This is a genomic window from Cupriavidus sp. 01T418, from assembly GCF_056398885.1.
Map to the genome: position 1 here is coordinate 113463 of NZ_JBFTQG010000013.1, position 56983 is coordinate 170445.

45 protein-coding genes, 1 tRNA gene and 3 pseudogenes (2 of these 49 only partly in view) are annotated in these 56983 nt (G+C 66.6%); 27 read left to right on the plus strand and 22 right to left on the minus strand.

The genetic code is table 11. The annotated features are described in order from the left end of the window. Positions 1–929, minus strand: partial view of an efflux RND transporter periplasmic adaptor subunit gene (locus AC1DQ3_RS15885; protein WP_477121129.1) — the 5' portion only. 301 nt of this gene lie to the left of the window's left edge; only the first 929 of its 1230 coding nucleotides appear in the window; its start codon is at positions 927–929; its stop codon lies beyond the left edge, outside the window. 435 nt (positions 930–1364) lie between these two features. Between AC1DQ3_RS15885 and AC1DQ3_RS15890 the strand changes: the two genes are divergently transcribed. Beyond that, positions 1365–2108: a TetR family transcriptional regulator gene (locus AC1DQ3_RS15890; protein ID WP_477121130.1), complete on the plus strand. Its 744-nt coding sequence runs from the start codon at positions 1365–1367 to the stop codon at positions 2106–2108. A 16-nt stretch (positions 2109–2124) separates the two neighbouring features. Here the strand turns inward: AC1DQ3_RS15890 and AC1DQ3_RS15895 are convergent, their stop codons facing one another. Then, positions 2125–3300, minus strand: coding sequence for an ABC transporter substrate-binding protein (locus AC1DQ3_RS15895; RefSeq protein WP_477121131.1), 1176 nt, complete (start codon positions 3298–3300; stop codon positions 2125–2127). A gap of 251 nt (positions 3301–3551) precedes the next feature. Between AC1DQ3_RS15895 and AC1DQ3_RS15900 the strand changes: the two genes are divergently transcribed. The 8 genes from AC1DQ3_RS15900 (at position 3552) to AC1DQ3_RS15935 (ending at position 12507) form a co-directional block, all read left to right on the plus strand. Next, a complete protein-coding gene (locus tag AC1DQ3_RS15900) occupies positions 3552–4226 on the plus strand; it encodes a response regulator (protein ID WP_477121132.1) in 675 nt (224 codons plus the stop codon). Beyond that, positions 4226–5695 carry a sensor histidine kinase gene (locus tag AC1DQ3_RS15905; protein WP_477121133.1) on the plus strand — a complete coding sequence of 490 codons (1470 nt, stop codon included), beginning with the start codon at positions 4226–4228 and terminating at the stop codon, positions 5693–5695. Before AC1DQ3_RS15900 ends, AC1DQ3_RS15905 begins: the two co-directional genes overlap by 1 nt. A 423-nt stretch (positions 5696–6118) precedes the next feature. Further along, positions 6119–7087 (plus strand): tripartite tricarboxylate transporter substrate binding protein, encoded by a 969-nt coding sequence (locus AC1DQ3_RS15910; protein WP_477121134.1) that lies wholly within the window; start codon positions 6119–6121, stop codon positions 7085–7087. A gap of 273 nt (positions 7088–7360) precedes the next feature. Continuing rightward, on the plus strand, positions 7361–7834 hold the full coding sequence (locus AC1DQ3_RS15915) for a tripartite tricarboxylate transporter TctB family protein (RefSeq protein WP_477121135.1): 474 nt from the start codon (positions 7361–7363) through the stop codon (positions 7832–7834). Between the two features lie 13 nt (positions 7835–7847). Next, entirely contained in the window at positions 7848–9362 is a 1515-nt protein-coding gene (locus tag AC1DQ3_RS15920; RefSeq protein ID WP_477121136.1) for a tripartite tricarboxylate transporter permease, read from the plus strand. A 200-nt stretch (positions 9363–9562) separates the two neighbouring features. Further along, positions 9563–9979 carry a PaaI family thioesterase gene (locus tag AC1DQ3_RS15925; protein ID WP_477121177.1) on the plus strand — a complete coding sequence of 139 codons (417 nt, stop codon included), beginning with the start codon at positions 9563–9565 and terminating at the stop codon, positions 9977–9979. A gap of 30 nt (positions 9980–10009) precedes the next feature. Further along, complete coding sequence (locus AC1DQ3_RS15930; RefSeq protein WP_477121137.1) at positions 10010–10939, plus strand: patatin-like phospholipase family protein; 930 nt, start codon at positions 10010–10012, stop codon at positions 10937–10939. Between the two features lie 83 nt (positions 10940–11022). Beyond that, positions 11023–12507, plus strand: coding sequence for a dihydrolipoyl dehydrogenase family protein (locus tag AC1DQ3_RS15935; RefSeq protein ID WP_477121138.1), 1485 nt, complete (start codon positions 11023–11025; stop codon positions 12505–12507). 14 nt (positions 12508–12521) lie between these two features. Here AC1DQ3_RS15935 and AC1DQ3_RS15940 read toward each other — a convergent pair whose 3' ends face one another. From AC1DQ3_RS15940 to AC1DQ3_RS15975, 8 genes and pseudogenes are all read right to left on the minus strand, one after another. After that, entirely contained in the window at positions 12522–13415 is an 894-nt protein-coding gene (locus AC1DQ3_RS15940) for a ChaN family lipoprotein (RefSeq protein WP_477121139.1), read from the minus strand. A gap of 55 nt (positions 13416–13470) precedes the next feature. After that, positions 13471–13605, minus strand: a pseudogene (locus AC1DQ3_RS15945) (DUF2149 domain-containing protein); the annotation flags it as partial. A gap of 361 nt (positions 13606–13966) precedes the next feature. After that, complete coding sequence (locus AC1DQ3_RS15950; protein WP_477121140.1) at positions 13967–16243, minus strand: TonB-dependent hemoglobin/transferrin/lactoferrin family receptor; 2277 nt, start codon at positions 16241–16243, stop codon at positions 13967–13969. Between the two features lie 282 nt (positions 16244–16525). Beyond that, positions 16526–19723, minus strand: a complete 3198-nt coding sequence (locus tag AC1DQ3_RS15955; protein ID WP_477121141.1) for an efflux RND transporter permease subunit — start codon at positions 19721–19723, stop codon at positions 16526–16528. A gap of 18 nt (positions 19724–19741) precedes the next feature. Continuing rightward, a complete protein-coding gene (locus AC1DQ3_RS15960; RefSeq protein WP_477121142.1) occupies positions 19742–20977 on the minus strand; it encodes an efflux RND transporter periplasmic adaptor subunit in 1236 nt (411 codons plus the stop codon). 202 nt (positions 20978–21179) lie between these two features. Then, complete coding sequence (locus tag AC1DQ3_RS15965) at positions 21180–21809, minus strand: MOSC domain-containing protein (RefSeq protein WP_477121143.1); 630 nt, start codon at positions 21807–21809, stop codon at positions 21180–21182. Between the two features lie 115 nt (positions 21810–21924). Continuing rightward, a complete protein-coding gene (locus AC1DQ3_RS15970) occupies positions 21925–23100 on the minus strand; it encodes an MFS transporter (RefSeq protein ID WP_477121144.1) in 1176 nt (391 codons plus the stop codon). A gap of 138 nt (positions 23101–23238) precedes the next feature. Further along, positions 23239–24252, minus strand: a complete 1014-nt coding sequence (locus tag AC1DQ3_RS15975) for a D-2-hydroxyacid dehydrogenase family protein (RefSeq protein WP_477121145.1) — start codon at positions 24250–24252, stop codon at positions 23239–23241. Between the two features lie 564 nt (positions 24253–24816). On the opposite strand from AC1DQ3_RS15975, the gene AC1DQ3_RS15980 reads away from it, so the two are divergent. Continuing rightward, positions 24817–26673 (plus strand): phosphoenolpyruvate carboxykinase (GTP), encoded by a 1857-nt coding sequence (locus tag AC1DQ3_RS15980; protein WP_477121146.1) that lies wholly within the window; start codon positions 24817–24819, stop codon positions 26671–26673. A gap of 166 nt (positions 26674–26839) precedes the next feature. On the opposite strand, the gene AC1DQ3_RS15985 is transcribed toward AC1DQ3_RS15980, so the two are convergent. The 3 genes from AC1DQ3_RS15985 to AC1DQ3_RS15995 are packed head-to-tail and all read right to left on the minus strand — an operon-like array spanning position 26840 to position 29248. Beyond that, a complete protein-coding gene (locus tag AC1DQ3_RS15985; protein WP_477121147.1) occupies positions 26840–27118 on the minus strand; it encodes a ribbon-helix-helix domain-containing protein in 279 nt (92 codons plus the stop codon). Between the two features lie 58 nt (positions 27119–27176). Then, entirely contained in the window at positions 27177–27836 is a 660-nt protein-coding gene (locus AC1DQ3_RS15990) for a response regulator (protein WP_477121148.1), read from the minus strand. After that, the gene (locus AC1DQ3_RS15995) at positions 27833–29248 is read right to left on the minus strand and encodes a cache domain-containing protein (protein ID WP_477121149.1); all 1416 of its coding nucleotides are present in this window, start codon (positions 29246–29248) and stop codon (positions 27833–27835) included. The genes AC1DQ3_RS15990 and AC1DQ3_RS15995 overlap by 4 nt, the downstream gene beginning before the upstream one ends. Before the next feature lie 382 nt (positions 29249–29630). Here AC1DQ3_RS15995 and AC1DQ3_RS16000 point away from each other — a divergent pair, with 382 nt between their 5' ends. The 3 genes from AC1DQ3_RS16000 to AC1DQ3_RS16010 all read left to right on the plus strand — a co-directional run bounded on the left by AC1DQ3_RS16000 (position 29631) and on the right by AC1DQ3_RS16010 (position 32592). Then, a complete protein-coding gene (locus AC1DQ3_RS16000; protein WP_477121150.1) occupies positions 29631–31703 on the plus strand; it encodes a carbon starvation CstA family protein in 2073 nt (690 codons plus the stop codon). 58 nt (positions 31704–31761) lie between these two features. After that, positions 31762–31956 (plus strand): YbdD/YjiX family protein, encoded by a 195-nt coding sequence (locus AC1DQ3_RS16005; RefSeq protein WP_477121151.1) that lies wholly within the window; start codon positions 31762–31764, stop codon positions 31954–31956. A 165-nt stretch (positions 31957–32121) separates the two neighbouring features. Further along, the gene (locus tag AC1DQ3_RS16010) at positions 32122–32592 is read left to right on the plus strand and encodes a hypothetical protein (protein WP_477121152.1); all 471 of its coding nucleotides are present in this window, start codon (positions 32122–32124) and stop codon (positions 32590–32592) included. Between the two features lie 329 nt (positions 32593–32921). On the opposite strand, the gene AC1DQ3_RS16015 is transcribed toward AC1DQ3_RS16010, so the two are convergent. After that, positions 32922–33191, minus strand: a complete 270-nt coding sequence (locus AC1DQ3_RS16015; RefSeq protein WP_477121153.1) for a hypothetical protein — start codon at positions 33189–33191, stop codon at positions 32922–32924. A gap of 192 nt (positions 33192–33383) precedes the next feature. Here AC1DQ3_RS16015 and AC1DQ3_RS16020 point away from each other — a divergent pair, with 192 nt between their 5' ends. Continuing rightward, the gene (locus AC1DQ3_RS16020; RefSeq protein WP_477121154.1) at positions 33384–34286 is read left to right on the plus strand and encodes a LysR family transcriptional regulator; all 903 of its coding nucleotides are present in this window, start codon (positions 33384–33386) and stop codon (positions 34284–34286) included. A 40-nt stretch (positions 34287–34326) separates the two neighbouring features. Here the strand turns inward: AC1DQ3_RS16020 and AC1DQ3_RS16025 are convergent, their stop codons facing one another. The 4 genes from AC1DQ3_RS16025 to AC1DQ3_RS16040 all read right to left on the minus strand — a co-directional run bounded on the left by AC1DQ3_RS16025 (position 34327) and on the right by AC1DQ3_RS16040 (position 40230). Beyond that, the gene (locus AC1DQ3_RS16025; RefSeq protein ID WP_477121155.1) at positions 34327–37008 is read right to left on the minus strand and encodes a DNA topoisomerase III; all 2682 of its coding nucleotides are present in this window, start codon (positions 37006–37008) and stop codon (positions 34327–34329) included. A gap of 256 nt (positions 37009–37264) precedes the next feature. Continuing rightward, a complete protein-coding gene (locus AC1DQ3_RS16030; RefSeq protein WP_477121178.1) occupies positions 37265–37669 on the minus strand; it encodes a thioredoxin family protein in 405 nt (134 codons plus the stop codon). Positions 37670–37918: 249 nt separating this feature from the next. Continuing rightward, positions 37919–39061, minus strand: a complete 1143-nt coding sequence (gene dprA / locus AC1DQ3_RS16035; protein WP_477121156.1) for a DNA-processing protein DprA — start codon at positions 39059–39061, stop codon at positions 37919–37921. Further along, positions 39058–40230, minus strand: a complete 1173-nt coding sequence (locus AC1DQ3_RS16040) for a LysM peptidoglycan-binding domain-containing protein (protein WP_477121157.1) — start codon at positions 40228–40230, stop codon at positions 39058–39060. Before AC1DQ3_RS16040 ends, dprA begins: the two co-directional genes overlap by 4 nt. A gap of 161 nt (positions 40231–40391) precedes the next feature. Between AC1DQ3_RS16040 and def the strand changes: the two genes are divergently transcribed. The 9 genes from def (at position 40392) to AC1DQ3_RS16085 (ending at position 49497) form a co-directional block, all read left to right on the plus strand. Beyond that, positions 40392–40907, plus strand: a complete 516-nt coding sequence (gene def, locus AC1DQ3_RS16045; RefSeq protein ID WP_477121158.1) for a peptide deformylase — start codon at positions 40392–40394, stop codon at positions 40905–40907. 109 nt (positions 40908–41016) lie between these two features. Next, on the plus strand, positions 41017–42030 hold the full coding sequence (gene fmt, locus AC1DQ3_RS16050) for a methionyl-tRNA formyltransferase (RefSeq protein ID WP_477121159.1): 1014 nt from the start codon (positions 41017–41019) through the stop codon (positions 42028–42030). A 38-nt stretch (positions 42031–42068) separates the two neighbouring features. Continuing rightward, on the plus strand, positions 42069–42710 hold the full coding sequence (locus AC1DQ3_RS16055; RefSeq protein ID WP_477121160.1) for a LysE family translocator: 642 nt from the start codon (positions 42069–42071) through the stop codon (positions 42708–42710). 135 nt (positions 42711–42845) lie between these two features. Beyond that, positions 42846–43706 (plus strand): zinc metalloprotease HtpX, encoded by an 861-nt coding sequence (gene htpX / locus AC1DQ3_RS16060; RefSeq protein ID WP_477121161.1) that lies wholly within the window; start codon positions 42846–42848, stop codon positions 43704–43706. A gap of 200 nt (positions 43707–43906) precedes the next feature. After that, on the plus strand, positions 43907–45259 hold the full coding sequence (rsmB, locus tag AC1DQ3_RS16065) for a 16S rRNA (cytosine(967)-C(5))-methyltransferase RsmB (RefSeq protein WP_477121162.1): 1353 nt from the start codon (positions 43907–43909) through the stop codon (positions 45257–45259). An 18-nt stretch (positions 45260–45277) separates the two neighbouring features. Further along, a complete protein-coding gene (locus AC1DQ3_RS16070) occupies positions 45278–46141 on the plus strand; it encodes a DUF4390 domain-containing protein (protein WP_477121163.1) in 864 nt (287 codons plus the stop codon). Continuing rightward, complete coding sequence (locus AC1DQ3_RS16075; protein ID WP_477121164.1) at positions 46138–48606, plus strand: sensor histidine kinase; 2469 nt, start codon at positions 46138–46140, stop codon at positions 48604–48606. The genes AC1DQ3_RS16070 and AC1DQ3_RS16075 overlap by 4 nt, the downstream gene beginning before the upstream one ends. Positions 48607–48656: 50 nt before the next feature. Further along, positions 48657–49361, plus strand: coding sequence for a response regulator (locus AC1DQ3_RS16080; RefSeq protein ID WP_477121165.1), 705 nt, complete (start codon positions 48657–48659; stop codon positions 49359–49361). Between the two features lie 60 nt (positions 49362–49421). Then, positions 49422–49497, plus strand: a tRNA-Phe gene (locus AC1DQ3_RS16085). 535 nt (positions 49498–50032) lie between these two features. Here AC1DQ3_RS16085 and AC1DQ3_RS16090 read toward each other — a convergent pair. Beyond that, positions 50033–50230: pseudogene (locus AC1DQ3_RS16090) on the minus strand (nucleotidyl transferase AbiEii/AbiGii toxin family protein); the annotation flags it as partial. Further along, positions 50209–50484, minus strand: a complete 276-nt coding sequence (locus AC1DQ3_RS16095) for a hypothetical protein (RefSeq protein WP_477121179.1) — start codon at positions 50482–50484, stop codon at positions 50209–50211. The gene AC1DQ3_RS16095 and the pseudogene AC1DQ3_RS16090, both read right to left, overlap by 22 nt. On the opposite strand from AC1DQ3_RS16095, the pseudogene AC1DQ3_RS16100 reads away from it, so the two are divergent. Further along, positions 50432–50655 (plus strand): annotated as a pseudogene (locus tag AC1DQ3_RS16100) (phage terminase large subunit family protein); the annotation flags it as partial. The gene AC1DQ3_RS16095 and the pseudogene AC1DQ3_RS16100 overlap by 53 nt on opposite strands. Before the next feature lie 578 nt (positions 50656–51233). Next, positions 51234–52061 carry an aquaporin gene (locus AC1DQ3_RS16105; protein ID WP_477121166.1) on the plus strand — a complete coding sequence of 276 codons (828 nt, stop codon included), beginning with the start codon at positions 51234–51236 and terminating at the stop codon, positions 52059–52061. Here the strand turns inward: AC1DQ3_RS16105 and AC1DQ3_RS16110 are convergent. Further along, on the minus strand, positions 52045–53760 hold the full coding sequence (locus AC1DQ3_RS16110; protein WP_477121167.1) for a carbohydrate porin: 1716 nt from the start codon (positions 53758–53760) through the stop codon (positions 52045–52047). The genes AC1DQ3_RS16105 and AC1DQ3_RS16110 overlap by 17 nt on opposite strands. A 486-nt stretch (positions 53761–54246) precedes the next feature. Between AC1DQ3_RS16110 and AC1DQ3_RS16115 the strand changes: the two genes are divergently transcribed. Together AC1DQ3_RS16115 and rarD are read left to right on the plus strand one after the other, a co-directional pair. Next, entirely contained in the window at positions 54247–55380 is a 1134-nt protein-coding gene (locus tag AC1DQ3_RS16115; RefSeq protein WP_477121168.1) for a TRAP transporter substrate-binding protein, read from the plus strand. A 110-nt stretch (positions 55381–55490) separates the two neighbouring features. Further along, the gene (rarD, locus tag AC1DQ3_RS16120) at positions 55491–56381 is read left to right on the plus strand and encodes an EamA family transporter RarD (protein WP_477121169.1); all 891 of its coding nucleotides are present in this window, start codon (positions 55491–55493) and stop codon (positions 56379–56381) included. A 262-nt stretch (positions 56382–56643) separates the two neighbouring features. On the opposite strand, the gene AC1DQ3_RS16125 is transcribed toward rarD, so the two are convergent. After that, a protein-coding gene (locus AC1DQ3_RS16125; RefSeq protein WP_477121170.1) for a 2-dehydropantoate 2-reductase crosses the window boundary here: on the minus strand, positions 56644–56983 show its final stretch. 644 nt of this gene lie beyond the right edge of the window; 340 of the gene's 984 nt are visible here — the last part of the coding sequence; the start codon falls outside the window, past its right edge; it ends in the stop codon at positions 56644–56646.

Below are 56983 nucleotides of genomic sequence, written 5' to 3' on the forward strand. Positions count from 1 at the left end.
AGCGCGCGCTGCGGCACGGTCAGTGCGTTTTCGTCCACGCCTTGCTCGACCCTGACGCGCACGAAGGTGCCCGACAGCAGTTCGCGCTTGAGATTGGAGAACTGCGCGCGCAGCGTGATGGCGCCGGTGGTCGGGTCGACCGTCATGTCCGAGAACAGCAGCTTGCCGGTTTGCTCGTACTCGCGGCCGTCCTCGATGAACAGGTGGACGCGCGCGCCGTCGACGCCCTTGACCTTGCCGCTCTCGATGGAGCGGCGCAGCTTCATCACTTCGCTGGCGGGCTGGGTGAAGGTGACCCAGATCGGATCCACTTGCTCGACCGTGGTCAGCTTGGTGGCCTCGCCGCTGCCGACCAGCGCGCCTTCCGTCACCAGCGCACGGCCCACGCGGCCGCTGATGGGCGCGGTCACGGCGGTGTAGCCGAGATTGATCTGGGCGGTGGAGACCGCGGCCTTGGCCGAGGCGATGTCGGCGGTGGCCTGGCCGGCGGCGGCCACGGCATCGTCGTATTCCTGCCTGCTCACCGCATTGACGGCCACCAGCGGCTTGTAGCGTTCCGCCTTCTGGCGCGCCGCGGCGGCATTGGCCTCGGCACGGGCAAGGCTGGCCTTGGCCGACTCGAGTTGTGCCTGGTAAGGCGCCGGATCGATCTTGAACAGCAGCTGGCCTGCCTTGACCTCGCCGCCCTCGCTATAGTTGCGGGACAGCACGATGCCTGCGACCCGCGCCCGCACTTCGGCGGTGCGGACGCCTTCCAGGCGGCCGGGCAGTTCGTTGATCACGGAAACGGTGGTGGGCGTGACGGTGACAACACCCACTTCCGGTGGCGGCTTGGCACCGGCCTGGGGCTTCTTGTCGCCGCAGGCGGAGAGCGCAAGCGCCGACAACACAACAGCGGCAACGCAGGTGATACGTTGGGACTTCCTCATCGATAACCCCATGATGGCAATTTGAGATCGGCCGCATGCGCTCCCGGTTTCGGGTCCGGATACGGCGTGGCCCGCTGTCCTGCAAGGCGCCGGAAAGCGGGCAAAAAAGGTAAATGCTAGCCACAATTGGCAACGCAGACGTGACGCTTGCGACGAATGGTTGCAAATCAGTGCCGACATGCCGACATGGCACCGCGAAATGTAGAGAAGGCGCTGCGGTGCCGCTCGACCGATTGAGTGGCCGAAAGTCAGGCGAGCGCGTATTATATATACATTCAAGCATGTATGTAAGAACCTGTTGCAACGCGGCGATCGCCCCTTATATAAAACCAGGTCCCGACGCACCGGCGCGCGCGCGCACAGTGCAAAGCGGGCCCCACCCTGCACTCAGGGAGAGAACCAGACCGGCCTTCGTGGCCGGCACCAGAGAACATCATGGTCAGACGCACCAAGGAAGAGGCACTTGAAACACGCCACCGCATTCTCGACGCGGCCGAGACAGTCTTTCACGCCCGCGGCGTTGCCCGTCCCTCGCTAGCCGACATCGCCGAGGCAGCCGGCGTGACGCGCGGCGCCATCTATTGGCATTTCAAGAACAAGAGCGACGTCTTCGCCGCCATGTCCGACCGCGTCCACCTGCCGCTCGAGGCGCTGTGCGCGCCGGAGCGCATCGCGAGCCAGGAGGACCCGTTGGGCAGCATTCGCGATATCTGCGCCTTCGTGCTGCGCCAGACCGTGGAAAACCCGCAGTGGCGGCGGGTGTTCGAGATCGTGTTCCACAAGTGCGAGATGGTGGAGGACAACGGCGCCATCTTCGAGCGGCAGCGCCAGTCGCACCAGGAAGGCACGGTGAAGATGCGCGAGCATCTGCGCCTGGCCGTGGAACGCGGGCAGTTGCCGGCCGACCTGGACCTGGACCTGGCCGTCAACGTGTTCCATGCCTCCATCGGCGGCATGCTGTCGCACTGGCTGTTCGCGCCCGACGATTTCGATCTGGGGGCCAACGCCGAGCGGGTGTCCGACGCCTTCGTCGATACGCTCAGGTTCTCGCCGGCCTTGCGCAAGGGTTATGTGGCGCGTCCGGTCGCGAAACTCGAGGAGGTAGTGGCCTCGATATGCGAAGAGGCACAGAAAGTGCGGACGGGGCTCGCCGCGCAGACATTGCCCCAAAAGGCATAGGGCACAGGCTTCGGACTCAGCCCCGCACGGCTTCGCGCCAGCGCGCCAGGAACGTCCGCTTGCGCAGCATGTCCTGCGCCGCCAGCAGGCCGGCGCCCACGCTGATCGGCTTGAGCGCGTAGCCCAGGCGCTCGGAAAGCGCCGCGGCGGTGTGTTCGCTGTCGGTATCGGTACGGATGGTGTAGAGCCGCGAGGCGCTCCGACCCAGCACCGTCTGGCCGGCCCGCGACAGCAGGAAATCCAGCCATAGCCGGGCCGCGTTGGGATGCGGCGCGCGGCGCGCGATAAACGCCACGCGCGACATCACCAGGGTGTAGTCGCGCGGGGCGATCACATCGATCTGCGCGCCGCGCTCCATCAGCGAGAGCGCGTAGGAACCCAGCAGGTTGTATCCCATGACGAATTCGCCCGAGGCGATGCGCTCGATCATGTTGGCGGTCGACGTTGACAACTGCACGCCGCAGCGGCCCAGGGCCTGGGCCAGGTACCAGAACTCGTCGCCCATGCGCGCGTCCTGCTGCGCCAGCAGATAGCCCACCCCGGACTTTTCCACATCGTAGGTCACCACCCGCTGGCGCCAGCGCGGGGTGTTCTCCTGCAGCAGGCGCGCCAGGCCGGTGCGGCTTCCCGGCAAGTGCATGCCGGCGAAATGGCGGCGGTTGTAGACGATCACGGCGGGCTCGAAGGTAGTGCCCCAGGCTTCGTCGCGCCATGCCGCCCAGGCCGGCAGGGCGGCGCGTTCGGGCGAGGCGTAGCGCAAGGCATGGCCATCGTTGACCAGCTTGATCTGCAGGTCCATGGCCGCGCTCCACAGCACGTCGGCATAGTCCGGTCCGGCCGCCTGGCCCGCGCCCAGGCGCGCGCTCTGGGCCAGGAAACGGTCGCTCAGTTCCAGCGTGTTGAGATCCTGGTAGCGCACCTTGAGGCCAGGGTAGCGTGCCTCGAACGCCGCCACCAGCGGTTGCGCCATCTCGGTGTCGGTGGAAGCATGCACGTTGACCGAGCCTTCCTGCAGCGCCCGCGCGATGATTTCGGCGTAGCCCGCCGGGTAGCCGGCCGGCACCGGCGGCACGGCCTGGGCACGCGCGCCGCCGCTTGGCCCGGCAACCAGTGCGGCGGCGCTGGCCAGCACGCGGCGCCGCTGCCAGCTTGCCGGCCCGCCGGTGGCGACGGCAGCCGGCGCCGAAGGCAAAGCCGGTTGCGGGGGTGACGCGGACGATAGTTCGAGGGAGGGCAGCGGGGGCACTTTGCGCAAGGCAGGAACCATCGGTGGTGACATCGGTGGCTAAACCGGGCCAAGGCTCACTCGCCGCGCGCGGCCCGGGGCGGGGGTATTATAGGCGCCCGCTGGCTTGTCCTCGCGGCGGCGGCGGCATCGCCCATCCCGGCAACCAGGCCATCGCTTCTTTTTAATCGGACGCTTATCGAGCAGGGAGGACCGCCGTGCGCTTGTTGCTGGTGGAAGACGAGATCGAACTGGCGCGCTGGGTCGCGCGCGCACTGGAGCAGGGCGGCTTCGTGATCGAACACGTCGCTGACGGCCTGCAGGCCGAGGCGCGGCTGACGGCCGAGGAATACGACCTGGTCGTGCTGGACCTGCGGCTGCCCGGCAAGGACGGCCTGGCCGTGCTCAAGTCCATGCGCGGGCGCGACGACCGCACACCGGTGCTGATCCTGACCGCGCAGGACACGCTCGACGAGCGCGTGCGCGGACTCAACCTCGGCGCCGACGACTACCTGCCCAAGCCCTTCGCCATCGCCGAGCTCGAAGCCCGCATCCTGGCCCTGATCCGGCGCAGCCGCGGGCGCGCCCATCCCCGCCTGCAATGCGGCACGCTGGTGTTCGACGGCGAGACCCGCAGCTTCACGCTGGCCGGCGCGCCGCTGGCGCTGACGCCGCGCGAATCGACCCTGCTGGGTGCGCTGCTGGCCAAGAGCGGCCAGCCGCTGACCAAGGCGCAGTTGCTGGACAAGGTGTTCTCGCTCGATGCCGACGTCAACCCCGACGCCATTGAAGTGCTGGTCTACCGGCTGCGCAAGAAGCTCTCGGGCCACGGCGTGACCATCGTCACGCTGCGCGGCTTCGGCTACCTGCTGGAACCGGAAGGGCAGCCCTGATGCTGCACCGCCTGCCACGGCACTGGCTGCGGCGCTGGCTGCAAGGCAGCCTGCGCCGCCAGTTGCTGCTGCTGCTGGTGCCCGCGCTGGCGGCCATGATGGCGCTCGACACCTGGCTGACCTACGGCACGCTGCGCGACGCCGCCAACGCGGCCTACGACCGCTCTCTGTATGGCTCGGTGCGCGCCATCGACAACGCCATCGGCATGGCCGGCGAGAGCGTGCAGCTCGCGTTGCCGGACGCCGCCATGGAAATGTTCGAGACCGCGACGCAGACCCATGTGTTCTACCGTGTTTCGCTGGAGCGCAACGGCCGGATCGAGACCGTCACCGGCTACGACGACCTGCCGCTGCCCAAGGGAGAAATCGCCAGCAACCAGCCGCGCTTCTACGATGCCGACTACAAGGGCGACCCGGTGCGCATTGCCGTGCTGGCGCATCCGGTGTACCGGCCCAATGCGCATATGCGCGTCATCGTGCAGGTGGCCGAAACCGCCGAGCCGCGCTTTGCACTGATCGCCACCGTGTGGCGCGGCGCGCTGGCGCGCGACGTGCTGCTGATCCTGATCAGCGCGGCCATCCTGGTGGCCGGCATCACCTATGTTCTGCGCCCGCTGGCGCGTGTGCGCGACGATGTGCAGGCGCGCTCCGCCGACGACCTCGCACCACTGGCCTTCGACCACGTGCCGATGGAAGTCCGCCCGCTGGTGGATGCCGTGAACCTGCACGTCTCGCGCTCGGCCACGATGACGCAGGCCCAGGCCCAGTTCATCGCCGACGCCGCCCACCAGTTGCGCACGCCGCTGGCCATCCTCAAGACCCAGGCCGAATTTGCCCAGCGCCAGCTGTGCGCGGGGGCCGATCCCACGCGCGAAGCGCAAGCCGCCAAGGAGGCGGTTGGCGGCATCGTGACCCAGCTGGAGCAGGCCGCGCGCCTGACCAACCAGTTGCTGGCGCTGGCGCGGGTACGCCAGCATCAGGACAGCGAGATGCCCGGCGACGCCGAGCCCGTCGAGCTGACCGACGCCGTTGCCGTCGCCGAGCAGGTTGCGCTGGACTACCTGCCGCTGGCGCGCGGCAAGCAACAGGATTTCGGCTGGGAGCGCCCTGCCGGACTCGCCCTGCCGGTGCGCGCCGACGCCGCGCTTTTGCGTGAAGCCTTCGCCAACCTCGTGCACAACGCCATCCAGTATTCGCCGCGCGGCAGCCGCATCACCCTCTCCGCCGCGCGCATGCAGGATGCTGCTTGCCTGGTAGTGGAAGACGACGGGCCCGGTATCCCGGCCGAGGAGCGCGACAAGGTGTTCGCGCGCTTTTACCGGCGGGTCGGCAATATCGAGCCCGGGTCCGGGCTGGGGCTGGCCATCTCGCGCGAAATGGCCACGCGATTCGGCGGAAAGGTGACGCTGGGCGACGCGGTACAGGGCCGCGGGGTCAGAGCCGTGCTGAGCTTGCCGATCGGCGACTGACCGCAGGCCACCTGCGCCTGTGCCGCGCGGGACGGAACCGGCGCGAACCGGTCCGGGCATTTAGGCACGATTCCTAATTCATTCAGCATTAAATCGGTAATGTCCGGACATTATCCCCACGTAAACCCCGATCAATTCCCTGTCGAATTGACAGCCTTTTGACAGTTTCCCGCCACTAGAATCTCGCCATGGTCGTTAATACGGCCAAACCAAGGAAGAAGTCAAAAACAAGTCCGGCATGCCGCGGTGCAACGGACAGGAGACAAGACCTAGCCAGCCGGGCTCGCCCCGGCACGCAGCGGGGTTCTCCTGCCAGCGCCAACCCGCTTCATGACCAGCCGGACGGCTCCGGGTCGGGCCACGCCAGCATCGCCAGCAGGCAACCGATCACCGGCAACCCTCCAAAAAAATCAGGAGACCGTAATGCGTCGTTCGATTCATCGCTTTGCCCATGTCGTCATGGCTTCGGCCGCCATCACCGCTTGCGTGGCTGCCGCGCCCGCCTTCGCGCTCGACAGCGTGAAGTTCATGATCGGCGCCAACCCCGGCGGCGGCTTCGACCAGACCGGCCGCTCGCTGGGCGCGGCGCTGGTATCCGCCGGCGTGGCCAAGACGGCCTCCTACGACAACAAGGGCGGCGCGGGCGGCACCATCGGCCTGACGCAGTTCGTCAATACCGACAAGGGCAACCCCAACGCCATGATCGTCACCGGCGCGGTGATGGTGGGCGCGATCGAAACCAACAAGCCGCCGGTCACGCTGAAGAACGCGACCCCGATCGCACGCCTGTTCGCCGATACCATGGTGATCACGGTGCCGGCCAACTCCCCGCTGAAGTCCATCAAGGACCTGACCACGCAGCTCAAGGCCAACCCGGGCAGCGTGAGCTGGGGCGGCGGCTCCAAGGGTTCGATCGACCATATCCTGGCGGGCCTGGTGGCCAAGGAAAGCGGCGTTGACCCCAAGAAGATCAACTACGTGCCGTTCCAGGGCGGTGGTGAAGCCTCGGCCTCGATCCTGGGTGGCCACGTGACGGTGGGCATTGCCGGCGTGTCCGAGTTCCTGCCCTTTATCAAGAGCGGCAAGATGCGCGCGCTGGCCGTGACCTCCAAGGAACGCACCGCCGATATCCCGACCCTGAAAGAGCAGGGCATCAACGTGGAGATCTACAACTGGCGCGGCGTGTACGGCGCGCCCGGCATTTCCGCCGAGCAGCGCAAGGCGCTGGTGGATGCGGTGGTGAAGGCAACCGAAACGCCGCTGTGGAAGGAAACGCTGACCAGGAACGACTGGACCCCGTTCCTGCTGACCGGCGACGAGTTCGGCAAGTTCGTGGACAGCGAGTCAGCCCGCCTGGGTGGCACGCTGCGTGAACTGGGCGTGGCGAAGTAAGCCGCCCTGCCTTGCCGCTGTACCGTTTTACTGCATCGGTGTTTTATCGTTTTACCGTTCCACTGTTCCAGCGTTTTATCTGTCGGCCCTGCCTGCGGCGCACCATGACGCCCGGTGTGCATGCAGCAGGCGGGGGTCCGGTGTCCACCTGCGATACCCAAAAACCAAACTACAAATCGCCGGGCCCCCGCCCTAAGCGGGGACGACAAACCGCGGGAAGCCAAAGGTCGGACAACGCGGCCGCAGGCACCGCATGAAGGAGCCACTTCCAAAATGAAACCCTCACACCTGGCGATCGGCATTGCCGTATTGCTGCTCTCCGTCTTCTACTTCGTCGGCCTCCCCGGCATCTCGGGCGACGAAGGCTATGCGGGCCTGTCGCCACGCTTCATGCCGACGCTGGTTGCCATCGGCCTGGCCGTATGCGGCGCGGTGTTGACCTGGCAAGGCATTCGCGGCGGCTTTCGCAATATGCCCGAGGAAGATGCCGAACTGCCTGGCGCGCCGCACAATTTCCGCGGCTTCCTGTGGGTGGCCGCCGGCCTGGTGGCCAATATGGCGCTGATCGGCACGCTCGGTTTCGTGCTGGCGTCGACCCTGCTGATGATCTGCGTGGCGCGCGGCTACGGCAGCAGGCGCTTCCTGCGCGATGGCCTGATTGGCCTGTGCATCACGTTGCCGATGTGGGCACTGTTTAACTTCCTGCTCGGCATCAATTTGCCGCTGCTGCCCGTCGCCGGGTTCTGACCGGAGCTGATCCATGGAAACTCTCAATCTGCTGATGCATGGCTTTGCCATCGCCGTCACGCCGATCAACCTGATGTGGGCCCTGGTGGGCTGCTTCCTGGGCACGGCCATCGGCGTGCTGCCGGGCATCGGCCCGGCGCTGACGGTGGCAATGCTGCTGCCGCTCACCGCCAAGGTGGAACCCACCGCCGCGCTGATCATGTTCGCCGGCATCTACTACGGCGCCATGTACGGCGGCTCCACCACTTCCATCCTGATGAACACGCCGGGCGAGTCGTCGACCATGATCACGGCGATGGAAGGCAACCTGATGGCCAAGCACGGCCGCGCCGGCCCGGCGCTGGCTACCGCGGCCATCGGTTCCTTCGCTGCCGGCACGATCGCCACCGTGCTGCTGTCGATGTTCGCGCCGGTCGCGGCCGACGTGGCCCTGCAGTTCGGGCCCGGTGAATATTTCATGATCATGCTGCTGGCCTTCACCACCGTGTCGGCGGTGCTGGGCTCGTCCTTGCTGCGCGGCATGACCAGCCTGTTCCTGGGCCTGGGCATCGGCCTGATCGGCATGGACTCGCTGTCGGGCCAGACGCGTTATTCGATGAACGTGCAGGAGTTGTACGACGGCATCGACATCGTGGTGGTTGCGGTGGGCCTGTTCGCGGTGGGCGAGGCGCTGTTCAACGCCTTCTTCCCGCAGCCGGACGGCAGCTTCAACCGGCTCAGCTCGATCATGATGACCAAGTCGGACTGGAAGCGTTCGGTGCCGGCCTGGATCCGCGGCACCATCATCGGCTTCCCCTTCGGTCTGATCCCGGCCGGTGGCGCGGAGATCCCGACCTTCCTGTCGTACGCGACCGAGAAGAAGCTGTCCAGGTACAAGCACGAGTTCGGCACCGTCGGCGCGATCGAAGGCGTGGCCGGCCCCGAGGCCGCCAACAATGCCGCGGTCACCGCCACGCTGGCGCCGCTGCTCACGCTGGGCATCCCGACCTCGAACACCACCGCGATCCTGCTGGCGGCGTTCCAGAACTACAACCTGCAGCCGGGCCCGATGCTGTTCCAGACTTCGGGCGACCTGGTGTGGGGCCTGCTGGCATCGCTGTATATCGGCAACGTGATGCTGCTGGTGCTGAACCTGCCGGCCATCGGCCTGTGGGTGCGCATGCTGCGAATCCCAACGCCGCTGCTGTACGGCGGCATCCTGATCTTCGCGGGCCTCGGTACCTACGGCATCCGCCAGTCGTGGTTCGACCTGCTGCTGCTGTTTGTCGTGGGCTTGCTGGGCATGGCCATGCGCCGCTTCGATTTCCCCACCGCGCCGGTGATCGTGGGCATGATCCTGGGGCCCATCGCCGAGAAGCAGTTGCGCAATGCGCTGTCGATCAGCCAGGGCGACTGGTCGATCTTCGTGACCCAGCCGATCTCGGCCACCATCCTGGCCATGACGGTAGCGGTGGTGCTGGTCCCGCGCATCCTGGGCTGGCTGGCCCGGCGCTCGGCGCGCGGCAAAGTGGCTGACGCCACCGGTTGATTCGCGCAAGATGCGGGCAAGGCCCGGCACGCCATTTAGGGTGCCGGGCCTTTTGCCTTCACGTCCGTCCGACGTGGTGGCGCGGCCCCCTGTATCATTGGCTCAAACATCGCGCCGCGCCGCAGGAGACGGAATAGCAACCTGGCCCGGCCCCACCCCAGACAGACGGGAGTGCCATGCCAGAGTCGACGCTGAAGCCAATGCCGGAATCCAACCTGACGCTTGCCGATATCGACGGCATCTTGCAACGCGTACTGGCGCCGTGGGTGCGCCAGCTCGGCCTGCGTGCCGAGTCCGTTGATGCGCAAGGCGTAACACTGCGCCTGCCTTTCGACGAATCATTTCGTCATGCGGGCGGCGTGGTGTGCGGCCAGGTGCTGATGGCCGCGGCCGACACCGCCATGATCGTGGCCGTTGCCAGCGCGCTGGGCGCCTTCCGGCCCATGACCACCGTCACGCTCACCACCAGCTTCATGCGTCCGGTGATCGACGGCGACGTGCTGGTGCGCGCCAATGTGCTGCGCCTGGGCAGGACCCTGGTGTTCGGCGAGATCGAGCTGACCGGCGCCGATGGCAAGCTGGCCGTGCAGGCCACCAGCACCTATGCGCTGCTGTGAGCGGCGCCATCACTGAATTGCGCGCTATCCATGCATGAGTCCCGCAGCGTAGTCCCTGCTCCCATCCAGCCCGCCGCCGCCTCGCCGTTCGACCAGGTGGTGTTCGCCGGTGGCGGCAACCGCTGCTGGTGGCAGGCCGGCTGGTGGGACACGGTGGCGTCGGAGCTGGGCCTGCGCCCGCGCGTGATCGCGGGAATTTCCGCCGGCGCGGCCACGGCCTGCATGATGTATGCGCACGACTCACGGCAGGTGATGGCGTACTACCGCGAGGTGCTCGCCGGCAACCGGCGCAATGCCTACTGGGGCAACCTGCTGACCGGACAGCGCGTGTTTCCGCACTACGGCATCTACCGCACCGCCTTGCTGAGCATCTTCGGCGAGGGCCGCCTGGCGCGGCTGCAGGCCGCGCCGGAGATCCGCGTCGGCGTGGCCCACATCCCGCGCTGGAGCGGTCCGCGCCTGGCGGTGATGGCCGGCCTGGTGGCCTACAACATCGAGAAGCACTGGCTCAAGACGCTGCACCCGCGCCTGGGCCGCAAGCTGGGCTTCCATCCGGAGTTCGTGCGCGCGCAGGACTGCGGCTCGCCCGAGCAACTGGCGGACCTGCTGCTGCAATCGTCCTCGACCCCGCCCTTCACGCCAGTGCTGCGGCGCGATGGCCGGCCCGTGCTGGATGGCGGCATGGTCGACAACGTGCCGGTCGACGCGCTCGACGCAGCGCCCGGCGACGTGCTGGTGCTGGTGACGCGGCTCTATCCACGTCCCCGGCGCTTTGTACTGCAACACGGCGCGCAGCGCCGGCTCTACCTGCAACCTTCGCAACGGGTACCGATCTCGAGCTGGGACTACACCCAGCCCGGCGCGATGATCGGTGCCTACGAGCTCGGCCGGCGCGACGGGGAAACCTTTTTGCGTGATTGGCCGTCAGTCATGAAGACGGAGCCAGGCACCGTCGCGTAGCGTCCAACGCGCGCGCCGGCCGCCCTGGCGGCTCCGTCATCACGATGTGCAATGCGGCCTTCGCGCCGCAACAGGAGGCATTGATGACGAAACGCCAGGCAAGACCCACGACCGAGCGCCGCAGCGCGCGCAGGGCGACAACCGAGCAAACGGTGGAACAGGTCCCCCGCCGCGGCAAGCGCCGCGCCGGCGCGCAGCGCGAAGCGGACTTCGTGGTGATCGGCGCCGGTTCGGGCGGGGTGGCGGCGGCGCGGCGCGCGGCCTCGCACGGCGCGCGCGTGATGCTGGTGGAGCGCGATGCCATCGGCGGCACCTGCGTCAACCGCGGCTGCGTACCCAAGAAGATGCTCTCGTATGGCGCCGGCCTGGCCGCCATCCTGTCTGGCTGCCTGTCGCACACCGGCGGCAAGGAAGACTGGAGCGACGCCATCGTGCGCGTCAATGCCGAGATGGCGCGGCTGCACGTGGCATATACGCACCACCTGCAGGAAGCCGGCGTGGAATTGCTGCACGGCGATGCCACGGTGATCGCGCCGGACCAGGTGCAGGTGGGCACGGAGATCCTCCGCGCGAAACGCATCCTGATCGCCACCGGCGCGCGTCCGCGTGCCTTGCCGGTGCCGGGCTTCGATCTGGCCTGCACCTCCGACGACATCTTCACCTGGCAAAGCCTGCCGGCCTCGCTGGTGGTGATCGGGGGCGGCTACGTGGCGGTGGAGCAAGCCTCGATCCTGTCGCGCTACGGCGTCAAGGTGGAGATGCTGGTGCGCGAGGCGCGCTTGCTGTCGCGCTTCGACCATGAAGTTGCCGACGCGCTGGCCGAGGCGCTCGCCGCCAGGGGCGTGCGCCTGCATTTCAATGCCGAGGTCACGCTGCTGAACCAGGCCAACGGCGCCATCGATGTGTGCTACCGGCAGCAGGGCGGTGGCGTAAGCGGTGTCAATGGCAGTAGTGGCAAGGATCGTATCCAGACCGTGCGCGCGCAGGCAGCACTGGCCGCCATCGGGCGCGATCCGCATTGGGAAGGTCTCGGCCTGGAGGCGCTGGGCGTGCAGAAGGCCGAGAAGGGCGGCATCGAGGTGGACCGCTCGTTCCGCACCAAGGTGCGTGCGATCCATGCCATCGGCGATGCCATCGACGGGCGGCACCTGACCCCCGTGGCCAGCGCGCAGGGCCGCTGGCTGGCCGACCGCCTGTTCGGCCGCCGCGGCGACCGCGCGGATTTCGACCTCGTGCCGACCGCCGTATTCTGCGAGCCGGCCATTGGCAGCGTGGGCCTGACCGAGCGCGCTGCCATCGAGGAAGCCGGCAAGCCGGAGCGCATCGAGACCGTGGTGCGCCGCTTCGTCTCGCTGGAGAACCGCTTCGCTGGCAGCGAGCAGGCGTCGATGGTGAAGCTGGTGGTGAATGCGCGCAGCGGCCGCGTGCTGGGCGCGCACATGATGGACAACGCCGCGCCGGAGATCATGCAGGCGTTTGCCGTGGCGGTACGGCTCGGGGTCAGGCTGTCGCACCTGCGGACCACGGTGCAGTTGCATCCGACCGTGGCCGAGGAACTGTTCGGCTGACCGCGCTGGCGGACTCAGGCCGGCGCGGCCGGCGCCGCCGGCCTGGCGCCCGCGCAGGGATCGGCGCGCTTGCGCGCGGGTACCAGCACCACGCGATCGTAGGCGCCGATCTCATGGCCGCTGGCCTGCTCCAGATAGCCAACGCTGTAGATCACACCGGGATCCGCGCCAAGCCAGCGCGGCGCGCCGACATCGCGCCGCACGTGCCCGTTGCCGGCGATCAGCACCACGCCGCGATCCTCGTAGGAGCGCATCGCCGCCGCCATCACCGCGTCGCGTGCGGCTTGCGCATTGAGCATGCCGGGCAGCATGGCCTTGGGGAAATTACCGCAATGGCCGCGATCGAGCGCCGCAGCCTGCTCCGTCGCCACGTCTTCGGGCAGCGGCGCGGCAAGGCCAAGGCGCCTGCGCTCTGCCGCATCGAATACATCGCCGAGGCCGCCGCGTGCGATCCGGCTTGCGTCCTCGCTTGACAGGTTGGCCGCCACCAGCGGCAGGTCATAGCGCAAGGCCAGCGCCACTACCGGCGTGTAAAGCTCCCACTGCCAGCCCTTGCCGCCCGCCTGCGCGACGACATACGCCGCATCGCCGGGACGCTCGCGGCGGGCGCGATCGATATCGGCCTGCCGCTCGCGGTCGAACTGCTCCATCGCGATGGCCGGGCGCCAGCCCGCTTCGAGCGCGCTGGACAGGGCAAGCAGGCGCCGCTTCTGGCCATCGGCATTGTCATGGACCTCACCCAGCAACACGTAGGTCTTGCCGGTGAACTGGTGCGCGACGTCACCCGCCACGGCGGCCGGCGGCGTGCCCGCGCAACCGGCGAGCACGGCAAGAATAGCGACGGCGAGTACCACGCCAGCGGCGCGGGCAATGGCAAGGCGTGGGCGGGTCTGCATGGCGGTGGTCATCCTGGTTCCTGCGGTTCTTGGTCTGTGGTCCGCCGTAATGCCGCGGACCTGCCCATTATTGCCCAGTTGCAACTTCCGGCACATAGACCATCGAGCCGTCCTTGAGCCGATAGGCAACGCCGGCCTTGCTGCCGTCCCCGCTGCCGACCTGCCCGCTCGCCTGGTAGCGCACGACCTTCTCGCCCTGCCTGGAGACGATCTGCGCCGGTCCATTGCGGCCCCAGCTTCGCCAGCATCTCGGTGACGATGTGGTCGCGCGGCGCGTCGAGGATCAGCAGTCCCGCACCGTCGATAAAGGGCGCCACGTCCTGCGCGCTCATGCGTTCGAGATAGCGCGCATCCAGCGTCATGCCGTGCGCGCGCGCCATCGCCCGCAGCGGCTCGAACTTGCCGGCCGGCACCGGCGAGGTGGTCAGCACCGCAATCGTCGGCGCGGCCCGGGCCTGCTGCATGCCAAGCGTCAGCAAGGCAAGCTACAACAGGCACAGCACGCGGATCCACCGCAGCGTTGTCTTGTTTTGTGGGGACATGCCGGTTCGCATCGCCTCCGGTCAGAACGACAGCTTTACGCTGGCGGCAAAGGTACGTCCTGGCTGCGTATAGAAATCCAGGCCCGGCTCGCTGGCGGCCACGCCGCCCTGGCGTACGTCGCCCCACAGCCAGTACTTCTTGTCGAACACGTTATTCACCGACAGCACCAGGCTGGCGTAGCGGTTGAAGCGCCACCAGCCCTGCAGATCGACCACGCCGTAGCCGCCCGGCTTGAAGTAGGTGAAGGCAGTGTCGTCGGTGCGTGTCACCGGGCGCGCGCCGCGCCAGCGCAGGCTCGCGCCCTGGCCCTGGCTGCTGCTGCCGCGCTCCCACGTCAGCGCGGCGCTGGCGCGCAGCGGCGAGACGCTGTTGAGCGGCTGGCCGGTCTGCTCGTTGTTGCCATGCGCGTAGGCCACCGCGCTGTCCACGCGCCATTGCGGCAGGAAGCGATAACTGCCGCGCCACTCGGCGCCATAGATACGCACACTGCTCTGGTTGCGGTATTGGTAGGTGGCACGCAGGCCGGCCAGACAGGCGGGATCGGTCGGGCAGTTCAGCGACACCTGTTCGATGAAATCCTTGTAGCGGTTGTCGAATACCGCGACGCTGGCCTGCACGCGCTCGTCGGTGTAGCGCGCGCCGATCTCGAAGGAGCGGCTCTTTTCCGGATTCAGCTCGCCATTGGGCGCGGCGCCGTAGCCCTGGATGGTGTTGCGGAAGCTGCCGTTGACCTCCTGGTAGTTGGGCGCGCGGTAGCCGAACATGTACTGGGCCCACAGGTTGACGCGGTCAGTGGCTTGCCACAGCGCGGACAGCTTGGGCGAGACCGCCCAGTCGCTCTTGCTGATGGCGGGCTTGGCGGCGACGCTGTTATAGAGCTTGTCGTCGTCCGGCCCAAGCGCGTAGTGGTCCAAGCGCAGGCCGGGCGTGAGCGTGAAGCGGCCGCCGGCGAACTGCAGTTCATCCTGCACGAAGATGCCGGTCTGGCGGGTCTCGCCCTTGGGGAAATCGTGGATCGGGAAGTTGTCGCCGGCCAGCGATTTCGACACCACGCCGGTGGTGCGGTTATAGGTGGTGCCGTCGCGCATCTCGCTGGTCCGGGTGCGCAGGAAATCCACGCCGGTGATCAGCCGGTGGCCCACGATGCCCGTGTTGAACGATTTGTCGGCCTGCAGGTTGAAGCCGGTCTGCTGCTGGCGGAAACCGAACAGCAGGTTCACGTCGCACAGGCTGCTGCCGCGCGTGGTGCCCGAGCAACCCGCGCTGGTGTTGCTGCGCACCTGCTTGGTCTCGGTATTGGACTCGCTCTCCTGGTAGAAGACGGTGGCGCCGAGGCGGTCGATCAGATGACCGGCCGGCTTCCACTCGTAGTCCAGGCTGACGCGGTTGCGCGACAGGTCCTCGGTGCCGCTGGCGGCGGTCACGCGCGGCAGCGCGGTGGACAGGCGCAGGATATCGGTGAAGGTATCGTTGTTGCGGTGCTCGTAGGTCAGCCTGAAGCGGTGGCCGGCGGCAGGATCGAGCACGATCTTGCCGAGCCAGGCGTTGGTCTCGCTGTTCTGCGGATTGGCTTTGGTGCGGCTGGTGGAGGTGGAAGCGTCGCCGCCCATGCTTTCGATCTCGTGCCCCTTGCGGTGCGCGTACATGAACAGGCCCCTGATGGTCTCGTTGCCGCCCGCCACGCCGGCGGCCTGGCCAAAGCCGCGGTCGATGCCGTTCCACGACAGGCCCGCCTCGCCGCCCGCCGCGCGCCCGCGCATCAGGTCCTGGGGGTCCTTGGTGACGTACGAGACCACGCCGCCGATGGCATCCGAGCCATACAGGCTGGAGGCCGGCCCGCGCAGCACCTCGACCCGCTTGAGAAACGAGTACTCGGGCGCGTCGCGGGTGGCGCTGGACAGGTTGGAGGGACCGCCGCCGTTGTAGTAGTCGGGCAGGCGCACGCCGTCGACCATCAGCAGCACGCGGTTGCCCTCGATGCCACGGATATTGATGCTGCCGGCGCCAAAGCGGCGCCGGTCGCGCGGCACGTCGATATCGGGTTCGTCGGCAAACAGGCCGGTCTCGTCGGCCGGCTGGGCGCGCTCGATGCGGCTGGCCTCGATGGCGGTGATGGTGGAGGCGACGGCATCGGCGCGCTCCTTGGTGCGGGTGGCGGTGACCACGACCTCGCCCAGCGGGCGGGCCGGATCGACAGCCGGCTCGGCAGCCAGGACCGGGCCGCCGAGGGTGGTGCAGATGGCGATGGGCGAGACTCTTACGGAGGCGCGCAAGCGCGCCAGACAGCGGCGTTTCATGGATCTTCCCCCAGAAGAAAACGAAATGCTGGCTGGCGGAAACCAAAGAATTGGGCGGCTGGCTGGCGTGATCAGGCGCGGCTCGGCAGGTCCRGCAACGCCTTAATGAGAATGGGAATTATTACTAGTTGAAGGGGGATTTGTAAAGCATGCGTCGCATGCCTGGGTGCGCAAGCATGTCCCGCCGGCCGGTTCGTCGCGAAGCCGCAACGCAAACATGCAAGAGGGCGGTGCCGAGATCCGGCCGCCCCCGAGGCATCGCAGACTGCCGGCATCCACCACTCAGTGCGCCGTCTCTCCACCCACCAGCGCCGGCAGGCGATTGCCCTCGGCATCGATCAGCAGCGGGCCGGTGCCCGAGAAGCGGTCCAGCGCAAGATAGATGACCGGCGTGATGAAGAGCGTGATCACCTGCGAGAACAGCAGGCCGCCCACCACCGCCAGGCCGAGCGGCTGGCGCAGCTCGGCGCCGGCACCCAGGCCCAGTGCCAGCGGCAGCGCGCCCATGATGGCCGCCAGGGTGGTCATCATGATCGGCCGGAATCGCAGCAGGCAGGCCTGCCGGATCGCGCGCGCGGGCGCCATGCCCTGCTCGCGCTGCGCCGCCAGCGCGAAGTCGATCATCATGATGGCGTTCTTCTTGACAATGCCGATCAGCATCAGCACGCCGATGGTGGCGATCAGCGACAGCTCCACGTTGAAGAGGAACAGCGTGAGCAGCGCGCCAACGGCCGCCGAGGGCAAACCCGCCAGGATGGTCAGCGGGTGGATATAGCTCTCGTACAGCACGCCCAGCAGCGTGTAGATCACCGCGATGGCCGCCACCAGCAGCAGCACCTGCGTGGCCTGCGACGACTGGAACACCGCCGCATCACCGCCCCAGCTGGTGAAGATCGAGGTGGGCATGACGAGGTCCTGCCGGAAGGCATCGATCCTGGAGGAGGCATCGCCCAGCGCCGCGCCCGGCGCGAGGTTGAACGACACCGTCACCGAAGGCAGCTGGCCCTGGTGGTTCACGGCGATCGGGCCGACCCGGCGCTCGGTGGTGGCGAAGGCCGAGATCGGCACCATCTGCCCGGTCTTGCTGCGCACGTAGATCTTGGAGAAGGCGGTCTCGTCGGCGCGGTCGATATCGGCCGCCTGCAGGATCACGTAGTAGTTGTCGATCGGCGTGTAGATGGTGGAGACCTGGCGCTCGCCGAAGGCGGAATAGAGCGCCTGGCGCACGTCCTGGATCTGCACGCCGAGCGCATTCGCCTTGTCGCGGTCGATGGAGAGCTGCGCTTCCAGGCCGGACTGCTGCGAATCGCTGGTGACGTCGCGGAACAGCGGATCGGCGCGCATCCTGACCATCAGCTTGTCCGAATACTCCTGCAACTGCCCGGCCTTCACGCTCTGCAGCGTGTACTGGTAGCGGCTCTTGCTCTGGCGCCCGCCGAGACGCAGGTTCTGCACCGGCGAGAAGTAGACCGCCAGGCCGGCGATGCCGGAGACGTCCTTGCGCAGCGACTCCACCACCTTGGCCATCCCGGGCCGCTCGCCCAGCGGCTTGAGCTCGACGAACATGCGGCCGGTGTTAATGGCGGGGGAAGACCCGCCGCCGATCGACGCCACGATGCTCTTCACCGCGGGGTTCTGGCGCATGCGCTGCGCCGCGTCGCGCAGGCGGTCGGCCATGGCGTCGAAGGAGATATCCTGCGGGCCTTCGACGTTGACCTGGATCTGGCCGATGTCTTCTTCCGGGAAGAAGCCCTTGGGGATGGCCGCGAACAGCACGGCCGTCAGCACGAAGGTCAGGCCGGCCACCGCCAGCACCGATTTGCGGTGCGCCAGGCACCAGTCCAGCCCGCGCGCGTAGCGGTGCAGCGTGAACTCGAACAGGTCCTCGAACCACTGCGTGGAACGCAGGCCGATGGTCTGCTTCTGCCTGATCGCCGGCGCATGGCTCGCGCCGGCGTGATCGCCATAGGCGTGCTGCGATTCGTCGATCGGCACGTTCTCGACCGACAGGAAGCGCGCGCACAGCATCGGAATCAGCGTCAGCGACACCAGCGCCGAGACCAGGATCGACAGCGACACCACCGCGGCGAACTCGTGGAACAGCAGGCCGATCACGCCCGGCATGAAGAAGATGGGGATGAACACCGCCACCAGCGAGATCGAGATCGACAGGATGGTGAAGCCCATCTCGCGCGACCCGACCAGCGCGGCCTTGAGCGGCGGCACGCCGTCCTCGATGTGGCGCACGATGTTTTCCAGCATCACGATGGCATCGTCCACCACCAGCCCCACGGCGAGCGTGATGGCCAGCAACGAGACGTTGTCCAGGCTGTAGCCGAAGGCCTTCATCAGCGCCACCGTGCCGATCAGCGAGATCGGCAGCGATACGGTCGGAATCAGCGTGGCGGCGGCGCGGCGCAGGAACAGGAAGATCACCATCACCACCAGCCCGACGGTGAGCGCCAGTGTGAACTGCACGTCGTGGATGGATTCGCGGATCGATCGCGAGCGGTCGTTGACCACCGCCACATTGACCGAATCCGGCATCTGCTGGATCAGGCGGGGCAGGGCGTTCCTGATGGCATCCACCACCGCCACCGTGTTGGCGTCGGGCTGGCGCAGCACGGCCAGCACGATGGAACGCTCGTTATTGAGCCAGCTGCCCGTCTTGATGGTCTCGACGCTGTCCTCCACATCCGCCACGTCGGACAGCCGCACCAGCGCGCCGCTGGGCTGGCTGGCCACGATGATGTTGCGGAAGGCATCGGCGCTGGCGAGCTGGCGGTTGGCCTGGATGGTCAGCGTCTGGCGCGCGCCGTCGAGCGTGCCCACCGGCGTGTTGGCGTTGGCGCGGTTCAGCGCGGTGGCCAGCTCGTCCAGCGTGAGGCCGCGTGCGGCGAGGGCGTCCGGGTGGGCGCGCACGCGCACTGCAAAGCGCTTCTGGCCGAACACCTGCACCTGCGCGACGCCGGGCAGCGTGGCCAGGCTGGGCGAGATCAGGTTGTCGCCGAAGGCGTTGAGCTCGGCCAGGCTCATGGCCGGCGAGTTGATCGCCAGCAGCAGCACCGGCGCATCGGCCGGGTTCACCTTGCGGTACGACGGCGGCACCGTCATTTCGATCGGCAGCGCGCGCTGCGCGCGGAACAGCGCCGACTGCACGTCCACGGCCGCTGCGTCGATGTCGCGGTCGCTGTTGAACTCGAGGGTGATGCTGGCGTTGCCGAGCGTGTTCGACGAACTGATCACCGACACGCCCGGGATGGTGGCGAACTGCTTTTCCAGCTGGGTCGCCACCGAGGCCGCCATGGTCTCGGGGCTGGCCCCGGGCAGCGTGGCGGTGACCTGGATCACCGGCGAATTGAACGACGGCAGCGCGGCAATCGGGATGGTGGGATAGAGCGCGATGCCGGTGACGATCACTGCCAGGCACAGCAGGATCGTCATCACCGGACGGCGAATACAGAGCTCGGACAAGGTCATGGTCTTGGTGCCCTGGGTTCAATGCTTGCCATCGGCGGCAACGGCGCTGGCGGCGGCTGCCTTGGCAGCGGACGAGGCTTCGCGCACCAGGCCACCGGCACGCAGGTTCTGCGCGCCTTCCACCACCACGCGCGTGCCCGGCGGCACGCCTTCGATCACGGCAGCGCTGGCGGTCGAGACCTGCACGGTCACCGGCATCGGCTTGACGCGGTTGTCTGGCTGCACGACGTAGACGAAACGTCCCTCGGGCCCGGTCACCACCGCCTGCGGCGGCACCGACAGCGCGCCCTTCAGGGTCTGCACCACCGCGTCCACGTTGGCATAGGTGCCCGGCCACAGGCGCTGCTCCCCATTGTCGAACTGCGCCTTGACGCGGATGCTGCCGTACTGCGGGTCCACCGTGTTGTCGACAAAGCTGATCTTGCCGGTCACCGGGGTCTTGCTGCCGTCGTTGGGCAGGGCAGTCACCGCCACCGGGCCGGCGCGCAGTGCCTCGCGCAGCGCCGCCAGTTGCCGCTCGGGCAGGGTGAACGTCACCGCGATCGGCTGCACCTGGGCAATGGTGACCATCGGCAGGGTGCTGGCGGGCGTCACCAGCGAGCCAGGGAACATATTGATCACGCCGGTGCGGCCGCCGATGGTGGCGCGGATGGCGCCGTAGCTGACCGCGACGCGGCTGGCCTCGATGGCGGCCTGATCGGCGCGGATGGTGGCCTCGAAGCCGTCGTACCTGGCCTGGGCGGTGTCCACCGCGCTCTTGGAGATGAAGTTGCGCTCCAGCAACTCCTGGCTGCGCGCCAGCGTGCGGCGCGCGTCGTGCAGGTCGGCCTGGTCGCGCAGCAACTGGGCTTGCGCCTTGGCGAGGTTGGCCTCGTCCATGCGGGTGTCCAGCGTGAAGAGCAGCTCGCCTGGCTTGACGGTCTGGCCTTCCTTGATATGGACGGTACGCACCGTGCTCGACACTTGCGGGCGGATCTCCACCGTGGCGAGCGCGCTCACCGTGCCGTTGGCCGTGACCCGCAGCGGGACATCGCCCTGCTGCACCATGGCGGTGCTGACCACCACCACGGGCGCCGCCTTTGCCGCCGGCTTGGGCGCCATCCAGGCACGCCAGCCGAACCAGCCGCCCACGGCCAGCGCGATCAGGACCGCGCCGGCCATCCAGGGTGAAGCACGTCCCTTCCCGGTTCCCGTGGCCGGACTCCACTTGCCGTCGACAAAGCTCTTGGCCTGGTCGATCCCGTTTGTTTTCATGTGTGGACTCTTTGACTGTGCGAATGCGCGCACGAATGCGCCCGCTCCCCGGCGGCCCGGCTTCTGGGGTCCGGTGCCACGCCGCGGCAAAAACTGCTACTAGTACAGGATCAGAGGCATCGGCCGCTAGTGCCCGTGCCACCCCTGCCATTACAAACTATTACAGCGGCGGGGGCCTGCTTGTATCGAGAGCCAAACATTATCAGAAAAGCTGGTGCTGGCGGCTATTGCGCAGGTGGGCATTGATGCTTTCTATCGACATGCCGCGCGGCCCCGGCTCAAGGCGCACCTCGGCGCCGGCGCGGAGTTCGCCCGGCGTCACGACACTGAGGTAGACGCCGGAATACCCGCTCTGCACCATGTGCCGGACCGCATGCCGGTAGCCCATCACGGCATTGAACTTGTAGCAGGGCCGGCGCGGCGACTCCACTTCCAGCAACACGTCGCCGATGCGCAGGCGGTCGCCCACCCACAAGTCGCTCTCCAGCACGCCTTCCAGCGTCAGGTTCTCGCCCATGGCACCGTAGGCGAGCGGCCTGGCGGCGTCGGGCAGGTGCGCTTCGCGGCGGCGCTCGTTCCACCAGGCGTAATGCTCGGCGGGGTAGGCATAGATCGCCTTGTCCAGGCCGCCGTGCACGCTCAGGTCGGCCTGTTCGTCGCCCGTCAGGCCGAGCGGGTGTACCGCTACCTTGAGCGGATGCAGCAGGGTGCTGAGCGGGTGCTTGCGGATGCCCGACATCACGACCGCCTCGGTCCCCGCCGCTGCAACAAGGAGCGGCAAGGCCGTGCCGACGCTGATGGCGAGCAGGCGGATGCCGCTGGCTGTGCTCATAACGTCTCCCCGGTCGTTGTCACCCCATCTTAACGCGATGAGTCCGGGGATGGCGGCGCCAGGCGGAGGCCGCGTGTGCGGCGCCGCACGGCCAGACGGCGGCGGCCCGGCTGGCTCAGGTCTGCGGCTGCGCCGCTTCGCGGCGGCTCCAGCGGCAGCCCAGTGCGCTCGCGCGCCGTGAGACCATCACCGCCAGCAGCATCAGCGCCGCCGCGCCCCAGTGCAGGGCATCGGCGCCGGCGGTGGCGTAGATCGCCGCGCCGCCCATGGCCCCCAGGGCTTGGCCAAGGTAGATGGACGACGAATTCAGCGAGATCGATACCGAGGCGCGCTCCGGCGCCAGCGCCACCAGCCGCGCCTGCTGCGCGCTGTTGGTGGCAAAGCCGCCAACGCCCCACAGCATGAAGATCAGCACCAGCGCCACCGGCCCCAGCGCCGCCAGCGGCCACAGCAGCATGGCCGTCAATGAGGTCAGCATGGCGAACAGCACGATGCGCGCGGGCGTGACCCGGTCCATGCGCGAAGCCGCCAGCACATTGCCGCTGACGCCGCAGGCGCCGTAGGCCAGGAACATCAGGCTGAGCATGCCGCCGCTGATGCCATGCACGTCGCGCAGCAACGGCGCGATATAGGTAAACAGCGTGAACATGCCGGCCGACTGGATCATGGTGGTGGCCACCACCAGCACCATCGGCGTATGGCGCAGCACCGCGCCCCAGGCCGCCCGCCCCACCGGTTCGACGTACAGGCGCGGCGGCAGCGCCCGCCACACGCCCACCGCCGCGCCCAGCGCCAGCAAGCCCACCAGCCCCATGCTGAAGCGCCATCCCAGTGTGCTGGCGATCCACGTACCCAGCGGCACGCCGACCACGCTGGCCACGCTCCATCCCAGGAACACAAAGCTGATGGCGCGCCCGCGCGCCTGCGCATTGACCAGCAGCGGCAGGGTCGCAGCGGCTTGCGGGGTGTAGATGGCAGCCCCGATCGCGGTGAGGAAGCGGATCGCCACCAGGCTGGCGAAGCCCGGTGCAAAGGCTGCCGCCAGATGCATCACGGCGTAGACCAGCAGCGAGCCCGCCAGCAGCAGACGGCGGTCGATACGCGAGCCGAGCGTGGCGAACAGCGGCGCGCCCACGCAGGTGGCCAGGGCGAACACGGAAATCAGCTGGCCGGCGGTACCGGCACCAAGCTGGAAGTCGCCGGCAATGTCGTTGAGCATGCCGGTGACGATCATCGCGCCGGTACCGATGACAAAATTGCCAAGGCACAGCATCAAGAGCCTGGGATCCATGGCGGCCGGGGCAGGTGGGAGAGTGATGGTGGAAGGACAAAAAACGCGGCCAGGGGCCGCGCGGATTCTGCCGAGTGTAGCGGTTTTGTTTCGTTCGCGTTGAGCGTGGCACGCCGGGAAGGGGGCCGCCGCCTTGGACTAGCGCGACAGCGCGGGCGTCAGCGCCTTGGGGTTGGCGATGCTGTCGTGCTTGCCGGCCAGCACATCCAGGATGTTCTGGAAGGCGATGCGGAAGTACGCCTCGTAGCTTTCGCGCTCGACATAGCCCAGGTGCGGCGTGCAGATGCAGTTTTCCATACGCAGCAGGGCATGGCCCTGCAGGATGGGTTCGGACTCGAACACGTCGACCGCCGCCATGCCGGGGCGGCCGCGGTTGAGCGCGGCCAGCAGGGCGTTTTCCTCGACCAGTTCCGCGCGGCTGGTGTTGACGAACAGCGCGGTCGGCTTCATGCGGGAGAAGTCAGCCAGCTTGACCAGGCCGCGCGTCTCGTCGTTGAGGCGCAGATGCAGCGACAGCACATCGCTGTCGGCGAACAATTGTTCCTGCGACTCCGCCACTGCCAGGCCGTCCTCGCGGGCGCTTTTGTGCGAATTCTCGCGCCCCCATACCAGCACATTCATGCCGAAGGCGCGGCCGTAGCCCGCCAGCAGCTTGCCGATCTTGCCGTAGCCCCAGATGCCGAGGGTCTGTCCACGCAGCACCTGGCCCAGGCCGAAGTTGGCCGGCATGGTGGTGGACTTGAGCCCGGACTGCTGCCAGGCGCCATGCTTGAGGCTGGCCACGTACTGCGGAATGCGGCGCTGGGCCGCCATGATCAGGGCCCAGGTAAGTTCGGCCGGGGCCACCGGCGAGCCCGCACCTTCGAGCACCGCCACGCCGCGCTCGGTACAGGCCTCGACATCCACATGCCCGCCAACGCGGCCGGTCTGGCTGATGATCTTGAGCTTGGGGAGCTTTTCCAGCAGTTGGCGGGTGACGCGCGAACGTTCGCGGATCAGCACCACGGCCTCCACGTCCGAAAGGCGCGCGGCCAGCTGGCCCACGCCTTTGACGGTGTTGTTGAACACCTTGACGTCATGGCCCTCGAGCAGGCTGAAGCAGGACAGCTTGCGCACGGCATCCTGATAATCGTCGAGTACGGCAATCTTCATCGGAAACTCTGGTTTGGCATTCGAAAGGTGCGCCCACCCACAGAACAGCGCACGCATCAACGATATAGTTTTACTACTTGTCGCGCGACACCGCAGCGGTGCGGCGCAAGAGCGAGAACAATCCGGCATGGCACAGGAAGTGCATCGCCAGACAGGGAAACGGAACCAAGCGGCAACGACTGAATCGCGCACGAACATTGCTGCAGAGCAAAAAACAGTTGCGTTCTACAGTGGTATCCTTGCCGGCTCCGATTGCGGCCCGGATTGTCGGTCGAGCCTTGCTCCCATCCGGATCGCATCGGACAAAGCCTGCCCGGCCCCGTCACAGGCGAAGCGCAACTGTAGCGCAGCCACGGGGCCAGCCGCGACCTTTTGCGCAGTCGGGGTCGCAGTGGAGTTGTAACGGGATGTGACGATCCTGGCTTGAGCCGCCCCGCCGGCACAGCGCGGAACCAGCGGCGCGCCGCCGCGGTCTGCTCTGCTATGGGGCCCACCGCTCGTCTCCCGCAGCKGCAATCCGGGCCAGGCTTGGCAAGAATTCTTTCTACGCTTTGGAGTTGCAGTATGAACCACCCCACCATGCAGGGCACGCCCGCACTCAACGTACCAGCCTGGGTCAAGCACCAGAAACTGGTCGCCTGGGTCGCCGAGTTCGCGGCCCTCGCCAAACCCGACAATATCTACTGGTGCGACGGTTCGCAGGAGGAGTACGACCGCCTGTGCGAGCAGATGGTCGCCGCCGGCACCCTGAAGCGCCTCAACCCGGCCAAGCGCAAGAACGCGTTCCTGGCGCTGTCCGACCCGTCCGACGTGGCACGTGTCGAAGACCGCACCTTCATCTGCTCACAGAAGAAGGAAGACGCCGGCGCCACCAACAACTGGACCGCCCCGGCTGAAATGCGCCAGACGCTGGCCGGCCTGTTCGACGGCTGCATGCGTGGCCGCACCCTGTATGTGGTGCCGTTCTCGATGGGCCCGCTGGGTTCGCCGATCGCCCATATCGGCGTGGAACTGTCGGATTCGCCGTACGTTGCCGTCAATATGCGCATCATGACGCGCATGGGCCGCGCGGTGTTCGACGTGCTGGGCACCGACGGCGCGTTCGTGCCGTGCGTGCACACCGTGGGCAAGCCACTGGCTGCCGGCGAGAAAGACGTGGCGTGGCCGTGCAACCCCACCAAGTACATTGTGCATTTCCCGGAAGCCCGCGAGATCTGGTCCTACGGCTCGGGCTACGGCGGCAACGCGCTGCTGGGCAAGAAGTGCTTCGCACTGCGTATCGCGTCCACCATGGGCCGCGATGAAGGCTGGCTGGCCGAGCACATGCTGATCCTGGGCGTGACCTCGCCCGAGGGCAGGAAATACCACGTGGCCGCCGCCTTCCCGTCGGCCTGCGGCAAGACCAACTTCGCCATGCTGATCCCGCCCAAGGGCTTCGAAGGCTGGAAGGTCACCACCATCGGCGACGACATCGCCTGGATCAAGCCGGGCCAGGACGGCCGCCTGTACGCCATCAACCCGGAAGCCGGCTATTTCGGCGTGGCCCCGGGCACCAGCGAGAAGACCAACTTCAACGCGATGGCTACGCTCAAGGAAAACGTCATCTTCACCAATGTGGCGCTGACCGACGACGGCGACGTGTGGTGGGAAGGCATGAGCAAGGAAGCCCCGGCTCACCTGATCGACTGGCAGGGCAAGGACTGGACCCCGGCCATCGCCAGGGAAACCGGCGCCAAGGCCGCGCACCCGAACGCCCGCTTTACCGCGCCGGCCGTGCAGTGCCCGTCGATCGACGAAAACTGGGACAACCCCGCCGGCGTCGCCATCGACGCCTTCATCTTCGGCGGCCGCCGCTCCACCACCGTGCCGCTGGTGACCGAGGCCCGCAACTGGACAGAAGGTGTCTACATGGCCGCCACCATGGGCTCGGAAACCACCGCCGCCGCGGCCGGCCGGCAAGGCGTGGTGCGCCGCGACCCGTTCGCCATGCTGCCGTTCTGCGGCTACAACATGAGCGACTACTTCGGCCACTGGCTGGCGCTGGGCAAGAAGCTCGAAGCCAGCGGCGCCAAGCTGCCGGGCATCTACTGCGTCAACTGGTTCCGCAAGGACGCGGACGGCAACTTCGTGTGGCCGGGCTTCGGCGAGAACATGCGCGTGCTGTCGTGGATGATCGACCGCGTCGAAGGCCATGGCCAGGGCACCGACCACGTGTTCGGCACCTCGCCGCGCTACGAGGACCTGAACTGGGAAGGCCTGGATTTCACCCGGCAGCAGTTCGACCAGGTCACCTCGATCGACCATGCCGCCTGGCAACAGGAACTGGCACTGCATGAGGAACTGTTCACGCAGCTCAAGCACAACCTGCCGCAAGCCCTGGTGGATGCCAAGGCTGCGCTGGCCAAGCGCCTGTCTGCCTGAGTAGCAGGCAACGCCGGTTACCGAAGAAGAAAGCCCACCCCGGAGACGGGGTCTGGCCGTTAACAAAAAGTGTTGAAAATTGCGGTGCCAGCCATGTCGGCTGGCACCGCATTTTTTTTGTTCCGGCGAGGGGTTTTAACCTACATGAAGACGAGTGGATAGATCCTCATCGTGCCTTCGTCTTCTCGGCATGTTTGGCCGCCAGGCGGGCGCGGATCTGGTCAGCCGTAACAGCACGAGACGGATCCGCCTTGAGCGCGTCATAGGCCGGGATGACCTGCTCGCGCAGCCAACTCTCTACGGCTCGATCACGCGCCAGGAGCGCACGCAGGCCATCACGAATGACCTCGCTCTCGCTGGCGTACTCGCCAGTTCGCACCTTTTCCTTCACGGCCTGGGCCATCTCGGTGGGAAGCGTGACGCTTAGTTGTTGAGTGGTTCGCATGGCAACCTCCAATCAGTAGGATTCAATCCTGCTCTCCTGCCCTTTCGCGTGTCCAGCCTCAGCCCGGTCCGCTCTCCGCGCCGGTATGTTCCACCGCGTACTTCACCAGTTCGGCGCGGCCTCCGATGCCTAACTTGCGCCGCAGGTTGAGCCGGTGCGTCTCGATGGTGCGCACCGACACGCCCAGCGCGGCGGCGATGTCCTTGTTGGCCTGTCCCCGTCCGATGCAGTTGAGAATATCGCGCTCGCGCGGAGTGAGGGCATCGAGCGGTCCCGCGGCAGGCGTCTGCTCGGCCATGCGGCGGGCAATGCGGGCGCTGTAGAAGACGCGGCCGGCCAGCACGGCGGCAATGGCAGCCATCAACTCGTCGGCGGGCGCATCCTTGAGCACATAGCCGCGCGCGCCGGCGCGGATGGCCTGGCGCACGTATTCGAGGTTGTCGTGCATCGATACGATCAGCACGGCCAGTTCGGGATAGTCTTCGTGCAGGGCAGCCGCCAGTGCGATGCCGCCCATGCCGCGCATGCCGATATCGGTGATCACCAGGTCCGGCATGCGCTCGCGGCTGGCTTGCGCCAGCCAGGCCAGCGCGGCCTCGCCGTCGTCGGCTTCGCCCACCACCGTGAGTTCAGGCTGCAGGCCCAGGCGCAGGCGCATGCCGTCGCGCACCAGCGCGTGGTCGTCGATCAGCAGGACGCGGGCGGGAGCTTGGGTCATGAGCCGGTATTTCCAGAGCGTCCAGTTAGGTCCTGGGGTCCCTGCCGGGGTTTGGCGGGCACGGCCGGCAGCGCGGCGCTCAGCCGGGTCGTGCCCGGCCCGGAGGCGATATCGAACTCGCCGCCCAGCGCACCGACGCGTTCGCGCAGGTTGCGCAGGCCGATGCCGCGCTCGGGATCGTGCTGCATGCGCGCCACGTCGAAGCCGGCGCCGTCATCCTGCACCGTCAGCCGGGTGGTGTCGGCATCGAACGCCAGCACCAGCGTGACATGGCGTGCGTGCGCATGCCGTTCCACATTGGTCAGCGCCTCCTGCGCGATGCGGAACAGGGCGGTGGCCTGCTCGTCGGCCAGTTCGCGCGGCTTGCCGATGCGCGATACCTTGATCTGCAGACCACTGCCTTCCTGCATCTCCCGGGCGAGATACTCGAGCGCGGCGAACAGGCCGAGATCGTCCAGCAGGGCGGGGCGCAGGTTGCGCGCCACCCGCCGCACTTCGTTGAACACGGTGTCCAGGCGGACCAGCGCCGTGCCAAGCACCGGCGCCACCGAGGCGCCTTCGGCCGGCGCCATGCACAGGCGGTTGGTGGCGGTCTCCAGCAGCAGCTTGACCGACACCAGCAACTGGCTGATGCCGTCATGCAGCTCGCGCGACAGGCGCGCGCGCTCCTCTTCCTGCGACTGCACCACGCGCTGGGCCAGTTGCCGCAGCTTGGCGTCGGCCTCGCGGTGCTCGCTGACATTGAGGGCCAGCCCGCTGGCGGCGACCAGCAGGATGCTGATCGCGGCAATCACGCCGATCCACGCCATGGTTTCGCGGATATCGGTCTCGGCCCGCGCATCGAGCTGGCGCAGCGTGCGTTCGACGTCGTCGAGGTAGATGCCGGTGCCGAGCATCCAATTCCACTCCGGTATCGCGACCACATAGCCAAGCTTGGGGGCCAGTTGCTGCGAAGACGGCTTCTTCCACAGGTAGCGCACCGACCCGCCGCCCGCCCGGGCCGCGGCGATCAGCTTCTGGATGGTGAGGGCGCCCTGTGGGTCGCGCATGCTCCACAGATCCTGCCCCACCAGTTCGGGCTGGCGCGGATGCATCAGATTGCGGCCCTGCAGGTCGTAGAGGAAGAAATAGCCATCGGGGCCGTAGTCGAGGCGAGCCAGCGCCTGCATGGCGGCATCGCGGGTGGTGCCGTCCTTGCCACCGGACTGCACCATCGGCGCGATCACGCTTTGCGCCAGTTCTACGTAGTGGCGCAGCTCGGTTTCCTTGCTCTGCAAGTAGGCCGCCTCGACCAGCAAGCGCTCATGGTGCGCCAGTTGGGTGGCCTGGTAACGCACGGCCAGGGCGATGCCGAGCATGGCGACGGCGAGCGGCGCGACGGCCAGCAACAGGATCTTCTGACGAAGTTTCATCGATACGGGGTAAACACGGACGCCTCGCAAGCGGCATGCGAGCGTCGATCTACGTAGTAACACGCAGCATTGCTGCGTAGTTCCGCGCTTGTGCCGCCAGGGACGGGTGTCAATACTACACGCCAGACGCGCGAGCGCTGGCTTCGGCCGCGGTTTGCATGCGTCCTGCGCAGTGGGTGCGCCCAGCGACTTTGCTGGCCGCATCGCCCGCCTGCGACGACGGAACCGGAATTTGCGAGACACACAGGGCGCCGACGAAGCCTGGCGGGGTGCCACCCGACTTCTTCGCCCGCCGCCATCCGGGACATCAACCGCGTGTCCCACTCGCATGCCGGCCCTGCTGCCGCCGGCCTCCAATAAATAGTCTGAGGAGACCCTCATCATGAATCGCATCGGGCAACACCTGGTGTGGCTGGCCGTCGCCATCCTTGGCGCCTTCGCCTTTGCCACCGTTGCACTGTCGCGCGGCGAAGCCGTCAGTGCCTTGTGGATCGTGGTCGCCGCGATCTGTATCTATCTGATCGCCTACCGCTACTACAGCAAGTTCATCGCCGAAAAGGTGATGCAACTCGATCCCGGCCGCATGACGCCTGCCTGGCGCCACAACGACGGGCTGGACTACGTTCCGACCAACAAGGCGGTGCTGTTCGGGCACCACTTTGCCGCCATTGCGGGCGCGGGCCCGCTGGTGGGTCCGGTGCTGGCCGCGCAGATGGGCTATTTGCCCGGCATGCTGTGGATCCTGGCGGGCGTGGTGTTTGCCGGCGCGGTGCAGGACTTCATGGTGCTGTTCATCTCCACGCGCCGCGACGGCCGCTCCCTGGGCGACCTGATCAAGTCCGAGATGGGCACGATACCGGGCATGATCGCGCTGTTCGGCTGCTTCATGATCATGATCATCATCCTCGCGGTGCTGGCGCTGATCGTGGTGAAGGCGCTGGCGGACTCGCCCTGGGGCACCTTCACGGTGGGGGTGACGATTCCGATCGCGATCTTCATGGGTATCTACACGCGCTACATCCGCCCGGGCCGCATCGGTGAGGTGTCGGTGATCGGCTTCGTGCTGCTGATGCTCGCCATCATCGGCGGCCAGCATGTGCATGAAAGCGCCGTGCTGGCGCCGCTGTTTACCTACGACGGCAAGGCGCTCACGTGGATGCTGATCATCTACGGCTTTATCGCCGCCGTGCTGCCGGTGTGGCTGCTGCTGGCCCCGCGCGACTATCTGTCCACTTTCCTGAAAATCGGCACCATCATCGCGCTGGCCATCGGCATCCTGATCGTGGCGCCGGAGCTGAAGATGCCGGCGTTCACGCAGTTCGCCAAGGGCGGCGGGCCGGTGTGGTCGGGCAACCTGTTCCCCTTCCTCTTTATCACCATCGCCTGCGGCGCGGTCTCGGGCTTCCACGCGCTGATCGCCTCGGGCACCACGCCCAAGCTGCTGGAAAGCGAAGCGCACATGCGCTTCATCGGCTACGGCGCGATGCTGGCTGAGTCCTTCGTCGCCATCATGGCGCTGGTGGCCGCCTCGGTGATCGAGCCGGGCGTGTACTTCGCCATGAACAGCCCGGCGGCCGTGATCGGCACCTCGCCGGAATCCGTGGCGCAGGTAGTTTCGGGCTGGGGCTTTGTCATCACCCCCGACGTACTGATCCAGACCGCCAGGGACGTCGGCGAAAACTCCATCATCTCGCGCGCCGGCGGCGCGCCCACGCTGGCCGTGGGCATCGCCCACATCCTGCACCAAGTGGTGGGCGGCCAGGCCATGATGGCGTTCTGGTACCACTTCGCCATCCTGTTCGAGGCGCTGTTCATCCTGACCGCGGTGGACGCTGGCACCCGCGCCGGCCGCTTCATGCTGCAGGACCTGCTGGGCAGCTTCGTGCCCTCGTTCCGCCGCACCGACTCGCTGCCGGCCAACCTGATCGCCACCGCGCTGACCGTGGCGTTCTGGGGCTACTTCCTCTACCAGGGCGTGGTTGACCCGCTGGGCGGCATCAACACGCTGTGGCCGCTGTTCGGCATCTCCAACCAGATGCTGGCCGCGGTGGCGCTGGTGCTGGGTACCTGCGTGCTGGTGAAGATGAAGCGCGGCCGGTACGCCTGGGTCACCCTGGTGCCCACCATCTGGCTGCTGATCTGCACGCTGACCGCCGGCTGGCAGAAGCTATTCGACGCCGACCCCAAGGTCAGCTTCCTGACCCACGCGGCCAGGTTCAGCGACGCCATTGCCCAGGGCAAGGTGCTGGCCCCGGCCAAGTCGATGGAGCAGATGCACCGCATCGTCTTCAACGACTACCTGGACGCCGGCCTGTGCGCGCTGTTCATGTTCGTGGTGCTGTCGATCGTGTTCTACGGCTTCAAGACGGCGATGAAGGCCCGTTCGGTGAACCGCCCGACCGACAGCGAGACGCCGTTCGAGCCGATGCCCGCATCGGCCTCGGCGCAGCATTGAGTTCGCGCCGCAGCCATCGGCAAGAGCAAACCCGACATCAGCGATCAGGAGGTGCATCATGCTTGAGCAACTTGGAACCATGGGACGCTACCTGGGCCAGTCCCTGCGCCTGATGGTGGGTTTGCCGGACTACCAGACCTATGTGGCCCACATGGAGTCCACCCACCCGGAGCGCAAACCCATGAGCTACGAGGCGTTCTTCCGCGAGCGGCAGGAGGCGCGCTACGGCGGCGGGCAAGGCAAATGCTGCTGAATCAGTAATCTCCGCGTGACATTGCAAACGGGCCGCCACAAAGCGGCCCGTTTGCGTTTACACAACGTTTCCCCAGCGGTTACAGGGCCTTACACGTGGTTACAGCAAGTCCGCGGCTACCTCTCTACACTTGCGCCATATTTCGCTAATCCAAGGAAGAAGAACATGTCTCGGCACCCCGTTCGCAGTTTCACCCTGGCCATCGCTCTGGCGGCATCCGCGCTGCCGGTGTTTGCGGGCGATATGAATAATGCCCTCGGTGGCGCGCTCGGCGGTGTCGCCGGAGCGGCGGTCGGCGGCGCGCTTGGCGGCTCCACCGGTGCCGTGATCGGTGGCGCGGTGGGCGGCGGCGCAGGCGGCGCGGTCACCTCCAACCGCCGCGAACGCACGGGCGCCATCATCGGTGGCGCGCTGGGCGGCGGCGCAGGTACGGCAGCGGGCAACGCCATGGGCGGCCGCACGGGCGGCCTGCTTGGCGCGGCGGTGGGCGGCGGCGCTGGCGCCGCGCTCGGCGGCAATGTCTCGCGCAGCAACTCTTATGCGGACGAGCGCGCCCGCGGTTATCGCGACGATCACTACCAGCGCAGCGGCTACAAGCGCAAGCACGGCCACGGCCATCACGATCACGACGACTGAACTGCCGGACGTGACGGGGGCGTTGCTCCCGCGCGCGGGCGGCCGGTGCGCATTGCCGGCAAGACAAACGGGTCACTTACGGCCCGTTTTTTTATGCCTGCAACCGCCATGGCCGGTGACAGGAGGGAAGGAGAGCCATGGGCGGAGCCATCATCTGGCCGTATGATGAACGCAGCACCCAAAAACAAACATGCCCGTACCGGCGCGGTACGGGCATGTCCTCCGATAACTACGGAGAGTGAGCTTTCGCTCCCTCCCCGCCGGCCTGTGGAGATCAGCCGAAAGGGGTGAAATCGCCCCAGGAGGCGATTTCCAACGACAGGCGACGCTTACAGGGTAGCTGCGCCGTCGCTGAATACGTCGAACTTGCCAATCTTGGCGCCGTCGGTGTACGGGTCGAACTTGCCGGTGCGGGCACCGTCGGTGAAGGTGTCAAACTTGCCGGCCTTGCCGCCGTTGCTGTAGACCGAGGTCTGGGTGGTGCGGGCGCCATCCGTGAAGGTGTCAAACTTGCCGGCCTTGGCGAAAGCGGGCGCGGCGGTCAGGGCGGCGGCGAGCGTGGCGGCAGCGGCGATCAGGGCGTAACGTTGGTTTTTCATGACTGAATCCTTTCCACAGGCAGGACGCCTAGTCTTCTCAGCAGCCTTCGCTGCAATGCGGCATCCGATGGCCCAATACTAGGTGTTTCCCTGATATGAATAAAGATTGCCACCGGCAATGATTAGTTGTAGTTTTGGCAACAAACAACCCACTTCCCGTAAAAGTTCGCGGGCAAGACTGGAGACTATGTCATGGACCGGCTGCAATCGATGCGCGTCTTTTCCAAAGTGGTCGAGCTGGGCAGCTTTGCTCGTGCAGCGCAACAATTGGAAATGTCCAATGCGGTAGTGACGCGTTATGTGGCCGACCTGGAGAGCCACCTGGGCACGCGATTGCTCAATCGCACCACCCGCAGCCTGTCGCTGACCGACGCCGGTGAGACCTATCTGCAGCGTTGCCAGCAGATCCTGGAGGATGTGGAGGAGGCCGAATCGGTAGTAACGGCGCGCAGCCAGTCGCTCTCGGGCACCTTGCGGCTGGTGGCACCGGTGATGTTCGGCCTGCACCTGTTGCCGGCCACGCTGGCCCGTTTCCAGGCGCTATATCCGGATGTGGTGTTCGACGTGCTGTTATCGGACCGCATCGTCGATATCGTGGAAGAAGGGCGCGACGTGGGCGTGATGCTGTCCGACCTGGGGCTGGGCTCGCACCTGGTGGCGCGCCCGCTGATCGCGGCGGAGATCATCCTGTGCGCCTCGCCCGGCTACCTGCGCCAGCACCCGCCGCTGCGCAACGCGCAAGAGTTGACCAATCACCGCTGTATCGCCATGCGGCTGCCCACCGCGGAGCATGAATGGACGCTGTCGGGCCCGGAGGGCGAGGTGACGGTGCCGATCCGCCCGGGCCTGCTGTGCAGCAATGCCGAACTGGCGCACCAGGCGGCGCTGGCCGACATGGGCGTGGCGATGTTGTCATCCTACCTGGCGAGACCCAATATCGAAGCCGGGCGGCTGACGCATATCCTAACGCAGTACCAGTTGCCCAAGCGCGATGTCAGCGTGGTCTACCCCAGCCGCAAGTTCCTGCCGACCAAGGTCCGCGCCTTCATCGACTTCCTGCTGGTAGAAGGCAAGATCCGCACCCAGGAAGGGTAAGGGACGCGCGGAACCGGCGGCTTGCCGGTTCCGCGGCAACTCACTCCTCGGCGTCGGCCGTGGCTTCGCCGCCGGCGCGCGACTTGCCGGTAGCGCGCTTGGCTGCCGCCTTCTTGGCTGCCGGCGCCTTCTTGGCCGCCGCTGCCTTCCTGGCCGGTGCCTTGGCCTTGCTCGCCGTTTCGGCCGCCTCGCTCTCGCCGCCAGCCTTGGCGGCCGCGGTCTTGGCGGCAGCGCCCTTGGCAGCGGTCTTCGCCCCTGCCTTGGGCTCGCGGACTTCGAACTCGAAGCCGATCTTGCCGTCCGGCTGCTTGACCAGGAAGGCCTTGAAGTTGCGCCCGGTACGCGACGACTTGAAGCCCGTCAGCAGGTCGGTGCGTCCCGCGCCCAGCAGCTTGCCGATCTGCTCGCGCGAGATTTCCTGCTGCAGGATGATCTTGCCGGTGGTGAAGTCGCAGCTCTTCGGATTGGCTACCGAGTTCTCGCACACATACTTCATGCCGTGCTCGAACACCGAGCCACCGCACTTGGGACAAGTGCCAACCGGCTCCTGTGCGCTGAAGTCGACCGGCTCGCCGTCGTTGTCGTCGTCGTTCTGGCCGAAGTCGAATTCCATCTTGTAGTGGCCTTCGTCGTCCTTGCCGAGCTTCAGGATGGCGGCAAAGGGCCTGCCCATCTTGCTGCGGAAGCCTTGCAGCGGACCGATTTCCTTCTTCAGCAGCAATTCTTCCACTTCGTCGATCTCGAACTGGCGGCCGCCCGGGATCTTGCTGATCGAGAATTCGCACGCGGTGCAGGCAAAGCGGCGGTAGTTCTCCTTGACCTGGCTGCCGCACTGCGGGCAGGGGGTGGCCAGCGTGGCGTACTCGCCCGGGATGGTGTCGCTGTCGTACTCCTTGGCGCGCTTGACGATCTGCTGCGTCATCTGCGCGATCTCGCGCATGAACTCGTCGCGCTTCAGGCCGCCGCGCTCGATCTGCGACAGCTTGTGCTCCCATTCGCCGGTCAGCTCGGCCTGGGTCAGTTCCTGCACGCCCAGGCCGCGCAACAGCGTCATCAGCTGGAAGGCCTTGGCGGTGGGAATCAGCTCGCGGCCTTCGCGCACCAGGTATTTCTCGGCGAGCAGGCCTTCGATGATGGCCGCGCGCGTGGCCGGCGTGCCCAGGCCCTTGCCGGCCATGGCCTCGCGCAGCGCGTCGTCATCCACCAGCTTGCCGGCGCCTTCCATGGCGGACAGCAGCGTGGCTTCGTTGTAGCGCGCGGGCGGCTTGGTGGTCAGGCCGACGCCGTCGACCTTGTCGACCTTGACGCGTTCGTCCTTGGCCACCGCCACCAGGTTGGCTTCGTCGCCCTGGGCTTCGCGGCCGTAGACCACCAGCCAGCCCGGATTGACCAGGACCTTGCCCTCGGTCTTGAAATGATGGCCCGCCACCTCGGTGATGCGGGTGGTGACCTGGAACTCGGCCGCCGGGAAGAACACCGCCAGGAAGCGACGCACCACCAGGTCGTAGAGCTTCTGTTCCGGCTCGGACAGGTTCTTCGGGGCCTGCAGCGTCGGGATGATAGCGAAGTGGTCGCTGATCTTGCTGTTGTCGAAGATCTTCTTGTTCGGCTTGATCCAGCCGCTGGCCAGCACCTTCTTGGCATGCGGCAGGTAGTTGGGCGAGCTGTCGGCCAGCATGTCCATGGTCTGCTTGACCGTGTCCAGGTAGTCCTCGGGCAGCGCGCGGGCATCGGTACGCGGGTAGGTCAGCACCTTGTGCTTCTCGTACAGCGCCTGCGCCAGGCCGAGGGTGTTCTTGGCCGAGAAGCCGAAGCGCGAGTTGGCCTCGCGCTGCAGCGTGGTCAGGTCGAACAGCGCCGGCGACTGCTGCGTCGACGGCTTGGACTCCTCGGTGACGGTGCCGGTCTTGTCGCGGCATGCCACGACGATGCTCTTGGCCTCGGCCTCGCTCCACAGGCGCGACTCGCGCGCTTCGGGATCGAACTCGTTCTTCTTGAACTTGGGGTCGAACCAGCGGCCTTCATACAGCCCGGCGGCGGCGATGAACTCGGCGCGCACTTCCCAGTAGTCGCGCGGGACGAACTTCTTGATCTTCTCCTCGCGCTCCACCACGATCGACAGGGTCGGGGTCTGCACCCGCCCCACGGTGGTCAGGAAGAAGCCGCCACCCTTGCTGTTGAAGGCGGTCATGGCGCGCGTGCCATTGATGCCCACCAGCCAGTCCGCCTCGGAGCGGCAGCGCGCCGCGTCGGCCAGCGGCAACATTTCGGCGTCTTCGCGCAGCCGCGCAAAGCCGTCGCGGATCGCCTGCGGCGTCATGGACTGCAGCCACAGGCGCCGGACCGGCTGCCTGGCCTTGGCCTGCTGCTGGATCAGGCGGAAGATCAGTTCCCCTTCGCGCCCCGCGTCGCAGGCGTTGACCAGGGCGGTGACGTCCTTGCGCTTGATCAGGCGGTTGAGCACTTTCAGGCGCGATTCGGTCTTGGCGATGGGGCGCAGATCGAAGTGCGGGGGAATCACCGGCAGGTTGGCGAAGCTCCACTTGCCTCGCTTGACCTCGTATTCGTCAGGGGCGGCGATTTCAACCAGGTGGCCGACGGCCGACGAAAGTACGTAATCGTCACTCTCGAAGTATTCGTCATGCTTGGTAAAGCCCCCGAGGGCACGGGCTATATCGGCAGCAACCGATGGCTTTTCCGCGATGATGAGGGCTTTTGACATGGATCGGGTCCTTGCTGGCCGCACTCCGGCGGCCTGCGAATTATTGCCACTAGGGGCTCTGCGCTATATGTAAACAGCGAGCTCGGGGCTTTGAGGCGCCAATAATAAGCGCGGTTCCAACAGCGGTGCAAGCAAGCACGCCGCCGGCGCCTCCGTCTGACAGCCTTTGCCGGCATCCGGGCCAGGCCCGCCGCGGGTCTGCCGGTTCCTTTTTCGACAGCGGGTCCCGGCTTCACAACCCGCCCGGACGCCACTGTCAGCCGTCGCTGGCACCTTGCGCCAGCCAGTCCAGTACCTCCGGCACCTCGGCCCCGGCCGCCACCGGCATGGCGCCGCCGCGAGCCAGCATACGCTCAAGCAACGCGATGTGCGGCAACAACGTACCGTAGAACTGCGGGCGGCCACCTGCGGCCGGCTGCACCAGCACCGTGGGGAAGTTGTCGATATCGAGGTCGCCCAGCTGGTCAGCATGGGTTTCGATATCGATCCACACGAAGCAATCGCCTGGAAAGCGCGCAGCCAGGGCCGTGAACTCCGCCAGGTAGGTGCCGCACGTACCGCACCAGGCCGCGCACAGGCAGGCCACCAGACGGCCTTGCGGCCGCGCTGCCAGCGCCTGGGCGATCGCGGCCGGGTCCTGCTCTGGAAAGTAAACGGTCATGGCGGGATAAACATGAGCCTTTTCAGGCACGGGAATTCGTTTGATTGTAGCGGTCGCCGCGAAATCCGTATGCCGACGCGTCCTCCGCCTAGTGTCCTGAATCTGAAATTCGTCGAGAAAATAAGTCTGCCGAGAAGGCGTGCGAGCCTAGGAACAAAGCGCAGCAAGGCTGGAGCCTTGCGAGCATTTGTGACGACGGATCGTGCGTCTTATCGGCAGACTTATTCGACGAATTTGTGATTCAGGATACTAGCTGACCCGGCGAAAGCAATTACCCGGCAGCCGCTCCACGGCGCCCGCCAGTTCCAGGGTCAGCAGGGCGGCCGCCACTTGTTCCGGCGGCAGGGCGGTGCGGGCGCACAGCGCATCGAGCGTGACGGGGTCGTGGGTCAGCGTCAGGCCGAGGACGTCGTCCAGCGCCGGCATTGGCGCAGGAGGCACCGGGCGGGCGCCGACGCTGCCCCAACCGAGTTCTTCCAGCACGTCGTGCGCGGTTTCCACCAGCTTGGCGCCCTGGCGTATCAGCAGGTGGCAGCCCTTGGACAGCGGCGCATGGATCGAGCCGGGAACGGCGTAGACTTCGCGCCCCATCTCGGCAGCCAGCCGCGCCGTGATCAGCGACCCGGAGCGCGCCGCCGCCTCCACCACCAGCACGCCGCGCGCCAGCGCCGCGATGATCCGGTTGCGTTGCGGGAAGTGATGGCTGCGTCCCGGCGCGCCGAGGGGAAACTCGCTGACGATGGCGCCATGGGCCGCGATGCGGTGGGCCAGTTCGCGATGGCGGGCGGGATAGACCAGGTCGGCGCCCGTGCCGATCACCGCCACGGTGCCGCCTATGCCAGCCAGCGCGCCGTCATGGGCAGCGCCATCGATCCCCAGCGCCAGTCCCGACACCACGGCCAGCCCGGCATCCGACAGCACGCGGGCGAAGCGCCGCGCATCCTCGACGCCCTGCACCGTGGCGCTGCGCGCGCCGACCATGGCCACGGCCGGGCCGCCGAGCGCGTCCAGTCGGCCCTTGATGTACAGCACCAGCGGCGGGTCGGAAAGATCCAGCAAGGGGCGGGGATAAGCCGCGTCAGCCAGCGTCACCACATGGTTGCCGGGCTCGGCGGCCCAGGCCACAGTGCGCTCGACCAGCGCCAGGGTGGCGGCGTCGGCCGGGGCCAGCAAGGCGCGCGCATGTTTCTCGGGAATGACGGCCGCCAGCGCGCTGACGCTCTGCGCCAGCAGTTGGTGCGGCAGGCCGAAGATGGCCAGCAACTGGCGCAGGACGCCGGTGCCAAGGCCGCGCGCGGCAGTCAGCCGCAGCCACGCTTCGATGTCGGCGGCGTCGCGCGTGGTGGCCGGCGCCTGCACCGCCTCGGTGCAGGCTGCTGCCCGTCCGGTCAACGCGGCGAAGTCACGCTGTCGCCGACCTCGATCGCGTTCGAGGCGTCGGTGACCAGCGCATAGGCCACGCCGGGGAACACCCGGAACACGAAGGCCAGGCCGTAGCGCTCGTCGGGCAGCTGGACGGCGCGATTGCCGTCGGTACGATCGCGCACCACCTCGCCGGCGCGGGAAAGCGCAACCACGTGGCCGGGCTCGAGGCCTGCGGCGGTGCCGAGGTTGAGCACCACCACCTGCTTGGCACCGCCAAACTGCACGCCGCCATAGACCGCCGCGACGCGGCCGTCGAGCATGACGTCCGGCGCGCGCGGCACGTAACGCATCTGCTCTTGCGCGGGCTGGGGCATCAGCAAGGTCCCAGGGCCCATTTCCTGCCTGGCCTGGGTGACCTTGACGGTGGTCACCGCGTCCAGGCCTTGCGGCTGGCGCGACACGTGGACATTGCCCTGGTACTCGGCCTCATAGCCCAGCACGCTGCCGGTGACCGGGTCCTTGACCGGCTTGACCGGCTTGAAGGCCTGCCAGTCGCTGCCGGCCAACGCCTCGGGCTGGGAGATGCCGCGTGCATAGGCGGTATCGCCCATGGCCAGGTAGACCCGCGACTCGGGCAAGGCGATAATGCGTGCAGCGCTCGCCAGCGTTCCCTCGTCCACCACCAGCGGGCGGATCAGGAAAGGCTCGATGTCCCTGGCGGCAATGCTGGCGATGGCGCCGTCCGGGCCAGCCTCGCTGCGCACGCCCGGCGTGAGCCGAACCGTGCCACCGGCGTCGGGGCTGGTCGAGAGCCAGGCGCGCCCGTCGCGCTGGATCAGGTACAGGACCTGACCGGGATAGATCAGGTGGGGATTGTGGATCTGCTGCTGGTTCATGCCCCACAGCTCGGGCCAGCGCCAGGGCTGGCGCAGGAAGTGGCCCGAAATCCCCCAGAGCGTGTCACCCCCGCGCACGACATATTGCTGTGGCGCGTCCGCAGCCAGGTCGGCGGCGGGTATGCCTTGTTGCGCGCTGGCAGTGGCCTGGGCCCGTTGGGCAAGGGTGACAGTAAGCTCGGCGGCATGCATTGGCGCCCCCGCGGCGGCAGTGACGCCTGCCGCACACAGCATCCAACGGGCAAACGCGTGCAGCCTGCGGCCCGGCGCCGCCTGGTGTTCTTTGGTAAGATCGCGCATTTTCTCGTACCGACTGGCAGAACAGCCGGATTGACCCTGTAGAGCGCGCCCGCTGCGGTGCGCCTTGAATTTTTGTACTTGCGCCCCGATTCTGCATGTAAACACCCGTAGCCGCAACGCGGGCTCGCATGTGTGAACGGTGGGCGTTGCGCCCCAGCATCATGGCTAAACTCGATATCCTGACCTACCCCGATCCCCGCCTGCATATCGTGGCAAAACCGGTTGCCGTGGTGGACGACCGCATCCGCAAGCTGGTGCAGGACATGGCCGAGACCATGTACGAAGCCCCCGGCATCGGCCTGGCAGCGACCCAGGTGGACGTGCACGAGCAGGTGGTGGTGATCGATATCTCCGAGACCCGCGACCACCTGCAGGTCTTCATCAACCCGGAAATCGTCTGGTTCAGCGAATCCCGCGAGATCTCGGAAGAGGGCTGCCTGTCGGTGCCCGAGGTCTACGACCGCGTGGAACGCCCGGACCACGTGCGCGTGCGCGCCCTCAACGAAAAGGGCGAGGCCTTCGAAATCGAAGCCGACGCGCTGCTGGCCGTGTGCATCCAGCACGAGATAGACCACCTTAAGGGCAAGGTCTTCGTCGAGTACCTGTCGCCGCTCAAGCTCCAGCGCATCAAGGCCAAGCTGACCAAGCTGCACAAGCGCGAACGCACCCGCATGTAAGGCAGCCGCGGCCGGCCGCCCCGGCACCGGTCTGCTATCGTATTGCTTCCCGATGAATCAAGTTGCCGGCCGCTGATGCGGCCGGTGCCGCTTTATGCCGGAGCGCCCCATGTCCCAAGCCGCAAGCCCAACCCAAGCGCTGCGCGTTGCCTTTGCCGGCACACCCGAATTTGCCCGCGTGGCGCTCCAGGCCATCCATGAGGCCGGTTTCTCCGTGGTGGCGGTGCTCAGCCAGCCCGACCGACCGGCGGGCCGCGGCCTGCAGTTGCAGGCCAGTCCGGTCAAGCAGTATGCGCTGGAGCATGGCCTGGGCCCGGTGCTGCAGCCGCGCTCGCTGCGGCGCAACGGCAAGTACCCCGAAGAGGCCGGTGCCGCCGTGGACACGCTGGCGCAGATCGCGCCGGATGTGATGGTGGTGGCAGCCTACGGGCTGATCCTGCCGGCCGACGTGCTTGCGTTGCCGCGCCACGGCTGCCTGAACATCCACGCCTCCCTGCTGCCCCGCTGGCGCGGCGCGGCGCCCATCCACCGCGCCATCGAGGCCGGCGACGCGCAAACCGGCATCACGCTGATGCAGATGGACGAAGGCCTGGACACCGGGGCGATGATCCAGGGCGAAACGGTGCCGATCGGGCCCGATGACACCACCGGCACGCTGCACGACACGCTGGCCGCGCTGGGCGGCCGCATGGTGGTGGACGCACTGCGCCGCCTCGCCGCCGGCCAGCCGCTGCCCGGCACGCCGCAGCCGGCCGAGGGCGTCACCTACGCCGGGAAGATCGCCAAGGAGGAAGCGCCGCTGGACCTGCGCCGCCCGGCCACGGCGCTGGCCAGCCAGGTACGCGCCTTCAATCCCTTCCCAGGCGCCACCGTGCAGATCGGCCAGACCGTCATCAAGTGCTGGCAAGCGCAGGCGCTGGCGGCCGCAGCCGGCCAGCAGCAGGCCCCGGGCACGGTGCTGGCCGCGGATGCCGACGGCGTGGTGATTGCCTGCGGCGAAGGCATGCTGCGCGTGACCGAGCTGCAAAAGCCGGGCGGCCGCCGCCTGCCGGCACAGCAGTTCCTGCAGGGCATGCCGCTGCCGCCAGGCACCCGCTGCGCGGCGCCCGAAGGCACGGCATAATCGGCACATGGCCGCCGCCCATCCACCAGCCAGGTCCCATGCTCGGTATTACTGACTTCCCCCTGTTCGTCGGCGCGGTGTTCCTGCTCAATGTGACGCCCGGCCCCGATACCGCCTATATCGTCGGACGCAGCGTGGCGCAGGGCAGGGCGGCGGGCGTGGCCTCGGCGCTCGGCGTGAGCGCCGGCTGCTGCGTGCACTCGCTGGCCATTGCCTTCGGCCTGACCGCCTTGCTGGCGGCCTCGGCCTCCGCCTTTACCGTGATCAAGTTTGCCGGAGCGGCCTATCTGGTGTGGCTCGGGCTGCGCCTGATCTGGCAGCGGCCCGCATCCTCCGAAGCCGGTGCGGCACCCGCCGCGCAACCGGGCGCGCGCGGCCTGCGCGCCTTGTTCATGCAGGGCTTCCTGACCAATGTGCTGAATCCGAAGGTGATCCTGTTCTTTATTTCCTTCTTTCCGCAGTTCGTCGACCGCCATGCCGAACACCAGGCCCTGGCATTCCTGGCGCTGGGCGGCGTCATGGTGGTGATGTCGACGCTGTGGAACGGCCTGGTGGCCTGGATGGCTGGCACGCTGACCCGCCGCGCCAGCGAAGTGCCCCGCCTGAAGTGCTGGCTGAATCGCATTGTTGGCACCGCATTCATCGGGCTAGCGGCTCGCCTGGCGCTGGCCCAGCGATAAGGCTGCTCTTTTTTTAAGCAGCCTGCGGTTGAATTTCCGCCCGCGGGTACCATCTAAACATCACCGCGCCGCGTTATGCGTGATGCGTGATGCGTGATGGCGCGCGCGAGGATGATTTTTTCGGAGATCACGACAATGTTCAACTGGGTCAAGACCTTCATGCTGATGGCAGCCATCACGGCGCTTTTCATCGTCATCGGCGGCATGATCGGCGGCCGCAGCGGCATGATGTTCGCGCTGGTCATGGCGCTGGGCATGAACTTCTTCTCGTACTGGTTCTCGGACAAGATGGTCCTGCGCATGTACAACGCGCAGGAAGTCGACGCGAGCACGGCGCCGCAGTTCTACGGCATGGTGCAGGAACTGGCGCAGCGCGCCCAGCTGCCGATGCCGCGCGTGTACCTGATCAACGAGGACGCCCCCAATGCCTTCGCTACCGGCCGCAATCCGGAGCATGCTGCCGTCGCCGCCACCACCGGCATCTTGCGCGTGCTGTCGGAGCGCGAGCTGCGCGGCGTGATGGCGCACGAACTGGCTCACGTGCAGCACCGCGACATCCTGATCTCGACCATTGCCGCCACCATGGCCGGCGCGATTGCCGCACTGGCCAACTTCGCCATGTTCTTCGGCGGACGCGACGAGAACGGCAACCGCTCCAACCCCATCGCCAGCATTGCCGTGGCGATCCTGGCGCCGCTGGCGGCCTCGCTGATCCAGATGGCCATCTCGCGCGCACGCGAATTCGAGGCCGACCGGGGCGGCGCCACCATCAGCGGCGATCCCCAGGCGCTGGCGATGGCGCTCGACAAGATCCACCGCTATGCGCAGGGCATTCCGTTCCAGACCGCGGAAGAGCACCCCGCGACCGCGCAGATGATGATCATGAACCCGCTCTCGGGCAGCGGCATCGCCAACCTGTTCTCGACCCACCCGGCCACCGAGGAACGCGTCGCGCGGCTGATGCAGATGGCCCAGACCGGGGTCTACCCGGTTTAAGCCGCCCTTTGTCCCAGGCGCCGGCCAGCCGGGCGCAAAAACGCCGGCCCTGGGCACATACAGGGTAAACTGCCCGCCGTGCTTCCCTTCGAAGCGGCGGGCAGTGTTTTTTTCCGGCCCCGCCCGGCCTTGCCGCCAGTCCTCGCCGCTTGCGGCTTGCCTTTTGCCACCCCGTTTTACCGTCTCACTGCCTCACTGTCATGCGCCTGCCACACGAATCACTCGCCTTCCAGATGCTCGCCGCCGCGGCTGCCGTACGCGGCGTCAACGAAGGCAGCGCGCTGCCGCTGGCCATCGACAACGCCGCCGCACAGTACCGCCTGGAGCGCGTGCGCGACGCGGCCACGCGCGGCGCCTTGCAGGACCTGGCCTACCGCACCATGCGCCAGTTCGGCACGGCGCGCGCGCTGGTCACCAAGCTGGTGACCCGGCCGCCCGGCGCGCTGGTGGATTCCCTGCTGGCGGTAGCGCTGGCATTGCTGGTCGAGGATGAGCAGGGCGAGGGCGGCTATACCGAGTTCACCGTGGTGGACCAGGCCGTCAGCGCCGCCGCCTCCGAGCCAAAAACAGCGCATGCCCGCGGCCTGGTGAATGCCGTGCTGCGCCGTTTCCTGCGCGAGCGCAAGGCGCTGCTTGCCGAAGTGCACCAGGATGACGAAGCGCGCTGGAACCTGCCCGTGTGGTGGCTGGAGGCGCTTCGCAAGGCCTACCCGGACCAATGGAGCGCGCTGGCCGAAAGCGCCAATGTGCGTCCGCCCATGACCCTGCGCGTCAACACCGCGCGGGTCTCGGTCGCCGAATATCTCCAGCGCGTGGCCAACGCCGGCATGGCGGGCGTGGCCATCGGCCCGCAGGCGGTCAGGCTGGTGCGCGCCTTCCCGGTGTCGCAGATCCCCGGGTTTGCCGAGGGCGATGTTTCGGTGCAGGATGCCGGCGCGCAACTGGCCGCGCCGCTGCTCGACCTGGCCGACGGCCAGCGCGTGCTCGATGCCTGCGCCGCGCCCGGCGGCAAGACCGGCCATATCCTGGAACTGGCCAAGGTCGAGCTGACCGCGCTCGAGAGCGACGGCCAGCGCGCGGCGCGCATCGACGAGAACCTCGTGCGCCTGGGACAGCAAGCCACCGTGGTGGTGGGCGACGCGAGCCGTCCGCAGGACTGGTGGGACAACCGCCAGTACGATCGCATCCTCGCCGACGTGCCGTGCTCCGCCTCGGGCATCGTGCGCCGCCATCCGGACATCCGCTGGCTGCGCCGCGAGGTGGACATTCCCCGCCTGGTGACCGAGCAGCGGCGCATCGTGTCGCAACTCTGGAGCCTGCTCAAACCGGGCGGCATCCTGGTCTATGTCACTTGTTCTATTTTCCCAACGGAGGGCGAAGAGCAGGCGCGCTGGTTTGGTGCGCAGCTACCAGATGCGATACGATTGCAGGCGCCCGGCCAGATGCTGCCCGGCAACAATGACCAGTTGGCCGGCGGCGGCAACGCCAGCCAGGATGGCCTGCCCACCGACCACGATGGCTTCTTCTACGCCCGCTTCCAGAAACGACCCTGACGGTCCCAATCGATCCCAATGCCGAGCCCGCTTCGCTTGTTCGTCTTTCGCGTCCCTGACGACAGTGCGTACGTGCCCGTGGCGGCAGGCGGCGCGATAGCCAGCCCTGCGCGCAGCGCGCGCGCGTGGCTGGCGTCCTGGTGGCTGGCGGCGACGATCGTGCTGGGCATGCTGATGGCGCTGATGGTCTTGCCGGGCACGGCGCGCGCGGATGGCATAGAAGTCAATGAGGCGCGCATCGAGTACCAGGATGGCGGCTTCGACCTGGCCGCCAGCTTCGATTTCGATTTGCCCCCGCAGCTCGAGGATGCGCTGAACAAGGGCATCTCGCTGTATTTCGTGGTCGATTTCCAGCTCACCCGCCCACGCTGGTACTGGTTCGACGAAAAACCGGTCAATGCCAGCCGCAGCGTACGGCTGTCCTACCATCCCCTGACGCGCCAGTACCGCGTTTCCACCGGTGGCCTGCAATTGCCGTTCATGCGGCTCAAGGGCGCGCTGCAATTCATCCAGCGCGTGCGCGGCTGGCGCGTGTTCGAGCGCAACATGGTCAGGCCCGGCGAGACCTACCAGGCCGAAGCGCGCATGCGCCTGGACCTGACGCAACTGCCCAAGCCGTTCCAGGTCAACGCGGTCAACACGCGCGAGTGGAACCTGACATCGGAGTGGCGCCGCTTTAATTTCACCGTGCCTACGGAGTTCCCGCCGCCCGCGCCGCCGCCGCCAGTGGTGCCGGTACCCGTGCCGCCTCCCGTGCCGGGACCGGCGTCCGCCGCGTCCGCGGCGGTGGCCAGCGAAACACGCGCGGTACCGTTCGCGCAAACCGTGTCGACCGTGCTCTCCCCCAATACCTTGGTGCAGCCGGCAGCGAGCCAGCCATGAGCACCGCCCCCAGCCTGTGGGACAGCCGTTTCCGGCGCGTGCTTTACCGCATCGTGGCTGGCATCATCGTGTTCCTGGCACTGGTGCTGGTAGCACTGCTGGCCGGCGCCTCGGCCAACACCGAGTTCTTCGACCGGTATTTCACGCTGCTGTTCAAGATCAACCTGGTGATCGGTGTCCTGCTGGTGCTGATCATCGGGGCGCTGGCGCTGACCTTGTGGCTGCGCTACCGCCGCGGCAAGTTCGGCACGCGGCTGATGACCAAGCTCGCGGTGTTTTTCGGCGTGGTGGGCGTGCTGCCCGGCGTGCTGATCTACCTGGTGTCGCTGCAGTTCGTTTCGCGCAGCATCGAGTCCTGGTTCGACGTGCGCGTGGAGACCGCACTCGAGGCCGGCCTGAATCTTGGCCGCTCGACCATCGACAGCGCGCTGTCGGACCTGCAAGGCAAGGCGCGGCTGATGGCCGACCAGCTCACCAGTTCGTCGAATGTCGCGACCTCGCTGCAGCTCAACCGGCTGCGCGAGCAATATGGCGTGCAGGAAGCCGCCATCTTTACCGGCAGCGGCCGCGTGATCGCCACCGCCTCGACCAACTATGCCTCGCTGGTGCCCGACCTGCCATCGGCCGTGCTGGCCGAGCAGGCGCGGCTGGCCGGCGGCTACGCCGCGGTGGAGGGGGGTACCGATCCGGCGGTCGATGGCCACCACCAGCCCGAGCGTAGCGACGGCAACCACTTGTACCGGCTGCGCGTCATCGTGCCGCTTGGCCCCGCGCCCACCGTGCAGACCAATGCGCAATCCCCGGCGGAGATCGCCGGCGGCCCCGCGGCGAAGCCGTCCCAGAACGCAGCCAGCCGCTGGGCCGGCTCGGGGCTGGCCGTGGAACGCCGCCCGCAGGATGCGGCGTCTTCCGGCTTCGGGCTGGTGGGCGACACGGTGCGCGAGGAGCGCTATCTGCAGGTGGTGCATCCGGTGCCGGCGGCGTTGGCGCGCAATGCCGACGAGGTCCAGCGTGCCTATCAGGAGTACCAGGAAAAAGCGCTCGGCCGCACCGGCCTGCGCAAGATGTATATCGGCACCCTCACGCTCACACTGTTCCTGGCGGTGTTTATTGCCGTGATGCTGGCGTTGCTGCTCGGCGGGCAGCTGGCGCGGCCGCTGCTGATGCTGTTGCAGGGGACCAAGGAAGTGGCCGAGGGCGATCTCTCGCCCAAGCGCGAGCTCAAGAGCCGCGACGAGCTCGGCATGCTGACCCAGCAGTTCAATATGATGACGCGCCAGCTATCGGAGGCGCGCATCGCGGTGGAGCAGAACCGCAGCGCGCTCGAGAAATCGACCGCGTACCTGGAAAGCGTGCTGCAGAACCTCACTGCCGGCGTGTTCGTGTTCGACCGTCGCTTCGTGCTGATCACCGCCAATCCCGGCGCCGAGCGCATCTTCCGCCAGCCCTTTGCCGGCGCGCTGGGGCAGCCCATCGACAGCATCCCGGTGCTCGGTTCGTTCGGCGGCATCGTGCGCCAGGCCTTCTCCGAGCAGACCACCAGTGAAATGCTGGGTGGCGCGCAGCACTGGCAAAAGCAGATCGAACTGCCGCAGGGCGACGAGCAACAGCCGCTCACGCTGCTGGTGCGCGGTGCGCGCCTGCCCGGCGGACGGGGCGACGAGCAGGGCGAGCCCGGCTATGTAGTGGTGTTCGACGATATCTCGGATGTGATTTCCGCTCAACGCTCGGTGGCCTGGGGCGAAGTGGCGCGGCGCCTGGCGCACGAGATCAAGAACCCCCTGACGCCGATCCAGCTCTCGGCCGAGCGCCTGCAGATGAAGCTCTCGCCGAAGCTGGAAGGTGGCGACGTCGACGTGCTCAAGCGCGGCGCCACCACCATCGTCAACCAGGTACAGGCCATGAAGCGCATGGTCGACGACTTCCGCGACTACGCGCGCACGCCGCCAGCGATGCTGCAGTCACTGCAGCTCAACAGCCTGGTGGCGGAAGTGCTGCACCTGTACGGCATCGACGACGCCGGCACCCACGAGCATGCCGTGATCCATCCGTCGCTGGCCGCCAGCCTGCCCGAGATCAAGGGTGATCCGACGCAGTTGCGGCAGGTGATTCACAACCTGCTGCAAAATGCGCAGGATGCCGTATCGGACAACGTTTCGGCGGCCAGAATGAGGCCCCATATCGCTCTGCACACCGAGACTGTAGAATACAAAGATTCTGCCGGCGAAGACCGGCAGGCCGTCAAGCTCACCATTGCGGATAACGGTCCTGGTTTCGCCCCGCGTATCCTTAGCCGCGCGTTCGAACCGTATGTGACCACGAAGGCCAAGGGAACCGGCCTGGGTCTTGCGATGGTGAAGAAGATTATTGACGAACACGGCGCACGCATAGAGTTGCGCAATCGCATGGAGGGCTCCGAGATCATCGGGGCGCAGATCTCCATCCTGTTCGTTAAACTGGCATAGTCAATGTGCGGCCCCAACCGGCAAGCCGCAGTGGGGTCAAGAGGGGAAGTATGGCAACCATCCTCGTAGTCGACGACGAAATGGGTATCCGGGAGTTGCTCTCGGAAATCCTCAGCGACGAAGGCCATGTGGTCGAAGTGGCAGAAAACGCGCAGAAGGCGCGCGAGTACCGCGCCGGCAATACGCCGGACCTGGTGCTGCTTGACATCTGGATGCCGGATACCGACGGCGTCACGCTGCTCAAGGAGTGGTCGGCCCAGGGCCTGCTGTCAATGCCCGTCATCATGATGTCGGGGCACGCCACCATCGATACCGCGGTGGAGGCGACCAAGATTGGCGCGCTGAATTTCCTCGAGAAGCCAATTGCCCTGCAAAAGCTGCTGTCCGCGGTCGAGCAGGGCCTGGCACGCGGCATCGAGCGTCCACGCGCAGGCGTGGCCGCCGGCACGGCATTGCCCGCGAACGGCAGTGGCGAAGGCATCGCAGCAGTAGCGGCGGAAATCGCCACGGAGAGCGTCAACGGCGCCCCGCAACGGCTGCCCGAAGCGGAGATGCACTTCTCCTTCGATATGCCGCTGCGCGAAGCACGCGACCTGTTCGAGCGCGCTTACTTCGAGTACCACTTGCTGCGCGAGCACGGCAGCATGACCCGCGTCGCCGAGAAAACCGGCCTCGAACGCACCCACCTGTACCGCAAGCTCAAGCAGCTCGGCGTGGAACTCGGCCGCAACAAACCGGAACCCGCGGAACAATAATACGGTGATGCGCGAAGCGCTTGACGGGGTCAAATAGCACTGCTATGATTTCGCTTCTTTGGCCCGGTAGCTCAGTCGGTAGAGCAGAGGATTGAAAATCCTTGTGTCGGCGGTTCGATTCCGTCCCAGGCCACCAGCATATTCAAGGGGTTACAGCGCTTTGCGTTGTAACCCCTTGTTCGTTTTTGCTTCCATGTAACTCGCTTGTCAGCGAATTCGGTCAATTCAACCGCACGCTGGTTGCTACGACTAGGCTTCGCAGCCTGATTTTTCTCCGAGCATCCACGCTCGAAGCTGAGCATCCGGAGTTGGTACGCCCGACTATCGGCGCTCTCCATCGCGGCATTCTTTTCGATGACGTTGCCGATGCCGAAGTCTCCCAAGAAAGGGAGGACCGACCTGCCGCTAAACTCGCTCTCCTTGTCGACCGCCTGGACGCAGCCTTGAACCTTAGCTTGTTCGAGTTGGATTTCACGGCAATTCATCGTCTTCCTTGGCGCCCGTAATTCTTCGTGGCACAGCCTTGCATGGCGAGCACGCAAAGGCCAATCACCAAAATCGACTTGTTCATGGAACACCTCCTCCCTGTTGTTGTTTGGAAAGGGTACGGTGTACGTCGGGTAGGCGCGCAACTGTGGCGCGGGCATATCCTCCAGCAATACCGGATAGACCGAATCTACGGGTGCCGATGTGACTGCGTCCCCGAAGCCGACGTCGATTTGCGTCTTGCAGCGTGCTCTGGCCAGATCGCCTGCAATGATCACGCGCACGCCGCCGTAGCCTGCTTCTTTGCGGATCTCCTCGACCGCGACCGAGGCCGGGTCGAACACGATGCCGTCGTCGACCGTTACGGCTGCAATGTCCCGCAATACTTGGGCGACCGACTCCAGGTCAGGCGCGTCAGGACGACCCGAGGCGCACTGATGGCGTCCAGATCGCTGGCGCGCAGCAGCCCCTTCTGGCTGGCCAGATCGAGAACGCGCTGAGTGTGGGTACCGGAGAGCATGGAAGGAGCATGTTCCTTTATTTCGTCGAAAACAATGTTTGGAAGAAAAAACGGAACAGCTAGCAAAGGCCGGCTGGAGTTCGACGCCGGCTGGACGGACTTCGCCGCGTCCTTCATGTTGCGATCCGCAAGACCACCACTTCCGCCAGCGGCTGCGTCACCTATCAGGCCGGCCGCTCCGAGGAAACCTGCCACGCCGATCTGGCATGGGCCCGCATGCACGCGCTCGCACACGAGCCGCTCGAAGGCGTGACCACCACCAATACCAGCATCATGGTGTTCTCATGACCCGCATGAATTCGCGCCGCGCTGCGACTGTCGCAACTCCAGCCGTGCCCACCCAGCCGGCGCCGGTCTCCCATGTGAAGGCATTCGCTTCGGTGATCCGGTGGCCCTACTCGGATGAATTTTGGAACGTCAAGAGCGTGACTTCGGCGACGTGGAGAAAGCCTGCGGCTGAGAAGGCCGGGCGGATTCATTCGCCCCTTCGGCTGGGTCCCCCGTACGGGTATCGCCGGGCACCAACAACACCCTTGCTTTGTCTGCTCTCACCGCCTAATGTTCAGGCACAAATTCCTCTACCAGTGCCATCGCGCCCGCGATTATCGGCATTGCGCCAAATACCTCCAAAATCAGGCTTTCGCATTCCGGCCTGACCCGCAAATTTCACCATGCGTTGCTTCCTGTCCGGGTCATCCTGATAACAATCTGGCAAAACACGCCGCGCATTCGATACCGCCGGTTCATTCAATACAAGCCGGGCATGCATTGACGCCGGAAGACGAAAAAGGGAACACTGCGCGCTCCTGCGGCGAGGACTGATTTCATGTCCGAGGCGGAACCCAGGCCATGCCACAGCAAACCCGATGCGCACGCACTCCGACGATGTAACCACCGACACTAACCGCGCCACCGGACCACATCAGTGCGTACCCGCGCCTGCGGCCACGCTGGCCAGGCGCCTGGTGGCCGAAGCATTGGGCACGGCGTTGCTGGTAGCGGTGGTGGTGGGTTCGGGCATTCGCGCGCAACAGCTGGCCGGTGGCAATACCGCACTGGCATTGCTGGCGAATTCGCTGGCCACCGGTGGCGGCCTGATCGCGTTACTGCTGGCGCTGGGACCGGTCTCGGGCGGGCATTTCAACCCCATGGTGAGTCTTTGCGCGTTGGTCCAGGGCATGCTATCGGCGCGCGATGCGTGGCGCTATGCGCTGGTACAGGCTGGCGGTGCGATCGCGGGCGTCATCTGCGCGCATGCGATGTTTGGCGAGCCGATCCTGGCCTGGTCGGCACAAAGCCGTACCGGGGCATCGATGTGGTGGAGCGAGTTCGTGGCCACCTTCGGCCTGATCGGCGTGGCGATCGGCACCGGGCGCAGCCGGCCCGGCCTGGTTCCGTTCGCGGTGGCGGCCTACATCACGGCGGGCTACTGGTTCACCGCGTCGACCTCGTTTGCCAACCCGGCACTCACCCTTGCCTGCGCGTTGACGGCGACCTTCACCGGCATCCGTGCCATCGATGTGCCAGGCTTCGTGCTGGCGCAGCTGGCGGGCGGATTGAGCGCCACGCTGGTCTTCCATTGGCTGCTGCGCGCGCCGGCAGCGCTGCCAGGCCGTGCGCTCGCGACGCAAACGGTAGCAGCATGGCCCGCACCAGCCTCGACGGCAACCCCGGCCGCTACCAGCGCCGATTGAGCTGGACGCCGAAGATGGAGCCGGACGTTTGCGTGGCCCAGGTGTCCGTCGGCGAGGCAAACGCAATGCCATCCACGTCGTTGGCCCTGCTGTACGTGTAGAAGGCGCGCAGGTTGGCGTTGCCGGCCGCCTTGCCAAGCGTGAAGGTAGGCGCCACGGTGAGGGCGGTGCGTTGCCCGCTGGTGCCAAAGCCCGAGGAGATCTGGTCGTGCGCCACCTCGAAGGTGAGCTTGAATTGATCGCTGGCGATGTAGGCGGGGCGCACGCGCGTGGCCATCCATTGCAGCGTGCCCACCTGCGAGCGGTCGAACTGCATGCTGGATTCGACCGAGCCTGCCAGGCCCAGGCCTGAGCGTTGCTTCCATTCCATCGATTCGGCCACGCGTATCCGCGACAGCGCGGGGCCCATGCCGCTGTAGCCAGCCAGGGCACTGCGGCTGCCTTCACCAAACTGCATGCCGAAACGGTTGGTCCCGGCGAGCACGCCCTGTTGCTCATGCATGGCCGACACCCACCATGCGCTGCCGGTCTGCTGGATCAGCGGCTGCGCTTCCACCCGCGTATAGCCGAGTTGCACTGAACCTTTCTCGTTGGTGGCGATGGGGGTGGTGTGCAGCGAGTGGTAGCTCGGCAGGTTGGCACCATTGAGATCGTTGCGCGCGGTGTACTGGTAATTGAGCGCGATATCGCCAAAGCGTGCGTTGTCCACGCCGAAGCGCATCGCCGGGGAGTTGGGCGGCAACAGTCCCGAGGACATCAGGAAGGCCGAGGTCTCGCGCCGGCCAGCCCACATGGTGGCGCCGTCGAGCACCGACAGCCCACTGACCGAGGTATAGATCTGGGGCAGCAGGGCATATGGATCGACCGCGGCCGGGCGGCCATTGACCGAGGTGGCGTCCGTGCCCTTGGCCTGCGCCACCAATTGCACCTGGCCGCCGCCATCGAGGGAATACAGCGATTCCTTGAGTTTGACCTCGCCGGTGCTGCGGCAGGCCAGGCCGCCGCCAACGCCGGTGGATAGTGTGCCGCCACCAGCGCAGGCACGCGTGGCGGTGTTGCGGTCCTCATAGGCCGCGCGTGCGCTGTAGCCGAGCCGCCAGACCTGGTCGCCGGCCGGATCGTCGGCAGGCAACTGCGAGACCATGGCGAAGCCCTCGCTGGCTGGCGCCTCGGGGGCGTCGCCGTCGACCGGCTCGGCCACCTTTGGCGGTGTCTCCGCGACGAACTGGCCAAGGCGCTTGGGGAAGAACACCACGGCCGGCGGCGGCGCCGTCACCGGCTCCGGAGGCAGGGCAGGCTCGGGCGGTCCGGCGAGTTCCATGCCGTCGTCAGCCAGCCCGGCGTTGGCCCAGGTGGCGGGAGGAGGCGGGTGAGGCAGGGCGGAAGCGGCTTGCGTAGCCGCGGGCGCAGCGTCAGTCACGCTGGCTGCCGCAGTGCTCTCCGGAGCGCCATGGGCTTGTTCGCGGGCAAGCAGGGCTGCCAGCGGGTCTGCTTCCGGCTGTGCCTGCGGCTGATCCTGCGGCGCAGGCCCGGCGGGGATTGCCACGACCGGAGGCGCTGCCTGGAGGTCCGACGCCGCCAGGCCCGTGCCGGCCTGCGCGCACGCGTTCAATCCCCAGGCGGCCAGCACGGCAATAGCGAGGCAGTGGGAATGACGATACGGCGGGCGGCCGGACCTGGCCGGGATAACAGACAACATAGGCAACACCAGTAAGGCGTGATTTTTTTAACAGTCGCCCGATTGGACAGCAAGCGGGGTTACAAAATCCGCGCCAGGGGCGGCGTTCTCACTATACGGAAATGTGGCTCCGGCACGACTCGACAATAAGTGCCGCGGTTACCCAAAGGGTATTCCCCCGGCACAAATCGCGCTGCATTCCAGCCCCGGACGGCTGCATTTTCCTAGCGAAAACCCGGACTTTCCCCCCCCCGTGACGAAAGGGCCACCGCTATAATCATCTGGCTTGTCCGACGGGTATGGATCGGCGCCCCCGAGCCTGTTACAAATGCGTGCCAGGATCATGCGCATCATGGCATGCCTTTGTAACAGGCTCATTATTGCGCTCGCCATATCCCGGGTTCAGGCGCGCCACGGTACAGAGCCGGTTGTTCACGCATGACGTGTGCGCGCACTATCCCTGCCGCCCCATTAGAAATTACTAGAAATCTATAAAGAGGAGAACTTATGGAACGTCGTTCCTTTCTGTTGAAGGCATCGGCCGTGGCCGCCACCGGAGCGCTGGCCGCATGCGGCAAGGAAGAGAAGGCCGCGGCACCGGCCGCCGCCGGTGCCAGCGCACCGGCCGTGATCGGCAGCAACCCGGCCGTGGAATGGCGCCTGGCTTCGAGCTTTCCAAAGTCGCTCGACACGATCTACGGTGGCGCGGAACTGCTCTCGACGCGGGTCAAGGAACTGACCGACGGCAAGTTCAACATCAAGGTCTTCGCCGCCGGCGAGATCGTGCCGGGCCTGCAGGTGCTGGACGCGGTGCAGAACAACACCGTGCAGATCGGCCACACCGCCGGCTACTACTACTTCGGCAAAAACCCGACGCTTTGCTTCGACACCACCATCCCCTTCGGCCTGACCGCGCGCCAGCAAAATGCCTGGATGTTGCAGGGTAATGGCATGAAGCTGATGCGCGCGTTCTTCAAGGAATACAACGTCGTCAACTTCCTGGGCGGCAATACCAATGCGCAGATGGGCGGCTGGTTCCGCAAGGAAATCAAGACGGTTGCCGACCTGCAGGGCCTGAAGTACCGCATCGCGGGCTTTGCCGGCGTGGTGCTGGCGCGCCTGGGCGTGGTGCCGCAGCAGATCGCCGGCGGCGACATCTACCCCGCACTGGAAAAAGGCACCATCGACGCGGCCGAATGGGTTGGCCCCTACGATGACGAGAAGCTCGGCTTCTACAAGGTGGCGCCGTACTACTACTACCCGGGATGGTGGGAAGGCAGCGCCCAGCTGTCCTTCTACTCCTCGGCCAGCGAGTACGAAAAGCTGCCCGCGCTGTACAAGCGCGCGCTGGAAACGGCCACCATCGAAGTCCACACCAACATGATGGCCAAGTATGACGCGGTCAATCCGCAAGCGCTGGCGCGCCTGCTGGAAAACGGCGTGAAGCTGCGCCCGTTCTCCAAGGAGATCATGGAGGCCTGCTTCAAGGCCACCCAGGACGCCTACGCCGAGGAAACCGGCAAGAATCCGTCGTTCAAGAAGATCTACGACGACTGGCGCGTATTCCGCAACAACGAAGCGGCCTGGTTCAATGTGGCCGAGCAGGCGTTCTCGCAATTCAGCTTCGCGCGCAAGCTGTAAATGCCCTGACGCAGGCGGGCCGCTGCCCGCCTGCGCCGCGCGCCCGCAAGCCCGTGCCTGGCACGGGTTTTTTTACGCCGGTAGAATCACCCGATCCCTTGGGACATCTCATGCAAACCGGCATCATCTACGCGCTGCTCGCTTACATCATCTGGGGCCTGCTGCCGCTCTATATCAAATCCCTGCACGGCATCGCGCCGATGGAGATCCTGCTGCACCGGATGGTGTGGTCGCTGGTCTTCCTCGGCCTGGTGCTTACTTGGCGGCGCCACTGGGGCTGGCTGCAAGGCGTGTGGTCCAATCCGCGCCTGCTGGCCGGCTTCGTCGCCAGCGCGCTGCTGCTGAGCGGCAACTGGTTTCTCTATATCTGGTCGGTGTCGAACGGACGGGTGGTGGACGCCAGCCTGGGCTACTTCATCAATCCGCTGTTCAGCGTACTGCTGGGCGTGCTGTTCCTGCATGAGCGCCTGCGCCCCGGCCAGTGGGCTTCGATCGCGCTGGCGGCCGCGGGGGTCGCCTGGCTGACCGTGGCAGCCGGCCAGCTGCCGTGGATCGCGCTGGCGCTGGCGGCCACCTTCGCCGGCTACGGCCTGTTGCGCAAGACCGCCGCGCTGGGCGCGCTGGAAGGCCTGTCGCTGGAGACCTTGCTGCTGTTCCCGCTGGCGGCAAGCTCCCTGGCCTACCTGTTCGTGACCGGGCAGGCCGGCTTCGGCCACGTCAGTGGCGGCGTGCAACTGCTGGCCTTGCTCGCTGGCCCCGTCACCGCCGTCCCCTTGCTGCTGTTTGCCGCGGGTGCGCGCCGCATCCCGCTGTCCTTGCTTGGGCTGCTGCAATACACCGGGCCGACCCTGCAACTGCTGCTAGGCGTGTGGTTGTGGCACGAACCGTTTCCGGCGAGCAAGCAGGCCGGCTACGCCATGATCTGGATCTCGCTGGCTGTCTATGCCATCGAGGGCATCCGGGCAGGACGCCGGCGCACCGGAGCCCTGCCGCAAAGCTGAGGGGAGGGGCCTGTTGCAGGCCCCTTTTTATTCTCAGCACAAATCAAAGTTCAATCAGAAGTACGCACGTCATTCTTCATATCGATGAATTTGCGTGGTTTCGGGCGGCTGTGCCGAAAGGCCGGGCGGTCATGGTCACAGGATTCCAGAAAAAAATTCTCGTCATCTATTTTTAAAGCAAAATAACGCCAATCTAAATTGATGGGTAGAATATTTTTTGCCATACACCCGTTCACACGCGGCTTTGACGGGGCCTGCCCCCTCAGTAAAGCCCGCGTACCTGGGCATGTAGCCGCACCAGGCCCAGCAGCGCATCGATATTCGGGGTAGCAATCCCGACGTGCAAGCCAATTTCCCGAACGGATGCCACCAGCGCATCGATCTCCAGCGGGCGCCCGGCTTGCGCATCCTGCAGCATCGAGGTCTTGAAGGCCCCCAGCTTGCGAGTCACCTGGCTGCGCTCTTCGCCGCTTTGCGCGATCGGGCAACCGATCTGCGCGCCGATCCGTCCAGCTTCCTCCATCACCGCCAGGCAGAAGCGGTTGACCAGCGGGTCGTCGAGAATCCGGTCGCAAGTGGCGCCGGTCAGCACGGAGACCGGG

Coding starts and splice junctions, on each gene's coding strand:
- AC1DQ3_RS15910 (WP_477121134.1), top strand. CDS start 6,119: ATGCGTCGTTCGATTCATCGCTTTGCCCATGTCGTCATGGCTTCGGCC.
- AC1DQ3_RS15980 (WP_477121146.1), top strand. CDS start 24,817: ATGAACCACCCCACCATGCAGGGCACGCCCGCACTCAACGTACCAGCC.
- AC1DQ3_RS15905 (WP_477121133.1), top strand. CDS start 4,226: ATGCTGCACCGCCTGCCACGGCACTGGCTGCGGCGCTGGCTGCAAGGC.
- AC1DQ3_RS15915 (WP_477121135.1), top strand. CDS start 7,361: ATGAAACCCTCACACCTGGCGATCGGCATTGCCGTATTGCTGCTCTCC.
- AC1DQ3_RS15955 (WP_477121141.1), bottom strand. CDS start 19,723: ATGACCTTGTCCGAGCTCTGTATTCGCCGTCCGGTGATGACGATCCTG.
- AC1DQ3_RS16075 (WP_477121164.1), top strand. CDS start 46,138: ATGAGCACCGCCCCCAGCCTGTGGGACAGCCGTTTCCGGCGCGTGCTT.
- AC1DQ3_RS16010 (WP_477121152.1), top strand. CDS start 32,122: ATGTCTCGGCACCCCGTTCGCAGTTTCACCCTGGCCATCGCTCTGGCG.
- AC1DQ3_RS16040 (WP_477121157.1), bottom strand. CDS start 40,230: ATGCGCGATCTTACCAAAGAACACCAGGCGGCGCCGGGCCGCAGGCTG.
- AC1DQ3_RS15920 (WP_477121136.1), top strand. CDS start 7,848: ATGGAAACTCTCAATCTGCTGATGCATGGCTTTGCCATCGCCGTCACG.
- AC1DQ3_RS16055 (WP_477121160.1), top strand. CDS start 42,069: ATGCTCGGTATTACTGACTTCCCCCTGTTCGTCGGCGCGGTGTTCCTG.
- AC1DQ3_RS16105 (WP_477121166.1), top strand. CDS start 51,234: ATGCGCACGCACTCCGACGATGTAACCACCGACACTAACCGCGCCACC.
- AC1DQ3_RS16095 (WP_477121179.1), bottom strand. CDS start 50,484: ATGAAGGACGCGGCGAAGTCCGTCCAGCCGGCGTCGAACTCCAGCCGG.
- AC1DQ3_RS16020 (WP_477121154.1), top strand. CDS start 33,384: ATGGACCGGCTGCAATCGATGCGCGTCTTTTCCAAAGTGGTCGAGCTG.
- AC1DQ3_RS15950 (WP_477121140.1), bottom strand. CDS start 16,243: ATGAAACGCCGCTGTCTGGCGCGCTTGCGCGCCTCCGTAAGAGTCTCG.
- AC1DQ3_RS15940 (WP_477121139.1), bottom strand. CDS start 13,415: ATGACCACCGCCATGCAGACCCGCCCACGCCTTGCCATTGCCCGCGCC.
- rarD (WP_477121169.1), top strand. CDS start 55,491: ATGCAAACCGGCATCATCTACGCGCTGCTCGCTTACATCATCTGGGGC.
- AC1DQ3_RS16015 (WP_477121153.1), bottom strand. CDS start 33,191: ATGAAAAACCAACGTTACGCCCTGATCGCCGCTGCCGCCACGCTCGCC.
- AC1DQ3_RS16110 (WP_477121167.1), bottom strand. CDS start 53,760: ATGTTGTCTGTTATCCCGGCCAGGTCCGGCCGCCCGCCGTATCGTCAT.
- rsmB (WP_477121162.1), top strand. CDS start 43,907: ATGCGCCTGCCACACGAATCACTCGCCTTCCAGATGCTCGCCGCCGCG.
- AC1DQ3_RS15890 (WP_477121130.1), top strand. CDS start 1,365: ATGGTCAGACGCACCAAGGAAGAGGCACTTGAAACACGCCACCGCATT.
- AC1DQ3_RS15995 (WP_477121149.1), bottom strand. CDS start 29,248: ATGAAACTTCGTCAGAAGATCCTGTTGCTGGCCGTCGCGCCGCTCGCC.
- AC1DQ3_RS15985 (WP_477121147.1), bottom strand. CDS start 27,118: ATGCGAACCACTCAACAACTAAGCGTCACGCTTCCCACCGAGATGGCC.
- htpX (WP_477121161.1), top strand. CDS start 42,846: ATGTTCAACTGGGTCAAGACCTTCATGCTGATGGCAGCCATCACGGCG.
- AC1DQ3_RS16115 (WP_477121168.1), top strand. CDS start 54,247: ATGGAACGTCGTTCCTTTCTGTTGAAGGCATCGGCCGTGGCCGCCACC.
- def (WP_477121158.1), top strand. CDS start 40,392: ATGGCTAAACTCGATATCCTGACCTACCCCGATCCCCGCCTGCATATC.
- AC1DQ3_RS16030 (WP_477121178.1), bottom strand. CDS start 37,669: ATGACCGTTTACTTTCCAGAGCAGGACCCGGCCGCGATCGCCCAGGCG.
- AC1DQ3_RS15930 (WP_477121137.1), top strand. CDS start 10,010: ATGCATGAGTCCCGCAGCGTAGTCCCTGCTCCCATCCAGCCCGCCGCC.
- AC1DQ3_RS15960 (WP_477121142.1), bottom strand. CDS start 20,977: ATGAAAACAAACGGGATCGACCAGGCCAAGAGCTTTGTCGACGGCAAG.
- AC1DQ3_RS16080 (WP_477121165.1), top strand. CDS start 48,657: ATGGCAACCATCCTCGTAGTCGACGACGAAATGGGTATCCGGGAGTTG.
- AC1DQ3_RS15965 (WP_477121143.1), bottom strand. CDS start 21,809: ATGAGCACAGCCAGCGGCATCCGCCTGCTCGCCATCAGCGTCGGCACG.
- AC1DQ3_RS15935 (WP_477121138.1), top strand. CDS start 11,023: ATGACGAAACGCCAGGCAAGACCCACGACCGAGCGCCGCAGCGCGCGC.
- AC1DQ3_RS16005 (WP_477121151.1), top strand. CDS start 31,762: ATGCTTGAGCAACTTGGAACCATGGGACGCTACCTGGGCCAGTCCCTG.
- fmt (WP_477121159.1), top strand. CDS start 41,017: ATGTCCCAAGCCGCAAGCCCAACCCAAGCGCTGCGCGTTGCCTTTGCC.
- AC1DQ3_RS16070 (WP_477121163.1), top strand. CDS start 45,278: ATGCCGAGCCCGCTTCGCTTGTTCGTCTTTCGCGTCCCTGACGACAGT.
- AC1DQ3_RS16025 (WP_477121155.1), bottom strand. CDS start 37,008: ATGTCAAAAGCCCTCATCATCGCGGAAAAGCCATCGGTTGCTGCCGAT.
- AC1DQ3_RS16000 (WP_477121150.1), top strand. CDS start 29,631: ATGAATCGCATCGGGCAACACCTGGTGTGGCTGGCCGTCGCCATCCTT.
- AC1DQ3_RS15970 (WP_477121144.1), bottom strand. CDS start 23,100: ATGGATCCCAGGCTCTTGATGCTGTGCCTTGGCAATTTTGTCATCGGT.
- AC1DQ3_RS15990 (WP_477121148.1), bottom strand. CDS start 27,836: ATGACCCAAGCTCCCGCCCGCGTCCTGCTGATCGACGACCACGCGCTG.
- AC1DQ3_RS15975 (WP_477121145.1), bottom strand. CDS start 24,252: ATGAAGATTGCCGTACTCGACGATTATCAGGATGCCGTGCGCAAGCTG.
- AC1DQ3_RS15925 (WP_477121177.1), top strand. CDS start 9,563: ATGCCGGAATCCAACCTGACGCTTGCCGATATCGACGGCATCTTGCAA.